At 38.1% G+C, this 57,671-nt stretch carries 58 protein-coding genes and 1 pseudogene (1 of these 59 running past the window's edge); 10 read left to right on the forward strand and 49 right to left on the reverse strand.

Going from position 1 to position 57,671, the window contains the following annotated elements:
* From LG336_RS15545 to LG336_RS15565, 5 genes are all read right to left on the reverse strand, one after another.
* Nucleotides 1-306 carry the beginning of a glutathione S-transferase family protein gene (locus tag LG336_RS15545; RefSeq protein ID WP_404328395.1) on the reverse strand. Its footprint begins 711 nt before the window's first position, so the window shows 306 of its 1,017 coding nt (coding positions 1-306); the start codon lies at nucleotides 304-306; its stop codon lies beyond the left edge, outside the window.
* 304 nt (nucleotides 307-610) lie between these two features.
* Nucleotides 611-1,858 carry a DNA (cytosine-5-)-methyltransferase gene (gene dcm, locus LG336_RS15550; protein WP_404328397.1) on the reverse strand — a complete coding sequence of 416 codons (1,248 nt, stop codon included), beginning with the start codon at nucleotides 1,856-1,858 and terminating at the stop codon, nucleotides 611-613.
* A gap of 407 nt (nucleotides 1,859-2,265) precedes the next feature.
* Nucleotides 2,266-3,987 (reverse strand): UvrD-helicase domain-containing protein, encoded by a 1,722-nt coding sequence (locus tag LG336_RS15555; protein WP_404328399.1) that lies wholly within the window; start codon nucleotides 3,985-3,987, stop codon nucleotides 2,266-2,268.
* On the reverse strand, nucleotides 3,932-6,604 hold the full coding sequence (locus tag LG336_RS15560; protein ID WP_404328400.1) for a hypothetical protein: 2,673 nt from the start codon (nucleotides 6,602-6,604) through the stop codon (nucleotides 3,932-3,934). Before LG336_RS15560 ends, LG336_RS15555 begins: the two co-directional genes overlap by 56 nt.
* Nucleotides 6,605-6,614: 10 nt before the next feature.
* Nucleotides 6,615-9,116: a UvrD-helicase domain-containing protein gene (locus tag LG336_RS15565; RefSeq protein ID WP_404328401.1), complete on the reverse strand. Its 2,502-nt coding sequence runs from the start codon at nucleotides 9,114-9,116 to the stop codon at nucleotides 6,615-6,617.
* A gap of 261 nt (nucleotides 9,117-9,377) precedes the next feature.
* On the opposite strand from LG336_RS15565, the gene LG336_RS15570 reads away from it, so the two are divergent.
* From LG336_RS15570 to LG336_RS15580, 3 genes are all read left to right on the forward strand, one after another.
* The gene (locus LG336_RS15570; RefSeq protein ID WP_404328402.1) at nucleotides 9,378-10,079 is read left to right on the forward strand and encodes a hypothetical protein; all 702 of its coding nucleotides are present in this window, start codon (nucleotides 9,378-9,380) and stop codon (nucleotides 10,077-10,079) included.
* Between the two features lie 119 nt (nucleotides 10,080-10,198).
* Nucleotides 10,199-10,408, forward strand: coding sequence for a hypothetical protein (locus tag LG336_RS15575; RefSeq protein ID WP_404328403.1), 210 nt, complete (start codon nucleotides 10,199-10,201; stop codon nucleotides 10,406-10,408).
* Nucleotides 10,409-10,792: 384 nt separating this feature from the next.
* The gene (locus LG336_RS15580) at nucleotides 10,793-12,436 is read left to right on the forward strand and encodes a Sau3AI family type II restriction endonuclease (RefSeq protein WP_404328404.1); all 1,644 of its coding nucleotides are present in this window, start codon (nucleotides 10,793-10,795) and stop codon (nucleotides 12,434-12,436) included.
* A 342-nt stretch (nucleotides 12,437-12,778) separates the two neighbouring features.
* On the opposite strand, the gene LG336_RS15585 is transcribed toward LG336_RS15580, so the two are convergent.
* The 10 genes from LG336_RS15585 to LG336_RS15630 form a co-directional block, all read right to left on the reverse strand.
* Nucleotides 12,779-13,438, reverse strand: coding sequence for a DUF429 domain-containing protein (locus tag LG336_RS15585; protein WP_404328405.1), 660 nt, complete (start codon nucleotides 13,436-13,438; stop codon nucleotides 12,779-12,781).
* A 327-nt stretch (nucleotides 13,439-13,765) separates the two neighbouring features.
* Nucleotides 13,766-14,482: a hypothetical protein gene (locus tag LG336_RS15590; protein ID WP_404328406.1), complete on the reverse strand. Its 717-nt coding sequence runs from the start codon at nucleotides 14,480-14,482 to the stop codon at nucleotides 13,766-13,768.
* 155 nt (nucleotides 14,483-14,637) lie between these two features.
* A complete protein-coding gene (locus LG336_RS15595) occupies nucleotides 14,638-15,342 on the reverse strand; it encodes a DnaB-like helicase C-terminal domain-containing protein (protein ID WP_404328407.1) in 705 nt (234 codons plus the stop codon).
* Nucleotides 15,309-15,932, reverse strand: a complete 624-nt coding sequence (locus LG336_RS15600; RefSeq protein WP_404333183.1) for a DnaB-like helicase N-terminal domain-containing protein — start codon at nucleotides 15,930-15,932, stop codon at nucleotides 15,309-15,311. The genes LG336_RS15595 and LG336_RS15600 overlap by 34 nt, the downstream gene beginning before the upstream one ends.
* Nucleotides 15,933-15,987: 55 nt before the next feature.
* Nucleotides 15,988-16,317 (reverse strand): replicative helicase loader/inhibitor, encoded by a 330-nt coding sequence (locus LG336_RS15605; protein ID WP_404328409.1) that lies wholly within the window; start codon nucleotides 16,315-16,317, stop codon nucleotides 15,988-15,990.
* Nucleotides 16,318-16,332: 15 nt separating this feature from the next.
* Nucleotides 16,333-16,917 (reverse strand): hypothetical protein, encoded by a 585-nt coding sequence (locus LG336_RS15610; RefSeq protein WP_404328410.1) that lies wholly within the window; start codon nucleotides 16,915-16,917, stop codon nucleotides 16,333-16,335.
* A 230-nt stretch (nucleotides 16,918-17,147) separates the two neighbouring features.
* Nucleotides 17,148-18,416, reverse strand: coding sequence for an IS4 family transposase (locus LG336_RS15615; RefSeq protein WP_404328411.1), 1,269 nt, complete (start codon nucleotides 18,414-18,416; stop codon nucleotides 17,148-17,150).
* 385 nt (nucleotides 18,417-18,801) lie between these two features.
* Entirely contained in the window at nucleotides 18,802-18,864 is a 63-nt protein-coding gene (locus tag LG336_RS15620) for a hypothetical protein (RefSeq protein ID WP_404333184.1), read from the reverse strand.
* An 85-nt stretch (nucleotides 18,865-18,949) separates the two neighbouring features.
* Nucleotides 18,950-19,180 (reverse strand): arylamine N-acetyltransferase, encoded by a 231-nt coding sequence (locus tag LG336_RS15625; protein ID WP_404333185.1) that lies wholly within the window; start codon nucleotides 19,178-19,180, stop codon nucleotides 18,950-18,952.
* A gap of 330 nt (nucleotides 19,181-19,510) precedes the next feature.
* Complete coding sequence (locus tag LG336_RS15630) at nucleotides 19,511-20,398, reverse strand: collagen-like protein (protein WP_404328412.1); 888 nt, start codon at nucleotides 20,396-20,398, stop codon at nucleotides 19,511-19,513.
* 419 nt (nucleotides 20,399-20,817) lie between these two features.
* Between LG336_RS15630 and LG336_RS15635 the strand changes: the two genes are divergently transcribed.
* Entirely contained in the window at nucleotides 20,818-20,943 is a 126-nt protein-coding gene (locus tag LG336_RS15635) for a hypothetical protein (RefSeq protein ID WP_404328413.1), read from the forward strand.
* Nucleotides 20,944-21,027: 84 nt separating this feature from the next.
* On the opposite strand, the gene tnpC is transcribed toward LG336_RS15635, so the two are convergent.
* The 19 genes from tnpC to LG336_RS15730 form a co-directional block, all read right to left on the reverse strand.
* A complete protein-coding gene (gene tnpC / locus LG336_RS15640) occupies nucleotides 21,028-22,629 on the reverse strand; it encodes an IS66 family transposase (RefSeq protein WP_404328414.1) in 1,602 nt (533 codons plus the stop codon).
* 89 nt (nucleotides 22,630-22,718) lie between these two features.
* Nucleotides 22,719-23,072 (reverse strand): IS66 family insertion sequence element accessory protein TnpB, encoded by a 354-nt coding sequence (gene tnpB / locus LG336_RS15645; RefSeq protein WP_404328415.1) that lies wholly within the window; start codon nucleotides 23,070-23,072, stop codon nucleotides 22,719-22,721.
* The gene (locus LG336_RS15650) at nucleotides 23,069-23,263 is read right to left on the reverse strand and encodes a hypothetical protein (protein ID WP_404328416.1); all 195 of its coding nucleotides are present in this window, start codon (nucleotides 23,261-23,263) and stop codon (nucleotides 23,069-23,071) included. Before LG336_RS15650 ends, tnpB begins: the two co-directional genes overlap by 4 nt.
* 130 nt (nucleotides 23,264-23,393) lie before the next feature.
* Nucleotides 23,394-23,786, reverse strand: a complete 393-nt coding sequence (locus LG336_RS15655; RefSeq protein ID WP_404328417.1) for a phosphatase PAP2 family protein — start codon at nucleotides 23,784-23,786, stop codon at nucleotides 23,394-23,396.
* A 656-nt stretch (nucleotides 23,787-24,442) separates the two neighbouring features.
* Complete coding sequence (locus LG336_RS15660; protein WP_404328418.1) at nucleotides 24,443-25,102, reverse strand: DUF429 domain-containing protein; 660 nt, start codon at nucleotides 25,100-25,102, stop codon at nucleotides 24,443-24,445.
* Between the two features lie 333 nt (nucleotides 25,103-25,435).
* Nucleotides 25,436-25,888 carry a hypothetical protein gene (locus tag LG336_RS15665; protein WP_404328419.1) on the reverse strand — a complete coding sequence of 151 codons (453 nt, stop codon included), beginning with the start codon at nucleotides 25,886-25,888 and terminating at the stop codon, nucleotides 25,436-25,438.
* A 743-nt stretch (nucleotides 25,889-26,631) separates the two neighbouring features.
* On the reverse strand, nucleotides 26,632-27,699 hold the full coding sequence (locus tag LG336_RS15670; protein ID WP_404328420.1) for a ketopantoate reductase family protein: 1,068 nt from the start codon (nucleotides 27,697-27,699) through the stop codon (nucleotides 26,632-26,634).
* 420 nt (nucleotides 27,700-28,119) lie between these two features.
* Nucleotides 28,120-28,380, reverse strand: coding sequence for an alpha/beta hydrolase fold domain-containing protein (locus tag LG336_RS15675; protein WP_404328421.1), 261 nt, complete (start codon nucleotides 28,378-28,380; stop codon nucleotides 28,120-28,122).
* Nucleotides 28,381-28,458: 78 nt separating this feature from the next.
* Nucleotides 28,459-29,910 carry a M20 family metallopeptidase gene (locus LG336_RS15680; RefSeq protein ID WP_404328422.1) on the reverse strand — a complete coding sequence of 484 codons (1,452 nt, stop codon included), beginning with the start codon at nucleotides 29,908-29,910 and terminating at the stop codon, nucleotides 28,459-28,461.
* 60 nt (nucleotides 29,911-29,970) lie between these two features.
* Nucleotides 29,971-30,840 (reverse strand): L-serine ammonia-lyase, iron-sulfur-dependent, subunit alpha, encoded by an 870-nt coding sequence (gene sdaAA, locus LG336_RS15685; RefSeq protein WP_404333186.1) that lies wholly within the window; start codon nucleotides 30,838-30,840, stop codon nucleotides 29,971-29,973.
* Nucleotides 30,841-30,864: 24 nt separating this feature from the next.
* Nucleotides 30,865-31,527: an L-serine ammonia-lyase, iron-sulfur-dependent subunit beta gene (sdaAB, locus tag LG336_RS15690; protein ID WP_404328423.1), complete on the reverse strand. Its 663-nt coding sequence runs from the start codon at nucleotides 31,525-31,527 to the stop codon at nucleotides 30,865-30,867.
* A 44-nt stretch (nucleotides 31,528-31,571) separates the two neighbouring features.
* Complete coding sequence (locus LG336_RS15695; RefSeq protein WP_404328424.1) at nucleotides 31,572-32,024, reverse strand: hypothetical protein; 453 nt, start codon at nucleotides 32,022-32,024, stop codon at nucleotides 31,572-31,574.
* Nucleotides 32,025-32,029: 5 nt separating this feature from the next.
* Nucleotides 32,030-32,848 carry a DUF3100 domain-containing protein gene (locus tag LG336_RS15700; protein WP_404328425.1) on the reverse strand — a complete coding sequence of 273 codons (819 nt, stop codon included), beginning with the start codon at nucleotides 32,846-32,848 and terminating at the stop codon, nucleotides 32,030-32,032.
* Nucleotides 32,849-33,083: 235 nt separating this feature from the next.
* Nucleotides 33,084-34,340, reverse strand: a complete 1,257-nt coding sequence (gene ltrA, locus LG336_RS15705) for a group II intron reverse transcriptase/maturase (RefSeq protein ID WP_404333086.1) — start codon at nucleotides 34,338-34,340, stop codon at nucleotides 33,084-33,086.
* Nucleotides 34,341-34,981: 641 nt separating this feature from the next.
* Nucleotides 34,982-36,277 carry a hypothetical protein gene (locus LG336_RS15710; protein WP_404328426.1) on the reverse strand — a complete coding sequence of 432 codons (1,296 nt, stop codon included), beginning with the start codon at nucleotides 36,275-36,277 and terminating at the stop codon, nucleotides 34,982-34,984.
* 353 nt (nucleotides 36,278-36,630) lie between these two features.
* Complete coding sequence (locus tag LG336_RS15715; RefSeq protein ID WP_404333187.1) at nucleotides 36,631-36,861, reverse strand: FAD-dependent oxidoreductase; 231 nt, start codon at nucleotides 36,859-36,861, stop codon at nucleotides 36,631-36,633.
* An 8-nt stretch (nucleotides 36,862-36,869) separates the two neighbouring features.
* Nucleotides 36,870-37,205 carry an SDR family NAD(P)-dependent oxidoreductase gene (locus tag LG336_RS15720; RefSeq protein ID WP_404328428.1) on the reverse strand — a complete coding sequence of 112 codons (336 nt, stop codon included), beginning with the start codon at nucleotides 37,203-37,205 and terminating at the stop codon, nucleotides 36,870-36,872.
* Nucleotides 37,206-37,410: 205 nt separating this feature from the next.
* On the reverse strand, nucleotides 37,411-38,235 hold the full coding sequence (locus LG336_RS15725; RefSeq protein ID WP_404328429.1) for a hypothetical protein: 825 nt from the start codon (nucleotides 38,233-38,235) through the stop codon (nucleotides 37,411-37,413).
* A gap of 587 nt (nucleotides 38,236-38,822) precedes the next feature.
* Nucleotides 38,823-39,431, reverse strand: a complete 609-nt coding sequence (locus tag LG336_RS15730; protein WP_404328430.1) for an FMN-binding negative transcriptional regulator — start codon at nucleotides 39,429-39,431, stop codon at nucleotides 38,823-38,825.
* A gap of 145 nt (nucleotides 39,432-39,576) precedes the next feature.
* On the opposite strand from LG336_RS15730, the gene LG336_RS15735 reads away from it, so the two are divergent.
* A complete protein-coding gene (locus LG336_RS15735; RefSeq protein ID WP_404328431.1) occupies nucleotides 39,577-40,956 on the forward strand; it encodes a PLP-dependent aminotransferase family protein in 1,380 nt (459 codons plus the stop codon).
* Nucleotides 40,957-41,176: 220 nt separating this feature from the next.
* On the opposite strand, the gene LG336_RS15740 is transcribed toward LG336_RS15735, so the two are convergent.
* Together LG336_RS15740 and LG336_RS15745 are read right to left on the reverse strand one after the other, a co-directional pair.
* Entirely contained in the window at nucleotides 41,177-41,683 is a 507-nt protein-coding gene (locus tag LG336_RS15740; RefSeq protein ID WP_404328432.1) for a CBO0543 family protein, read from the reverse strand.
* Nucleotides 41,684-42,092: 409 nt separating this feature from the next.
* Nucleotides 42,093-42,467, reverse strand: coding sequence for a hypothetical protein (locus tag LG336_RS15745; RefSeq protein WP_404328433.1), 375 nt, complete (start codon nucleotides 42,465-42,467; stop codon nucleotides 42,093-42,095).
* A gap of 161 nt (nucleotides 42,468-42,628) precedes the next feature.
* Between LG336_RS15745 and LG336_RS15750 the strand changes: the two genes are divergently transcribed.
* Entirely contained in the window at nucleotides 42,629-43,180 is a 552-nt protein-coding gene (locus tag LG336_RS15750; protein WP_404328434.1) for a CBO0543 family protein, read from the forward strand.
* A gap of 451 nt (nucleotides 43,181-43,631) precedes the next feature.
* Here the strand turns inward: LG336_RS15750 and LG336_RS15755 are convergent, their stop codons facing one another.
* The 7 genes from LG336_RS15755 to LG336_RS15785 form a co-directional block, all read right to left on the reverse strand.
* Nucleotides 43,632-44,351, reverse strand: coding sequence for a DUF4405 domain-containing protein (locus LG336_RS15755; protein ID WP_404328435.1), 720 nt, complete (start codon nucleotides 44,349-44,351; stop codon nucleotides 43,632-43,634).
* A 73-nt stretch (nucleotides 44,352-44,424) separates the two neighbouring features.
* The gene (locus LG336_RS15760) at nucleotides 44,425-45,207 is read right to left on the reverse strand and encodes a cytochrome P460 family protein (RefSeq protein ID WP_404328436.1); all 783 of its coding nucleotides are present in this window, start codon (nucleotides 45,205-45,207) and stop codon (nucleotides 44,425-44,427) included.
* Nucleotides 45,208-45,452: 245 nt separating this feature from the next.
* On the reverse strand, nucleotides 45,453-45,980 hold the full coding sequence (locus tag LG336_RS15765; RefSeq protein ID WP_404328437.1) for a cyclophilin-like fold protein: 528 nt from the start codon (nucleotides 45,978-45,980) through the stop codon (nucleotides 45,453-45,455).
* A gap of 136 nt (nucleotides 45,981-46,116) precedes the next feature.
* Nucleotides 46,117-46,695, reverse strand: a complete 579-nt coding sequence (locus LG336_RS15770; protein ID WP_404328438.1) for a sugar O-acetyltransferase — start codon at nucleotides 46,693-46,695, stop codon at nucleotides 46,117-46,119.
* Between the two features lie 147 nt (nucleotides 46,696-46,842).
* A complete protein-coding gene (locus tag LG336_RS15775; RefSeq protein WP_404328439.1) occupies nucleotides 46,843-47,241 on the reverse strand; it encodes an aldo/keto reductase in 399 nt (132 codons plus the stop codon).
* Nucleotides 47,241-47,690: an aldo/keto reductase gene (locus LG336_RS15780; RefSeq protein ID WP_404328440.1), complete on the reverse strand. Its 450-nt coding sequence runs from the start codon at nucleotides 47,688-47,690 to the stop codon at nucleotides 47,241-47,243. Before LG336_RS15780 ends, LG336_RS15775 begins: the two co-directional genes overlap by 1 nt.
* Before the next feature lie 362 nt (nucleotides 47,691-48,052).
* Nucleotides 48,053-48,802, reverse strand: coding sequence for an SDR family oxidoreductase (locus tag LG336_RS15785; protein WP_404328441.1), 750 nt, complete (start codon nucleotides 48,800-48,802; stop codon nucleotides 48,053-48,055).
* Between the two features lie 144 nt (nucleotides 48,803-48,946).
* Here LG336_RS15785 and LG336_RS15790 point away from each other — a divergent pair.
* Nucleotides 48,947-49,414, forward strand: a pseudogene (locus tag LG336_RS15790) (LysR family transcriptional regulator substrate-binding protein); the annotation flags it as partial.
* Nucleotides 49,415-49,868: 454 nt separating this feature from the next.
* On the opposite strand, the gene LG336_RS15795 reads toward LG336_RS15790, so the two are convergent.
* The 5 genes from LG336_RS15795 to LG336_RS15815 form a co-directional block, all read right to left on the reverse strand.
* A complete protein-coding gene (locus LG336_RS15795; protein WP_404328442.1) occupies nucleotides 49,869-50,879 on the reverse strand; it encodes an LLM class flavin-dependent oxidoreductase in 1,011 nt (336 codons plus the stop codon).
* A 316-nt stretch (nucleotides 50,880-51,195) separates the two neighbouring features.
* Nucleotides 51,196-51,417 carry a hypothetical protein gene (locus LG336_RS15800; RefSeq protein WP_404328443.1) on the reverse strand — a complete coding sequence of 74 codons (222 nt, stop codon included), beginning with the start codon at nucleotides 51,415-51,417 and terminating at the stop codon, nucleotides 51,196-51,198.
* A gap of 66 nt (nucleotides 51,418-51,483) precedes the next feature.
* Nucleotides 51,484-52,611 carry an NtaA/DmoA family FMN-dependent monooxygenase gene (locus LG336_RS15805; protein ID WP_404328444.1) on the reverse strand — a complete coding sequence of 376 codons (1,128 nt, stop codon included), beginning with the start codon at nucleotides 52,609-52,611 and terminating at the stop codon, nucleotides 51,484-51,486.
* A gap of 597 nt (nucleotides 52,612-53,208) precedes the next feature.
* On the reverse strand, nucleotides 53,209-53,478 hold the full coding sequence (locus LG336_RS15810; RefSeq protein WP_404328445.1) for a MarR family winged helix-turn-helix transcriptional regulator: 270 nt from the start codon (nucleotides 53,476-53,478) through the stop codon (nucleotides 53,209-53,211).
* 5 nt (nucleotides 53,479-53,483) lie between these two features.
* Complete coding sequence (locus tag LG336_RS15815; RefSeq protein WP_404328446.1) at nucleotides 53,484-53,633, reverse strand: hypothetical protein; 150 nt, start codon at nucleotides 53,631-53,633, stop codon at nucleotides 53,484-53,486.
* Nucleotides 53,634-53,776: 143 nt separating this feature from the next.
* Between LG336_RS15815 and LG336_RS15820 the strand changes: the two genes are divergently transcribed.
* From LG336_RS15820 to LG336_RS15830, 3 genes are all read left to right on the forward strand, one after another.
* Nucleotides 53,777-54,091, forward strand: coding sequence for a helix-turn-helix transcriptional regulator (locus tag LG336_RS15820; RefSeq protein ID WP_174733185.1), 315 nt, complete (start codon nucleotides 53,777-53,779; stop codon nucleotides 54,089-54,091).
* Nucleotides 54,092-54,175: 84 nt separating this feature from the next.
* A complete protein-coding gene (locus tag LG336_RS15825) occupies nucleotides 54,176-54,604 on the forward strand; it encodes a DMT family transporter (RefSeq protein ID WP_404328447.1) in 429 nt (142 codons plus the stop codon).
* An 11-nt stretch (nucleotides 54,605-54,615) separates the two neighbouring features.
* On the forward strand, nucleotides 54,616-55,080 hold the full coding sequence (locus LG336_RS15830; RefSeq protein WP_404328448.1) for a DMT family transporter: 465 nt from the start codon (nucleotides 54,616-54,618) through the stop codon (nucleotides 55,078-55,080).
* Nucleotides 55,081-55,774: 694 nt separating this feature from the next.
* Here the strand turns inward: LG336_RS15830 and LG336_RS15835 are convergent.
* A complete protein-coding gene (locus tag LG336_RS15835) occupies nucleotides 55,775-57,502 on the reverse strand; it encodes an ATP-binding protein (protein WP_404328449.1) in 1,728 nt (575 codons plus the stop codon).
* Nucleotides 57,503-57,671 lie beyond the last annotated feature (169 nt).

A 57,671-nucleotide genomic window follows, 5' to 3' on the forward strand; every position in this document is an offset into this window, starting at 1 on the left:
GACCCCACCCTCATCCAACGAGAATTCCCAATCCACATGCGGAAGGTTTGGGCGCATGGGGCTTGCTGTGCCCAAACTGATGACATCTTCCAAACCAAGAACCTTTCGAACAATTATGGACCGATGGGCCCAAGGACAAACTGCTGACCAGAGAAGACGATACCGGCCCGCTTCCACCGGAAGTTCCCCCTCACTCGTTCCAAACGGGGTGGTGAACCGGTTTACTTGCCGATTAAAAGATCCATCTGCTTTTATTTCCTTCACTGACTTTGTATCAACGAAGTTCTCTTTATTTGATTGATTCATAGCCCAAAGCTCCTTTCCTACCAACAGGATTGCGACCTGAAGAAATCTTTTTTATCTTTTATTATATAAAATTATTCGGAATATTTATATCAATTCTGTTTCTTTATCTTTTTTCATGTTGCTCCTCTTGTTTGTTGATTCATGACAACTTGGTCGATGAAAAATTGGATATCACCATACCTACTAATAGAAGAAGTTCTTGCATTTTCAGTTTGTGTGGAGGTGGTAAAATGGATTAAAATCAAAAGAAAAATCCTTAACCAAAATGGCTAAGGATTTTCTAACTACATTATATTCAAGCATTTTAAAAAAGACTCAATTGCTGTGGTTGATCGCTTACAGCTTTCTTATCTTCCTCTTCAACCTCAAGAATTCGTTGACCCATGCGCTCAATCAACCCAACGACTAGGGCATTTCCCATGCAGAAATATCTCATCCGTTCAGACATTCCCGCTGTCCAATTATCTGGAAAGCCGTTGAGACGTTCACATTCAACTGGCGTTAAGACACGGATTTGTTTTGTTTCCGGATCTTCAATAACGTGGCTACTTCGATTGGTCGTGGCTTCACTTGTAAGCATGGTTCGGCCAGGCTTGTCCAACGGTTCTGGAAACGACATTCCACCTTCGGAGAAAGTATATTTATGTCCGCTCGCAGATGTCCGTTCAATTTTTTTAGGACCTTTTAAATATTTGAACTTCTCAATAGCATCTTTGGAGAGATAGTATTTGGCATCCACATTGGATTCAATAATTTCCGCTAAGGTTGTAGGCTTTTCCTCATTTGAGATAAGTTCTTCCGTATATACTACACCATTTCGCATGATTCCTGCGTTATTATATTTAGCTGAAAAATGGTCAGAAACAAAAACAAGGTCTGATGATAATTCAAATTCACTCGACTTATGTTTCGAAATTTCATCTGTGACAGGGAATGCTCCAGCAAAAAATCCGTCCTGCCTTAACATCCTTGAATGCCCAATCATTTTACGAGTGTGAATATACGGACTATCATTTCGAACTGCAAAGATAAACACTCTGCGCCGTCTTTGAGCAAAACCATATTCTGCAGCGTTAATAACCCGCCATTCTACCGAATATCCAGCTTCATTGAAACTAGCTAACATAACAGAAAAGTCTCTTCCTCGTTGTTTAGCAGGGGATTTCAATAAACGGTCGACATTCTCCAGCAACAAGTATTTTGGTCTAATTTCCCTTGCCAGTCTCATAATCTCCCAAAAAAGAACGCCCTTCTTCCCCTGAATTCCTTTTTCGCCTGATAGACTTCGAGCAACAGAATAATCCTGACATGGAAATCCGCCCACAATCACTTCTGGATTTAGATCGATTAAATTAGATACGTTAACTGTCGCGATATCTTCATTCGAGTGAATCCCTTTTCCCTCGAAGTTCCTTGCATAACAATCAAAAGCATCTTGGGCCTTCTTTGAAGGTTCCCATTGGTTCCCCCATACGACTTCAAAGCCTTTTGTCGCCTCTAGGCCAAGTCTAAAACCGCCAACTCCGGCGAATAATTCTATTACTTTCAACATGAACGTACATCCTTTCGGGATGGTTTATACCAGAAATAGGATACTAAATATCGTAAAAGTTCATCTAGTCACGGACCTTCCAATAACTAATGAAGATTTCTAAAAACATTTTAAGAAAAACTTCTTCTCCATACCTTTAAGAGTTACATTAGATTATCTTATCATAAAAACTAGCTAAATTCAGTTCGAAAATAAGTTTTAAATATTATAAAAAAAGAACCCTAGAATGGCATGTTGGCACAAATTATAAAAGCACTATTCACTTAAGACATCTATCCTTACCTATTATTATACCCAAACAGAAACATTTGTTCTATCTCTTTTTAGAATTTTTTTGATGCTAGATTGCCACAAACTAAAAAAGAAAAGGAACTTACCCATAAAATAGATAAGTTCCTCTCCATTATTTATACCATCGTTTTCCGAAACCCCTTCGCTTCATAATCATGCGGATTGAAGTCCTTCACAAAGGAAGAAATCGTCTCCTCTGGCTCTCTTTGTGTCGCAAAATAAAGAAACACGGCTTGCTTTGTTCTAGTTAAGGAAACATAGAGAATTCGTTTTTCTTTTTCTTCAATTTCTTTTTTATCTTCATCAAAGTCCTTTGAAGTGACGGTCTTTTTCTTTTTTAAGTTTTCAATTTCATCTCGATGCGGGTAAAAGTCTTTATGAAAATCGATGATGAACACATAATCAAATTCAAGACCCTTCGTTGTTTTCGCTTCTAGGAAAAAAACCTCAGGTCCTCTCTTCCTCTCTTCCATCGGTCCATCCACTTTTTTAATGTAGGTATTAATAGAAAAGAATCGTCCAAGATAGGTTCTCATATGTTGTTCTTGTTGTGTATTATGCTGCCGATGAATAACTGCAAAGGTTGCCTTTGGTTCTTTTTCGTGCAATTCCATAATTTTGCCCCCAACCGTAGTGAGCATTCTTGTATGGTCCGGAAAAGCTTGAATGATAGGTTTATCTCCTTGTCTCGGGAAATATTTTTCATCATCGTACTTGGAGTCCTCTTGAGAACGAGAAAACTGAAGGGAGTTCGCCAGTTTCATGATTTGATAAGTCGATCTCCAGTTCCGTTTCAACACAACATTATTTCCACTTTGAACATTAATTCCTAGGGCCCGATAGGAAAAAGGGCTGCTTTTATAAATACGTTGCCGCTCATCACCACTTAACGTTAGGGTACCTTTATTGATGTTGACCAGTACTCGCAGTTGCATAGGCTGCAAATCTTGAACTTCATCAATAAAAATATGATCATATTTATCCTTGTTTAAGATTCGATGTAGATTCTCCATCACGAGCAAAGCATAATCTTCACGGTCAATCCGATTATAAAAGTCCCTCTTCTGATCTTCTCGGTAATATTCAAACAGCCTAAAAATCGTACGTCGCTGCTTGACCGACACGTTGGGTAGCTTCCCACGCCCGACTCGTTCACAGTTCAAATAATCTTCGAGCGTAATAAAGCCATTCCCCTTCATCCAGGAAAATTCATCATAAAGAAAGGCTGTATTTCTTGTCCTTTTTATCGTATGGATGCTTGGGAGATTCTTAAATTCCTCTGTCTCGAGTAAATCCATTAACCGTAGCATTGTACCGCGAACATTGTCTTCATTGCGATTAAGGTTATAGTGACTCGTCTGGAAACGCCGTACTTTACGAATTGGTTTTAATAAATGAAAAGCAAGCTCATGGAAGGTATAAAAATGGATTGTATGATGGTGACTCTTGAGCTGCTCATAATATTCAGACTGCTTAAAACGGTTTTCCGCATCCTTCACGAGCTCTTGATTAAACGAAACAAACAAGAACTTCTTTCCGAAATCCTCAGACATCTTTTGCATCATTCTCGTTAGGAGCGTGATGCTTTTCCCACTCCCTGCCGATCCCTTTACAAGCAAGTGGGTGGAACTCATTTTCGCTACCTTCTCTTGCTCCTCACTTAATTCAATATTGCGAAGGAATTGAGCTGTCTGGTCTGAAATATCTGCCTCAATACTAGGAGGATGTTCGAGTGCCTCAGACAGAATCGAAAAAGCATAATCAAACTTCTGTTTATTCGAGCTAGACTCCTGCTGCATCATGATCATCAAATCCCTTTTTTGAAATATCAACTGCATAATAAGCCTCTTCACAATAGGCCTCATGCGGACAAAGCTTACAGAATTCTGAAGGAGTGGCTTCAGCCAACACGCCTTTTTGGTTCGCCATTTGTTGAATTAATTCAACTTTCTGCCTTCTGATTCCAGATGGCGGTGAAAAGGCAGACTGCCATCGTTCGTTCTGAAATGCCCCTCGATGGGTCAGAAATTGAAAATAAAGCATGCTTTCCGGATAATCAATTTCATTGAACTTGCGCCGCTTGCCAAGACCATATTTTCGCATCCCAGCTACATAGTCCTCATTCATATTCTGATCAACAATCGTCCTTAAACTAATTTCCGTCTGATAGGGAAACATCGTCTCCAGCATCTCGATAATCTCCGTTTTCGTCTTTCCTATTGACGCATAAATTTTCACCAAGTTTCCAATTAAAAAACCTTGATGAAAATGGCTGTGGAAGCTAGAAAAGCCGTCCACTAACGTGCTATAGGAAAACCGCAATTTACAAATACTCATCTCCGCAAATTCTTCTTGCGGGAGCGCTCCTAGGCGTTTTTGAATGGTTGAAATCTCTACATCTTCGGGAGTAGTGGTTGGTTCGATGTACTCATACTGACCCTTACTTCCCTCATTATCTAATTCAAGGTCAAGAACCTGAATATAAATCGATGGATCAAGATTCCTAAATTCATTCCAATTCTTTACCCATGATAAACAAAGCTTTTGCTTCGAACATAACGCTACATAAAATAAATACCGTGAGAATGCTAAAGAATGACGTTTGCGGAAAACATACATATCAGCAGAACGGTTTTGTAAGTTGGCGATTAATTCAAAAGATAATGGCCAAGGCATTGGCGTTGCGGTTTCTGGGAAATGCTGTTCATCCATCCCACATAAATGCAACTCTTTCAGATCCTCACGTAAAATGAGCCCATCGAGATCCGCCATTTTATAGAGATGAAGCTGTTTAGCATTGCCATTAGCTTCTTCTCTTGTCTCTCCTTCTTCCTCCGGTTCACTAGGAGGAAAGTCGAGTGAACCCATTTCGTTTTGTTCTGGGTCCTCCAAACCTGTTCGTAAAAAAACAATAATCGCATCCGATAAATCGCCGACATGGTAACGTTGTTCGTCATGAATCGGCTGAGTGAGCAACTCCTCTAGCTGATCGACAAGCTTTCGTTCCATCTCGTTTGCCAGGGAACTTTTAAGATTTGAATCTTCAAGAAGCTGTTGAATACGTTGAAAATGCGTTTTTATTTGGATTCGTTCTTCCTTTATATCAACCAACCATTTGGCATTGTCGACGAGCTTCCGCAAAAAGAATTGCATTTTTTTCAATGCACGTATCGGCACCGAAAAGTAAGAAAATCGTAAAACAGGACTAACCCGTACAGCCTCCATAAAATCATTTCTCTTTAAGCTATATTTTTTAAAAGCCTGAATAGAAGATCGCTTCGCCTCCATCAACGTTTCAAATTGATTCAGCCACTCATCAGCGGTTCGACAATTTGTAAAGTAGGGAAGAACAGACTTAAGATGCGCCGTGTAATCCCGAGCATTCTCCCCCTTAGACTCCAACCATCCAGAAGCAAACGATTCCATTAAAATTTTGTCCGTTAGTATATAATTTTGTTCTTCCTCATCCCATACAGAATGGAGGTGAAAAAGATACTGCCCAATCGGATAAGCAAGAAAATGACGCTCTTTTAAGAAAGAGTTTGGACGGAACTCACGAATCCGCTCTTTTAATTCGTCCCTATTCGGAGAGACGTAATGTACATCCTCTATTAAATCATCGACAAATTCAACCATATACTCATAGGGCTTTTCCGTAATGGTTTCCCGATTTAATGGCAAAACGCTATTCCCTTGAAAACGCGAGGCAAAATGAAGACCATTGAAAGATTCCTCATCCCGCATCATTGTCCAGTCTTCCCGACTTGCCCAGCCATAGGTCTCTGAGAAGTTTTCATCGAGGAAAGAAAAAACGGCCGGATAATCACGATGATATAAATTTAGAAAAACAAGCTTGATGCCCAGTTCTTTCCACTTCGTAAATAAGTAATGCTGAACAGGTGAAATATAATAGAATCCATGAAGCACGACTGTATCGTTGACTATAGGTACTTCTGCTTTTTGAAACACAGCCCGAACCTGCTCAAGAGTCATGATCTTTCCCTTTGCTCTCGCCATATCATCGGCAAAAGAAGGCAATAATTTATCCCAGAGATCACAGAACAACTCTTCCTCTACCTTTGTCGTGTGCGGCCGTAAATCGTCCGGCGTTATGCCCATCTCGGTGAAGTTTCTCATCGTAATCAATAGATTTAGTTTATTTCGTTTGAAGGAACGGATCACCTTAGGGTGACGAGCATCGCTCCAGTTTCGTAAGATGTCAGAAAGCTGTGCATACTGAATAAATCGGTTCTCAGAAAAATTCCAATTTGGGTAAAATAGATCAACAATTTCTCCTGCTGAGGTCACATTTTCAAGACCAATGCCCTCTTTCACACCGAACTTCAAGGATTGTGTAGCACAGATTTGCGGACAGTTGACATATGGCTGGAACTCAGGTTTTTGCGCAAAGGTATAAGGATTTTCATAAGTTAAAACGCTGACATTCCCACTCACTTTCATCCCCCTATCTATATTGTGTCAGTAGTTTGGACCAGGTCCAATAAAACGCGTCATTTTTTAAATTACGAATTAAAATAAGATTGTGTTTTGCTCGTGTCATGGCCACATACAAAAGCCTAGTTTCCTCCCGAATCGACTCTTGTTCATCATGAGAAGAAAGATGAGTAAAATATTGATTATGACGGATTTCATAGCCTGGCTTTTGGATTGCCCAGCCTGCCAATTCTTTTTTATCATCAAAAATAATTTTACTAAACGAAGAAGTAAATGGCCTTTCAGTGAATGGCAAGATCACGGTATGGTACTCAAGACCTTTAGCCCGGTGTGCCGTTAAGATATGTACATGATCCAACCCGCCACTACTATGTTCAAAATCAACTTCTTCTTCGTCACGGTTGGTAGCAATTTGGATATGCAGCCATTCCGCAATTTGATTCAATGAAAGAAAATCCTCGGAAAAGCGCTGGTGGAGCATCTCAAATAATTTTCCAACAGTAAGCTCATACTTTCGTGTCTCATCCTGTGCCTCTTTGATTAGCCTTTCCTCAGGGTATTCTTCTCCATAAGCTTCCCGAAGTTCATCTAACTTTCGAGAGTAAACCCAGTTATATGGCTTACGATCTTGAATCACCGTCCGCAACACAGCCAATACAGGTTGAAAACTTAATTGGTTTTGATATTTCTCAAACGGAAACGATGTAGCTTCCTTAAGGAGTTCAACCGTTTTAGTGGAATATCGTCCTGCTTCAAGTAGTTTGGGCAACATATGCGTCTGTACCTGTCCATATGGACCATCTAATAGATTTGCGATGTACTTGCCGTCATTTGGAAACAGCAAAGCAAGAACCAAAGAATGAAACTGCCGCACGGCCTTTGAAAGAAAAAATCCGCCCCCAACCTTTAGCTTCGTAGGTAAGCCTTCTTTCACACACCAAGTATTCACCATTCTTGCCTCATCAATTGTTCGCGTTAATACAGCAAGCTGCTCTGGCTCATCCCCAGGCTTTGAGGAGGCATTGAGCTTTTGGATATCCTTAAAACGTTCTTTGATAAACGGCATAATATTGGTCTTCATATTTTCCTTTGTATCTTCGCGCTTATTCAATAGCACTAAAGGCTCTTCTTCCTGCCCATGTTTCATGCCCTCCAAACGGTCTTTCTCACCATGATATTGAAGGAACTCTTCCTCCCCCCACCATGTAAAAAAGGAATCCATTTGGTTTAATAATTCCACAGTGGTACGATAGTTTTTATTTAAATAATAATCTTCATCATTGATTGATATCCTGCGCCCACTCAGAGCATTCTTTAAAAGGTCAAAGGCCGTATGATTCGCTCCTCTAAAACGGTAAATCGATTGCTTTGTATCTCCAACGACTAAAAGAGTTGATGCGAATGCCTCCTGAATGGTCGCAATCAGGCGAATCTGTACATCATCACTATCCTGAAACTCGTCCACAAATAAATAAGATATTTTCGTGGATAATGATTTAAAAGCTTCCGCTCCATAATTTTTTCTGATTAGATCAATTTGTCGTGTTAAATCATTCATCATGACCGCATTTTGAATCTCTTTTTCACGAGTAAACCGTTCCTCGACCTTCCGTATCAGGGTTTGCAGCAAATCATTCAACCGTTCATGACCAGGAGATGCCTGACCAAAATCCACGTTCTTGATTTCTTCCGATGAAAATCCCTTTTGTTCGAACTTTTCCCAGAAATCATAGATAGTATCAATCAGCTCATAAAATCTTAATGGGCTAATCATTGCTTCAATCGTCAAATGCTTTTTAGCTAGCTCCGCTTCGAAATAATCATTTAATTCTTCCTCAATCCACGCTTTCTTTTCCGTTTTAAAACTACGAAGCTGAAGGTTCAATCCAAATCCACGTAGAGAACCAAGCTCTTTTAACAGCGCTTTCGAAAAAGAATGGATGGTCTTGATGTTCATTTCGTTTAATTGTTCGAGCAAAGTCAGGAAAACGGTCGCTCCTGTCGCCTTCGAACGCAAAAGCATTTGCTCTCTTAACTTTTTTAACATGTTTTGCGCCGCATCTCTTGTAAAGGTAATCATCACAATCTCCGATGGCTTTACTTTTGCTTTTAATAAAAGAAACAGAACACGGTCGACCATCACCGTTGTTTTCCCAGTCCCCGCTCCAGCCTTAACCATGATATTCTCTTCGAAAGGAGCATGTTCTATTTTATATTGTTCGATATTAAATCTCGGAAAAGCGGTTACAATTTTGTTTAAGCCCTCAGAGGGTTGACCATCTTCAATCACAATCTTTTCCTCTATTGGAGTATCGGCAATCATTAGGTGAAACAGCTTCGCCTTTTGAAAAGCCGTTAGTTCTTCTTCTGGTATCGATAAATGTAGTTCCCGATTCGTAAATAACAGAACTTTGATGCCCTGCTTGAGCAAACGGTACAGCAAGTCCTTTTCCCGTTCAATTTCGGAAGAATCAGCAAACATCACATACGAGTATTCAATCCGTTGATCCACGATGAATCCCCTTTCTAAAAAAACTGTCGAAATAGCACATATTTCCATTATAATATACCTTTTTCCCTAAGCCTAGGATTATCGGGATAGGAGAAAAGGATGTTCTTACGGCTAACCTTTTTTGATGGTCGTGTGAAGTAATCGTCAAAGAATATCTATATTCTGAGTTTGGAAGTTATGGTAATATTTAGATATTGCGTCTCCTCATCTTAGATTCTCTTGCTAACATGTTAAAAATAAATGGTAAATGAGGTTGATAAAGTGGGTGCAATGAAAAGTCAGTATAAAGGAGATAAAAAAACTGAAAGTGTCGTAGCCGATTTTCTAGATCAGTATTTCTATCCAAAATTGAACATTCATCGCTTTCAAAGAATCACTGATTTAGACCAACAACACCGTGGCATGGATGTTGTTTTTACTGCAAACAATCAACCATATATTGTTGATGAGAAAGCTCAGCTTCACTATAATCCCCCACTCCCAACGTTTGCTTTCGAGGTGAAATACAAGAAAAATGGAATATGGAAACCAGGTTGGTTATTTGATCAAACGAAAGAAACGCAATATTACTTATTAGTCTGGCCCAAACGAGACGATGTTGATTTAAAAGAATTAGAGGTAAATAATATAAAAACAACTGAAGTGATGCTGATTTCGCGTAAGCAGCTACTAGATTACCTGAACAATTCATTTCAAATAAACGAAAAAACAGTTGAACTAGAGGCTACGGCTATCATTCACGAAAAACAATTTGGAAAGCTACACACCATCCATCCTGATTCCACACACTATTATTTCTACACAGAAAGATTAGCCGAAACCCCAATCAATATCGTCATCCAAAAGAACACCCTCAAACAACTCGCACTCTTCCATTTTGTTGTGTATCGGAATAAGCCTTATTGTAAAAGCCAGCAGTCAGAGGCGTGGCTAAGGGATGAGTATATTCGGTTACAGCGTTGAACTTCTAGAATACTATAGAAGCTCAGTTTTTGAGGAATCCTTACTGGAAAGCCCCTCTAACCTATTTATAAAATTGACATAAGTCCAACATAGATAGAAAGCGAAATGAATGGATTAAAATGACGGAAAGCTTCACCCCTTATGATGAAACAGATCCCTTAAGCATTGAACAATATGGTCAACAACTCATCTGGAATACGTTTATGGATGTAATAGAAGAGGCGGCTTTAAGTTACGATATTAAAGCAGAAATTATCGACAAATATGGGAACCCGAGACGAAAAGGTGGATTAGGGAATCTTCTTGAAGAGATTTATTTTGGCTACTAAAGCCAATAGTGACCAACAAGCAGATTTTTTCAAAGCAGGCGTAGAACTGAAGGAACTCCTTATGAGAGGTTAAAAAGCGGCAAACTACGAGCTGGTGAGCGTTTGGTGATTACGATGATTGGTTATGATCAACCGATTGAAAATTGATTTTTCTACTTCTCATGTTTTAGATAAAATTAAGATCATTCTGCAGTATATTATCTTCGAAATAAAGAGCTAGAGAATAACCTATACTACCCGATTGATTATGTAATGCTGTTCTCCCACCCGAAGAGGATTTCTATATTTATTAACTAATTACAACCTATATGTTTATCTAATGCCAAGTCATTGATATACTATATTTTTAAAATTTTGTTCGTTATATTGGAGGAGTGGAATGATTTGAGTAGTGTCTATGATACAAAGGAGAAAGTACATAAAAGAGCATTAGAAGCGGTTGGAAAAACGCTTGGAGAGATTGATGTAAAGGGCACTAAGAATGTGAAAAATAAATCTTATCCAGGCAATGTAATTGAGCAAGTCTGGTTTGACCATCCAGCAGACAATTATGCTGAACCCGATTTTCCAGAAGCTGGAGTAGAATTAAAAGTTACCCCCATAGACAAACAAACTAAAAAGAAAAAAGTCACAAAATTTATAGCTGGGGAGAGACTAGTTTTAAATAAAATTAATTACCAAAATGAATATGGTAAAACATTTGAACAAAGTTCATTTTGGCATAAGAATAAACTAATTGAATTAATTCAATATTATAGACGGGATGTTTCGCATAAGAAAAAAATTTCTAGCGGAAAAATGATTGAAGATAAAACAAAATTTCGAGTATTATATGCAAATCTACTTTCAATGAAAGAATTAAAAGATTTTGGCTTACCTAAAGATACTGTAATTGAAATACCTGAGAAAGATTTAGAAATCATCAAGCAGGACTGGAAAAAAATATCTGAATATATAAACTATGGGAAAGCAGAACAATTATCAGAAGGGCTAACAAATTATCTAGGAGCATGTACAAAGTCAGCAACTGGTGATGATTTTACAAAACAGAAGCATACAAATGTTCCTGCAAAGCCTAGAGCCTATTCATTTAAATCAAAATTCATCAATGAACTTATAAATAATCATATAATTGGACAAGACCATACCGAAGCAATTAATAGTATTGTAAAAGATGTTAGTGAGCTAGAAAATAAAACTCTTGAGGAAATTATTGTCTCCCGCTTCACTCCCTATTACGGTATGAAACAAAGTGAATTGATTCATAAACTTGGTATCAAAGTAGATAAAAGTCAGACACAAAAAAATATCAATAACATGATAATCCGTGGAATTCTTAATTTGCCAACCACTAAAGATGAAGTTACATCTGAAGAAATCGAAAAAGCAGAAATTAGTTTAAAAACGGTTACTTTAAGAAAGGGGCAACCAAAAGAGCATTTTAAATTCATGGGAATTCCTTCATTTATAGAACTGGTAGATGAGTCTTGGGAAGAATCTAAAGTGTATGATTTTTTAGATAGACAAAAATTTCTGCTGCTAGTTTTTAATGATTTTAATAATAAAAAAAGTGGAAGTGAATCGTACAAAACAAATCCTGAAAAAATCTTTTTAATAGGCGCTAAATTTTGGAACATGCCACCCTCTGACATAGATGGACCAGTAAAAGAAGTTTGGAAAACAGAAGTTGATAAACTAAAAAACGGTGTTGAACTAACTTTTACCAAAAATGAAAATAACAAAATTATAATTGAAAATAATTTTATTAAACCATCTCTTGATGATATATTACATCTACGCCCTGATGCCCAAAAATCTCAATACAAACCAAAATACTATAAAGACGTATTAGATAAAGGTATATCTACAAAGAAATTAATGAATAATTCTAGGAAATTACCCCGCCCAGCAAAATGGATAAATCGTCCAGAGAGTGAAAAAGAAAATTTTAAAGATGATTATATGACAAAACAAGCTTGGTGGTTGAGTAAAGAATATATTTATGAACAAATTGAAGATTTGTTGTAGAATAATGCTTTATTCATGCTTACCGAAATGGAAAACTTATTTTATCTACTTATACTAAAATAATTTTTAACCCTTATTTAACCCACCTTACTTAAAGTCAGTTTATTTTCACTCATTATGATAAAGGATCACATACAAATTTTTTTTGGATTTTCATGTTAGATTAACTAATGAAGGTATATTAAATAGGAGTTAGATTACTGTCTAACTCCTTTCCCCTTTTCTATCTATAAGCGTATAGAAATTCAATTTCGCAAATGAAACCATTAATTTATCTTCGCCCTCACCGATGTCCTTAGATAAACTCCCGCTTAAGCTATCTATTTAAGGAATTTGTTATCATTAGCAACAATAATCAAAAGGATGTAAAGGCGGTTTAGCAGGGAATTTCCATTTTGGAGTGAACTCTGAGTTCTTCCAATGCCATACACCTAAAGCCGCTGCACAGGCATCAATCGAATGGCTTTGTTCAGCTGCTGTTTCTGGAATTCCTATCAGGTGTTGTTGCTCTAGCCACCTTAGAAGAACCTTCCTGGCTTCCAAGTCTTTTTTATATGCTAAAACATAGTCCAACTCCTTTTGCGATAATCTTGAGCCAATGACTGCACCGGGGTGAACTTCCACGAGAGAGATTGGATGAAGTGTAGCTAGTGTTGTGATTTCTCTGCTGAGTTTGATTCCTCTCAAAGTTAAATAGACCATTCGATTGAATGTAGGAGGCATAATCGATCCGGGTTTCATCCCAATTTCAACAATGAACTTTCTCAACTCACGATCCGATACCCTGTCCCCTCCTCCATCTTCATAAGACAAAGGAGCGTCGATGCCGATTACGACTTCATCTATTTGGGATTGTGCTGAAACTTCTTTTAAAATTTCTTCATCGCTCATAGGACTCCCACATTTGACATACCTCAATTGCCCCCCACGTTCCTCAAACACCACAACAACCGTATCCTTGTGGTTGCTTGGTCCGGATAAATCAATTCCTATAAACCTCATCGAATCCTTCTTTCTATATATAAATCTTATTTCAATAAAAATTAGTGTAATGAATACGTTGTTCACATTGTTTGTAATCGCTTCCTTTTATTGTCGTTGTCATTTCGTTTATTTTGATTATCTATATATCTCTCTTCACACATTATAGACCCTGATGTTTTCATTGCCTATTCCTTTTTTCTATTGATTTTTAGAAAGGAGCATGAAAAAAACCTATCCCCCAGCTTTATTCATCTGAAAGACAGGCTCAATATTTTCAAATTTTGTTCCAAAAACTACTACTAAACTACTAGGAGGTTTCAATCAATCTTCCAGTAATATTTTTCGTTAGCCACGTATGTTTGCTGTCCATTGCCCGCCACCTTGATCACAGGTAAAGGATCCACTTGCATTTCTACCTTGAATTCTGCCAGTGTACTGGCAGTTATTTCCGTCACTACTATTTCTGCGGCGAATCCGTACATTATTGCCATCCTGTTCCATCGTCAAGACAGCTGTAATAGGCGTAGCTCCTTGTCTGGTCCACCTACCGTCAAAGTTATTGCTGTTTCCTCTTCGGGTCCAGACAGCTCTCCAAGCACCTTCTTGAACCTCCCATCGTCTGCCTAAGTCCGGAGCTTGCGGACCTCTTTGGATGGTTGCACTCCAGGAGCCTCCTCCACGATCACATACATTTGTCCCTGTCACACGATTTCCTACAACTCTCCCTACATATTGACAATTGTTTCCGTCACTGCTGTTACGCCGTGATATACAAACAAAGTTATCCTGTACTGTCATTCTCAACACAGCCGTAATAGGAGTTGCTCCTTGCCTCGTCCATCTCCCATCAAATACATTACTGTTCCCTCTCCGGGTCCAAACCCCTCTCCAGCCACCTTCTTCAACTTCCCAACGAGTTCCTAAGTCAACCTGACGCATGGAGTAATCAAAGGGCTCATCGAAATAATGTTGTGCATAAGGATCATACATTTCTGTTGGTTGATACGGATTTACATGATAATACGGATTTACATAATAATTGGGGTCTCCAAAATAATACATACCCTTACCTCCTCAAAGAATTCAGTATCTTTGTGTTTTCAAACCATAATATGATTTAAGGAAATAAAAGGTACAAAACAAGGAAGGGCAAAATGTAAAATTTTGAATCCATTGGAATTAACGCGGAATTTAATTTTCAGACTACAGTCTTAGTCTTATAAATTAATCAAGACACTACTCTTACATCTCTTTCCCGCTCGCACCCTGAGAATATCTACCTTCTGAATTCTTTCATCTGACTTCTCCCCATACACATCCACAAAACTCCCAAACTCCTTCTCAAACATCAGCTTCACAATCCCCACTGCCCCATTTCGTTGTTTCGCGATATCGACTTCAATGAACTTGTTTTCTTCATTCTCTTTGTTGTAATATTCGTCTCTGTATAGAAGCATGATTAAATCGGCGTCTTGTTCGATGCTACCGGAGTCGCGGAGGTCAGACATTTTCGGGCGCTTGTCCATTCTTTGTTCCACTCCTCTAGAGAGTTGAGAAAGGAGAATAACCGGAACCTCATACTGCCTGGCAATCTGTTTCAACTCACTTGTCACACTTTTAATGGCAAGGTCATACCGATCATGCTTCCCAGTAATGGTAATGAGCTGGAGGTAATCAATCACCACGAGATAGTCATCATGAGGATATTCCCGTCGTGTTTTCTGAATTTGGGCCCTTATGTCGGCTACCGTTCTTCGAGGATGATCATGAAGGTGAAGATTCCATTGATTGTAGACACCAAGAGCCGTTACAGCTTTTTCTTGGTCTTCCTCGGTAAAGAACATATATGGATTTTTCCATTTTCCCCCATCAATTCTGGTGATGTTGCTTAGGATTCTTTTCGCGAGCTGTATTTTCGGCATTTTCTAGGGAAAAGACATCGACAACGCCCCCCTTTTAGACAACAATTCATCGCCAGTTGCAAGGCAAATGCTGTTTTTCCCATTGATGGTCGGGCTGCTAAAATAATCAAGTCCGTCTTTGCCCAGCCATTTGTCATTTGATTGAGCGATTGAAAGCCGGTATCAATCCCATTCAGGTCACCTTGCTTCTCAAATATTTCATCAAAAACAGTCATCATATGAGCCTGTTTCGTTTCATTTTGAGTCAATCCAATTTCTTGTATTTTGATAAAAGTCTGATAGAAACCCTCCGCGTCTTCCATTGTTCCACTGCTTAAAAATCCCGCTGCGGCACGTTTACATTCGCGGAGCTTAAATTGTTCGAGGACGATTCTTTGATATTCTTCAAGGTGAACCGTGGTCGGGCAACTAACAGCTAGAGTTGTCAAATAGGTTGCGCCGCCAATCTCTTGCATGTGTCCGATCAGTTTATTCACCATGGTAACAACATCAATTCCCTGTGATTCTTGCCGCAGCTCGGTCATCGCCTGAAAAATCAACTGATTCCTTCTTTGTAAAAAATGATGAGGTTCTAGAATTAATTCATTGATGCTTGTGGGTTCTAGAAAAACAGCTCAAAGTACCATATTTTCTGCTTCTGTTTGGTCAACGTAGTATGGATTTAAATAGCCAGTCTGGACTTGGTTTCCTTCTGGATTGTTGATGATCTCGTTCAATCCGACCTCTCCCTTCTTGTGCCCATTGTTTTGTTTTCTGAAGATATCCATTTTCCGGTTCTTGAAAGGCCGCGATTTCTGCCAGCACTGGTGGAAACCGATGTTTTCCAATATGTGCGGACAACCTTTGCATCACAAGCTGATAATCCATCCCTTTCGAAACTTTTAGCCACATGAGCACCGTTTCATCACTGATTTTAAATTGAGGATACACCGATTCGATCATCGCTAAAATCTGAATGACTTCCTTCTTTTCCATTGCCTCAGCCCCTCTCTATCCAAGAATTCCTTGTTCTTCAAGCCGGGCAATTCGGTCCTGAAGGGTTTCTTTTTGTGGCTTCTTTGCTTTTGTTTCGGCATTTGCCAGTCGCGTCATAATCGCTGACTCATAATAAATCAGGCTGGTGATACTCTGTTCAGAACCGTTCTTTTTACCGTAGTTCAACTGAATTTCCTCCATCCAACTCAATATCTTTTCTAGGGGAACCTCCAGCAAAGCTATTTTTTCAGCCGCATTCATGTCTTTCGCTGACAGTGCTGCCCCGCGATTACGGAACTGAATAAAGCGATTTGTGATAGCCGTTGTTCTCCTGGTTTGAGCGAACTCTGGCTTCGGCATGGTTTCCTTGGAATGCTTCGCCTGATCATTCTCTTTCTCACCCCTCTCCTCTTTCTTCTCTCTTTCTTGATTTTGTTCCTGATTCGTATCGCCTACGTTTTCAGTTGGTTCTGTCTTCGTTCCGCGAAAAGAAGGGCAAAAAAAATCAACGAATCCTTTTGCTTGGATTTCTTCGCAACCTAGCAGGGTAAATAACGTACCCATATTGGTTTCTTCTGCGGTGATTAGTCCCTTTTTCACGAGTTTATCCACCGACCGCTTGATGGTACTCTTGGAATACTGTTTCTCGCCTCTTCCTCCCGGTAGCCAAGATCCTCGACTAGGGACAGAGGGACAGGCACACTAGCTTTGCATAGTTGTATTTCATTTGAAAATAAGTAATATTTTTACAATTAGGTTTTTGTCTTGGGAGCTAAAAAGACAATCATTAATAAGATTGTCTTTTGTTCCCACTTTTTGGTATTCGTTTTTTACTTGATCTTCCTTTTAATGCGTTTCTTTTTTTCACCGATTAGCGCAACACTACCATAGAATATTTCTTTCTTCGGTTTATCTGGAATCTTTTGTCGGCCTTTTGATGTTTTTTTAGGTTTAAATTCTATTGCCGTTATAAATACTTCCCATGTTTTATCAAAGTAAGTTCTAATGTTTGTTAGGATAAATTTTAGGCTTTTCTGTGATTTGGTTTTTAGCTTTACAATAAGTGTTAAAATGTAGGCAATCATCGCTATAAACATCTGATTCCATATTCCTTGCGGCTTTGTACTCCAGACCTTGATATATCGAAGTGATTGCTTAATCCACTTAAAGAACAGTTCAATAATCCAGCGGTTTTTATAAATTTCCGCAATCTCTGTTGCATCTAAATCCCATCTAGTAGTAGCTAGCCTGTAAACTTTCCCCTCTTCATCAAGAAATTCCACAACTCTGATTGGGTTCATCTTACCCGATTCTCCTAATATCACCTTAACATCTCTTTGGATATTAGACCCTTCGGGTACTTCGTATTCTTCTAAGATTCTTTCAACGAGTTTTCCCCTTAATCTAACCACAAATTTTATCGCTTTCTTTATCCACTCGTTCATGCGAAAAAGGTCCATATATCCTCGGTCCATTACATATGTTGCATCAGACTCTTCTATTAACAGATCTCCACCTTCATGGTCTTGTACCTTACCATTAGAAGGAACAATCTTATCAGGGTAGTGTACGTCTGGTGATGCAACTATCAAACGTGTATGCATTTTTACGACTGTCCAGCCTTTAGTTACATAGGCCCATTCTGATAAAACAGCTGGAAGTTTTATATGTGTCGCATCTACGATGCGAAGTTTGCCAACATCCCGAGGTAAACCAACGAAGCCTTTGGTATAAGATTCAAGTTCTTTTACAACTTTAAAGAAGAGGGTTTGTAGTATTTCGGTATCTAAATCATTAATTCTTCTGCTTAATTGTGAGGAACTAATACTCTCTACCCCGATATATTCCATTAGATCTTTGTGTGCGCGCATTTTAATATCAAATTCGGGATAAGACTCCCATTTGCCCAACTGGGCAGCTACAAAAATTTTAATAAGTCCATCTATTGAAAGCTTTTTCGTATCATAGTTTAATATAGGACAGGTTAAGTATTCTGTAGGTAATAATGACAAACATTGACGTATTACAGTATTTTCGGTTATCATAATCTTACTGTTTAAGGCTCCTTTTGTAGAAAGTTTGTTTTTGGGAACAAACATCAACATTTCTACAATAGGAGCTTTTTTTGCGTTTGTCTACATACATCTTTTTTGAGATTTACTTTTTTTGGAACCTGTGCAAAGCTAGTGGGACAGGCACCTTGTCCCACATTCTATTCTCTATTATATACCGTTCAAGTTTTACGAAAAAGGAGAACAAAGCATACTCGTATCCCTCCTCTAAAACTTACATCACTGGCGTCTGTCCCCCACCAACCCCGTTGTTCTTTTCCTAATCATCCGTTATTATATTATTATTAATAATATAAATTATGAAAAAAGGACTGAACATGCAGGAACATATCCAGTCCAACAATATACGGTCCCCAAAAGGGTCGGCTATTAGAGCAGAGTAATCCACCTGAGCCGCTAACTAAAGGGTGGATTATTTTTTATGGTTAAATGACAGGATGGTTACGATTAAACTTGCAAAAGCAATCGCCATCATTAGTGATTCGAAAACTGTCATTCAGCAAAAGAACAATTGTTTGTATTTTTCGAATCAAGAGGATGTGCCAGCAACCTTCTCACACCTATAAACCAAAATACTTCCTTTTGAGTTCATTAAATGTTTTTTCATCCTTTCCTTTTTTCTTCTCCTGCCCATCTACCCATTCGGTAAAAGAATCTGTAGGTAGGGTTATGTTCCCATTACTCGTTAATTTGGTGATCAATGGTCTCTTATTAAAGGCAGATTCAGGATGTTCTTGAATGATGGTCTGTATTTCTTCCAACTCCTCAACACTTCGAAAAGGTGAAGCAATCGTTTAGATAGATCGCAACGGTCAAAGAAGTAGTTAAATAAGAAGTAAGAAAAAATGAGCGGAAATCAGTGAATTGTTTAAATAAAAAAGGGAACAAGGTTTTCTCCCTGTTCTCTTTTTCTATTGCAATGAAAAATACAATGGTAAAATGTTAATATATTCATCTTAATTACATCTACGCAAGAAGAGGGCAGTCACCCGATATTTTAATACTTTCGTAGAATGGAATGGGAGACACCTCATCTGTCTTTAAAAGACAAAACGAAAGACAGAACACGTCAAATAGAAACTATCTTAGATTTTGGTCTAACGAAGAAATTATACTTTTGTCTATTGGAGTCGAGTGATAACTAGGTGTGCTGAAACTGGTTCTGTCCCTCCAGCAAGAGGAGTAATGGTTAACGCCGTGGCATTATTAGCCGGATTTCGAACCGTGAGTATTGAATTTATGACTGAAGTTTGAACAATTGCCATTCCTACGATTTGAGAAGTACCAGTCGCCCGACCAGCCACTGTGTAGGCTAGTTCAACGGCTCCTCCTCCTGAATCAAGGGTTAAAACCAGTTGACCTGCTTCGCTGACACTTACCTGGAACAGGACCTGATAAACGCCAATTTCTGACAAGTTAAATGTATCTGCACCAGTACGAACAATCCCCCCACTTTGGGGTCCATCTTGTGGGAAGTCTACGTCCTCACCTGGTGCAACTGTTGCGGCATTATCAGGAGGCATCAAAGCAAAAAAATCTGCAAACTCTGAGACTCCTGCAGGACCTGTATCCCCTTGTGGACCCTGAGTACCCTGTGGGCCTGTATCCCCTTGTGGACCCTGAGTACCCTGTGGACCTGTATCCCCTTGTGGGCCCTGAGTACCCTGTGGACCTGTATCCCCTTGTGGGCCCTGAGTACCCTGTGGGCCTGTATCCCCTTGTGGACCCTGAGTACCCTGTGGACCTGTATCCCCTTGTGGACCCTGAGTACCCTGTGGACCTGGAGCACCTTGGGGTCCTGGAGCACCTTGGGGTCCTGGAGCACCTTGGGGTCCTGGAACACCCTGTGGGCCTGGTGGACCTGGTGGACAATCACATTGCACAGGAAAAAAAGAGCATTGCTTCGGTGGTAATAAATTTTTAAAAGATTGTGGTAAGCTCTGTGGCTTCCTTAGCCTAGAGTTTTTTTTGTTTTTTTTGTTGCGTTCTTTCCATTCATCCATATCCATATTATAGCCCCTTTCTTATTGGTTCTTACTAGAATATAAAATAGTAAATGTATTGTGCTTGTCCTATTTGTCCACTTAAAAAAATGGGTCCCCCCCCCCCAATAAAGAAACACTTAATTACACTCGAGGACTTCTTCAGAAAACTCCCCATTCCCCATTGACAAAACAGCTATCAATTACTTAATCCAAAAGGAACCACAGAAAGAAGCGGTTAGCAGAGTGGCAGGTAGCTTGGATTCAACCTTAAAATTCCTTTTATAGTGGTTCCACTGGCTGGAGGCAAAGGGATTTTATTTAAAAAGTCACTTTGGAAACAAACTGATTCTTTTGCAATACAGAAGCAAATTAATAAGCAAGAGGTTAGGGAGGATGAAAAAATAATGTAGGATATTAAGAAGAAGCATGGAGATTCCGGGTAGATGAACAAAGGGAAGCTCGTAAATCTAAATATCTTAGTGGAAAACAGGTTTTCTTCTGTCTCTGGTACAAAAAAAGATAATCAATTCTCTTCCCATCTAAATATCGAGCAAAACGATGAAATGTAAGCTCGAATTATAAAAAATAAGCGCACCTTTCGGTACGCATCACGAATAGCCGTAAATTCTAATTTTTTCAATCGAATTTACGGCTTATTTCAATTTTTGTCCACATTCGGCCTGAATCATTTTTGACCAGGGCATGTATTGATCTAAAATTTCAGGGTTTTGATGGATGCCGAGATTGGGCAGATCCGTCAAAAGCTTCATCAAGTATTCGTAGAAATCTACACCGTTACTTTTGGCGGTTTCTGCGATACTGAGACAAATGGCGTTCGTTTTTGCAAAGGCTTCACTGACTGAGAAAAGCCAGTTTTTTCTCCCCACGACGTTAGGACGAATGGCGTTTTCAGCGGGATTATTATCGATTTCAACGCGCCCATCGTTAAGGAATGCTCTGAGTCCATTTGCCCTGTTCAATGTATATTCAGCTGCTTTCGCCAGCGCATTTTTTCCGTAGAATGGTGACGTTTCAACCCATTCAAGGAATTTATCTACAATTGGCTTCGAGTATTTTTGGCGTTTTTTTCTTCGCTTACTTGGAGACAAATGTTTAAATTTCCTTTCAAGACGGTATAAATCGTCACAAAAGCTCACACCTATACGGCCATTTTTGCTGTCCGCCTTCAGCCAATAACGGCGAACGTGGGCCCAACAATTTGCGAATGTAACGCCCTCCAACTTGCCATAGGCAGAATAACCATCGCAAATAATAGTTCCTGAAAAGCCTTCAATGAATCCTTCAAGGACGGATCGGGCACGCGATAATGCGCTATGAAAGAGAGTTATTGGTGGTCCTTGGCAAGGAACGCTTCGAGAAACCCAATTATAAGCATTGGTTTGACCCGATTTACCATCGGAGCGGTGGAGTATTTGTCCATATGTTTCATCAATATGTAAAAGCGATTTATTCATCATCAAATCTTTCATTCTCTCATAAATAGGCAATAGCCAATCGTGTGATGCACGAATGACCCAATTCGAAAGATTCTTATCGTTGGTATTCAAGCCGTAGCGATCCCATTCCTTAACCTGGCGGTAAAGGGGGAGATATTGCGCAAATTTATCATAGATGACTTTGGCAAGCACGCTAGGGCTTGCGATGCTACGTTGAATGGCAGGCTGCGGTGCCTTACCACGTTTAATTTGAGCTTTTTGAAATGAATCACCTTTACAATTTTTACATTCGTAAGCATGTTCAATGTGCTGGATTTTCTTCATTTTTGCAGGAATAAACTCTGCTTCTTCGCGTACGATTGTACTGCCACTTTCAATCCTATGCCCTTGGCAACAGTCACATTGTGTATTTTCTGGATGATAGTGAATTGCTTCAACTTCGATATCATCCCGTAATGAATCATTACGTTTTTTCTTTTTAGTAGGTCGAACAACAGTATAAGAAATGGTCTGTTGGCTTTGTTCCTCTGTGTGCTCAGATTCCCTAAAAGACGGGTCATCATCAAATAATGACGCTTGCCCTTCCGGTGCGTTATATCTCGATTTTTCAGTTTTAGAACCATATAAGAGTTTTGTTAGGTGCCGAAGTTGTTGCGTTAATGCTTCGTTCTGTTTTAACGAGTGATCTAATTTTTTTGATAGCTCCTGGTTTTGTTGATTCGAATGAGCCAACTGCTCTTCGAGCAAGCGAATTACTCTATCAAATTGATTTTCATTCGTAGAAGAAGTATTCGCCACATCATTCACCACTTTTCGTTCGGATTCACTCCCTTTATTATAACGAGTTCGAACAGTGGAATAAAGATAAATTAAAGGGTTTTAACGCTTTAAAAGGCACCTTTTGGTGACGGCTGAATCGCCTTTGGCTGCTGTATAGATAACCCCTCGGGGAGCCACCTGAGCTCCTTCTGAGAAAGATTCCGTACTTCATTTTCATCCTTTGGCCATTGGAGTTTGCCGTTATCCAAACGTTTATAAAGCATGGCGAAGCCATCACCGTCGAAATATAAGCATTTATAGCGATCCTTACTCCATCTTGAAAACAAGAAAATAGAATCACCGTACGGATCCAATTCAAAGGAATCTTGAATTAATGCGGCTAGTCCGTCAATACCTTTTCTCATATCCGTTTTACCGCAAATGATGTAAATATTTTTTACGCTAGTAAAATCGTGTTTCACTGATTTTTCAACTCCCTCATGACCGTCTGGATGATGTGCTCATCTACGCCGTTGAAGAAGGTGATTTCGGCGTTGCCGGTTCTGATCGTGCAAGTAGGATTTGAGGAAATCACTACTGGATTTGGTGCGGAAGTATTTTTGTTTTCGGAATGTAATGTAACGGGGACGATTGTGAGTTTTTGCTGCGGCATATGAAAAAGCACCTCCTTAAATTGATACTTTGATCATACCAGGAGGTGCTGCTGTTTTTATATGCGTTGTTTGAATACGGGCTTACGATGAAATGATAGAGTCACTCCGTTTAGTTGAGGAGCACATGTGTCAGTAAAGAACGCAATTTTCATATTTTTCCTCCTTCACTTTACTAAAAAATATAAATGGCCAATCCCCCAAAAACGTACCTACAAAAGCACCAGCTACTACATTTGAGGGATAGTGTATGCCCAGAAATACGCGAGAAATACCGACGCAACAAGCAAGTGGATAAAGAAAAAGGCTGCGTATAGGAATATGAATACTGAAAGGAATAATAATGGAGAAAATGGCTGTCGTATGTCCAGATCGAAAGGAATATTCCGTAAGTGGATCATGTACCACTCTAGCATTTGTTATGGAAAGATATGGACGGGATCTAGAATATACTTTTTTCATTAAGACTACAAAGAGGTGACTAGATAGAAGCGTAAATGCACTTTCACCCCCCCAGACTTTCATCGGAAAATCAAAGCACAAAATGAAGAGTAGAGGAAGACTAATTGTTGCTGTAGCTCCACCAGGATGAGTTATTTTGCGGAAGAATACATTTAAGGTTTCCCATCGAAACCATTGTTAATAGATAGAAATACGTCACATTCCAAACTATTATGAGTATGGGTAGTTGATTCATCGAATTAAGGACATATTGTCTCATACCTTTGGTATCGCCTTCGAACAATTCTCTGATGATGAAACCTCAAATGAGATTTAGGAAATCATTGAAGAAGACCTTGAGTCTGGCAATGGGAACGTTTTGTACAGAACTTCAATCAGACAATAAAAAATCAAAGAAAAAAGATTGGGATTTGGAAACCGATCCTCATCGGGTGGGTTTTGGGATAATCGAAAATAACTAGTAACAACAATAAAAGACAAGGGTTCTCAACGAGGAGAAAGCCTTGTCTTTTTTCCCTCCGTAATGTCATTTTCCCTTTGCGTAGTAATTGTTGGTAAAGCTATATGGTTTGATAACGAAACTATATTTTTCTTCAAATCTAGCAGAGTAATCCACCTGAGCCGCTAACTCAAGGGTGGATTATTTTTTATGGTTAAATGACAGGATGGCTACAACCTGTGAGACCCCACGCGGGCTTGCCCCGTGGGGTCAGTCAGCATTAGCAACAATAATCAAAAGGATGTAAAGGTAGTTTAGCAGGGAAAATCCACTTTGGTGTGAACTCGGGGTTCTTCCAATGCCATGCACCCAAAGCCGCTGCACAGGCATCTATCGAATGGCATTGTTCAGCTGCTGTTTCTGGAATTCCTATCAGGTGTTGTTGCTCTAGCCACCTTAGGAGGTACTGCCTCGCTTCCAAGTCTTTTTTATATGCTAAAACATAGTCCAACTCCTTTGGCGATAATCTTGAGCCAATGACTGCACCAGGGTGAACTTCCACGATAGAGATTGGATGAAGTGAAGCTAGTGTTGTGATTTCTCTGCTGAGTTTGATCCCTCTCAAGGTTAAATAGACCATTCGATTGAATGTAGGAGGCATTATCGATCCGGGTTTCATTCCGTTTTCAACAATGAACTTTCTCAACTCACGATCCGATACCCTGTCCCCTCCTCCATCTTCATAAGACAAAGGAGCGTCAATGCCGATTACGACTTCATCTATTTGGGACTGTGCTGAAACCTCTTTTAAAATTTCTTCATCACTCATAGGACTCCCACATTTGACAAATCTCAATTGCCCCCCGTGTTCCTCAAACACCACAACAACCGTATCCTTGTGGTTGCTTGGTCCGGATAAATCAATTCCTATAACCCTCATCGAATCCTTCTTTCTATATAAAAATCTACTTGCTTATTTCAATACAAATTAGTTAATGAATACGTTGTCCACATTTTTTGCAACCGCTTCCTTTTATTGTCGTTGTCATTTCGTCTGTTTTTATTCTCTATATTTCACTCTTCACACATTATAGACCCTGGAGTTTTCATTGCCTATTCCTTTTTTCGATTGATTTTTAGATAAGCGCATGAAAAAAACCTATCCCGCAGCTTCATTCTTCTGAGAGACAGGCTCATAATTTTCCACTTTTTGTACCAAGACTACTGCTACACTACTAAAAAGATTCGCTTAATCTTCCAGAAAATTTTTTCGTTAGCCACGTATGTTTGCTGTCCATTGCCCTCCACCTTGATCACAGGTAAAGGATCCACTTGCATTTCTACCTTGAATTCTACCGGTGTACTGGCAGTTATTTCCGTCACTACTATTTCTGCGGCGAATCCGTACGTTATTGCCATCCTGTTCCATGGTCAAGACAGCTGTAATCGGCGTAGCTCCTTGTCTGGTCCACCTACCATCAAAGTTATTGCTGTTTCCTCTTCGGGTCCAGACAGCTCTCCAAGCACCTTCTTGAACCTCCCATCGTCTGCCTAAGTCCGGAGCTTGCGGACCTCTTTGAATGGTTGCACTCCAGGAGCCTCCTCCACGATCACATACATTTGTCCCTGTCACACGATTCCCTACAACTCTCCCTACATACTGACAATTGTTTCCGTCACTGCTGTTACGCCGTGATATACAAACAAAGTTATCCTGTACTGTCATTCTCAACACAGCCGTAATAGTTCAAGCAGATGGGATTGATTCGAGAATGGTGCGTGTCCCTAATCAACAAGAATTAGATTTACTATTAGAGCAATCCGGGTGATTGTCATCCCCGTTGAAAATAGCTTTGACCACAATGCGGCCTTTTATTTGATTAATCCTGATGGCCAATTAATTAGAATTTTTGACTACAGTTCTCCAGAAGAGGTTATCAACTAAAAAAATAAAATGGGGGAATGGAATGAGACACCTTTTCATAGGTATTGGAATGATTTTAACTCTAAACATACCCAAAATCGGACACACTCTAGAAGATTCTATGATCATACAAATGCTTATTCAAATTCCTTTATTAGCTTTTGCAGGATACATTCTTGGAATCGGAGTTAGAAAACATACGTCGGCTTTTTTATCCATATTCAACAGTCATGGAGAGTCTGTTGTTTCATTTTTCCTATTACATTCTTCGCGATAAGTTCCCTTGTGTGATTTTCCATGATACCTATACTTTCAAACGGAATCTACTAAACGAATTATAATTTTGTTATGTAACTAAATTGTGCATTTCGCAATCATTAGTCAATATTCGGTTGTAGATATGAGATGAATACACAATGCATGAACCTATCCACATACATTGGAAAACTCGGATAAAAAAGGACCTTCATGGAACATTTTCTTTTTTTATATGAGAAGAAATTGACCTCATTATGTCAATAATATTTAAATTTGCTTGAATTTGGCTATTTATTGAGGTTTTGTAATGGATTGAAGGATGGCAGTCGAACCTCCACCAACTCTTCAAAAAATTTCATATTTGTTTCAAAATTAGGTAGAGTTAGTGAGTCTTCCGCCCCTTTGACCAATTTAACAATTTTCTCGTTAAAAGGGGTTGAAATTCCTTTCCCTTCAGCTAACCTTGGTATCACTCCATTAATATAATCAATTTCTGTTTTACGCTTCTTTTCTAAATCTTGTAGCATACTTGCCTTTAACAACCGAGAAGCTTTTAGCATGAAGCGAAATGTTTCAATTCGTTCAGGAATTTCTGTTTCACTACGAATTTCCAAGCTGTCGATATCAAATCTACCCATTTGAGCAAACTTTACTCCATTTGCATGTCCAACCTTAATGGTTTCGTCCGCGATATGAACCGCACTAATCATCCCTATCTCATGATCAAGTACATCGCCATAGGTTGCATTCAGTGCGGCCGACAAGCCGCTAAAAGCATTGTTCACCAGTAATTTTGACCATTTTGTTCCAATGAGGTTATCGGAGATATGGGTACCGCCTGCAATGTCCAAAATCGCTTTGATTTGTTCTATTCTTTTTGTTCTTTCCCCATTAAATTCTCCAATTTGAAAAGCATATTTCTTAAACTTAGGATACTCGGTCGTTAAGCTAGATACCCCCGGTTCCATATAGGTAGCACCAAATTCGACCGCCCCAGCAATGACTCGTTCCCGGCCAACAATGGTAGCTACTTGCTGTTCCGGTATCCCATTTTGCAAGGAACAAACTACACTTTGCTCTCCTAAAAAAGGCAGCAAACCCTTAAGGATGGAATCATTATGTAACTGTTTCGTTAACAGTAAGACCAGATCGTAAATACCTGACATCTTTTCTGGTGTGATGGCTTTTACTTTTGCTTGAAACTCCGTTGTTCCCGTAATTTGTGCTCCTGAAGAATTCAAAGCGTCAACATGCGCTTTATTCGTATCAATCAACTCGACATTTTTTCCAGCAGCTGCAATATAAGCACCGACAATCGTTCCAATTGAACCTGCACCTAAAATGGCTATTCTCATTTTGAACACATCCCCTTTTCCCTTCTAAATGAAACACGCTTTTCTTTGTTTACCACTACCTATTATAAGAATATTATAATAATTCATTATACCATTGATCATCCACTCTGTAATCTCTTCAAGTACTCCCTAAATGCCATCTAAAAAACATTATTAAGTAATAATAAGGAAATTTTCCCAAATAATTAAAAACGCTTATTCATTTTATCGACATAGGAACTGCTCTTTGGTAGGACAGTCTCGGTTGCATTTGGCTATAAAAAACAGAGTAGACCTCTGCTTGGGCTACTCTGTAAACAATTCATTATTTAGTGCAGTTATACATGATTTTATAAATAAATGTGTCCGCAATACTAGTTTAAGTTAGCCTATTAGGTTCCCAAACTATCTTTACAGTTTTAACGTTATTAAAAGCGCGCTTTAAGGCATAAGCAGCCTGATTGAAAGCGTTTTGCCCCTCAACCAGCACCCCTGGCATCCAGGAAATCCATGGATCATCGTATCATAGCGGATTGCTTCAACTGGTACACCAGCTATTTTTATCCGTTCTACATAGGCCTCTCCCTCATCACGAAGCGGGTTAAAGCCTGACGTAATCACTAGCGCTGGCAAAAGTCCATCTAAGTCCTTTGCCAATAAAGGCGAAGCATACGGATTTAGTTTGTCTTGTTCATCACACACAGAAAATACTTCGAGAACTTACCATTGTATTCTTTGTTCAAAAGTATCTTACAATTTACAATACTACCAGATTCCCTTTTAATTCATCGCTTGTAAAGAGGTTTTAGATTTTGATCGTTTCGGTGGATTAACTTCTTCGGGTACGAGACATTGATAAGTTTCTCCATCCAATCTTTCGATGAGCTCTTTTTTGGCTTCCACCACTAATTCTGGATTTAAAAGGACCTCAACTGCTGTACACGCCATCGTTTTCGCTGCAAGAAGCATGGCTTTGTGGGCATAGGTCGTCTTTCCCTGGGTTACCGCTTGCCAGGTATGGAATGGTGTTGAAAATGCCCATGTAGATGTAACACATTGTGCCGTTGGAATGTTCCAGCTAACGTCAGCGACATCGGTGGACCCAGCCATAAATGAAAGGTTTTCTGAATAAGGTAAAATAAAATCTGCAATCGGTTTCGCTTCCAATCTTGCGGATAAAGGTTTCCCTACTTGTTTTTTTGCAGTGATTTTATCTTCTTGTGATGTTGATTGATAAATTTCTCTTGCAAACTCGACTTCTTCACTTGTAACCTCGGGGAAACCCAGGATATCCATATGTTTATGCATCACTTTTTCTAACGTAGCATTTGGGATTAAATTAGCACAAGCCCCTTCAATTCTATATTCCATTTTTGTTTCTGACATCAGTGCAGCGCCTTTTGCAATGTTGATGACGCGTTCAAACAATTCTTTTACTTGGGTTGGGTGCGGAGCACGAATTAAATATGTCACCTCTGCTTCGGGCTGTACGACATTAGGTGCTATTCCCCCTGTGTTTGTAACCGCATAATGTACCCTAGCTTCATCGATCATATGCTCTCGCATATAATTTACACCGATGTTCATCAGTTCAACTGCATCTAATGCGCTTCTTCCAAGATGTGGAGAGGCTGCCGCATGAGAGCTACGACCTGTAAATGAAAAGTGGCCATGGATAACAGCATTTGATGATGTATGCGTAACAGCATTCATTGTTGACGGATGCCATGAAAATGCGGTATCTACATCTGTAAACAGGCCTGACTTAGCCATAAACGTTTTCCCATATCCGCTTTCTTCAGCAGGACAGCCATAAAAACGAATGGTTCCAGGAAGCTGATGATCCTCCATATAATCCTTTATAGCAATGGCTGCTGCCAAGGAGCCACTACCTAATAAATTATGCCCGCAACCATGTCCACTTCCTCTCAGATTAATAGGTTGAAAGCTGTCAACTCCTGCCACCTGACTAAGTCCCGCCAACGCATCGTATTCACCCAGAAAAGCAATAATTGGTTTACCTTGACCAAAGCTTCCGATAAAACCAGTTTCAAGACCCGCTACTTCCTTATCAACGGTGAAGCCTTCTTGTTCAAGAGTTTGAATCAGTAACTCTGCCGATTGAAATTCCTCAAAGCGAGTCTCCGCAAACTCCCATATTTTGTCACTCACTTGAATAATCTTATCCTTTTTACTTTCTATTAAAAAAGAAATTTCCTCTGTTATATTCACAATCTCTCACTCTCCGTTCATTTGTTTTGTTCTACTACTATTTTGTACAGTATCAATAAATCATCCGAAGATCATTTTTTCTAACCCTTTTCCAGTCGGCGTTGCTGCAAGACCTCCGAGAGCCGTTTCCTTATGTGCAATGGGCATGGATTGGCCTACTAGATACATGGCTTGTATGACTTCATCACATGGGATTCGACTTTGTATGCCTGCCAAGGCCATATCAGCTGCAACCATAGCATTTGCTGCTCCCATTGCATTCCGTTTGACACATGGTACCTCTACTAGACCGGCAACAGGGTCACAAATAAGTCCCAGCATATTTTTCAAAGCAATCGCCATGGCATGAGCGGATTGTTCAGGTTCCCCTCCCATTAATTCTACAATTGCTGCTGCAGCCATCCCCGTAGAGGTTCCGACCTCCGCTTGGCATCCCCCAGCCGCCCCCGAGATAGAAGCATTATTTGCGACGACAAAACCAAAAGCTCCAGCGGCAAACAAATAGTTTATTTTTTGTTCTTCAGTTATATCCATTTTCTTTGCTAGAGCAAAGAGAGTCCCTGGAACGACTCCAGCTGAGCCTGCAGTAGGTGTAGCACAAATTGTCCCCATTGCCGCATTCACTTCATTTGTGGCAACCGCTTTGCTCACAGCATCCAAAAGGAGATCCCCAGATAAACCTTTACCATTCTGAATATAGTTTTGGAGTAAAATGGCATCTCCACCCGTTAATCCTGAATGGGACCGAACATTTTGGGTTATCCCACGTTCAACAGCTGCTTCCATTACTTGAAGGTTTCGTTTCATAACGTTGATGATATCTTCCCTTTTTTTCTCGCGAACTTCCATTTCTTGGGTTATCATTACCTCAGAAATAGCCATTTGTTTATGCTCTGCTAATTTTATTAATTCAGAAACATTTCGAAACACCATTAGTTCCCCCACTTAAATTGTTTAATCATTAATTTTCGTCACTTGTAAAATGTTCGGAACCTTTGCTACCTCATCCATTAAATCCTTCCTTATATTTTGATCAACCTCAATGGTCATCAATGCTTTTTTCCCTTTTTCTTTTCTAGAAACTTTCATTTGAGCGATGTTTATTTCATTTCTTGCTAAAATTTCTGAAACACCTGCAATGGCACCAAAACGATCATTGTGCACGATGAGGAGAGAAGGACCATTTCCCGAAAGCTCTAATTGAAATCCATCCAATTCAATAATCTCAACCTTGCCTCCCCCAATTGAAATCCCAACTAGTTCCAGTCTGTTTTCTTCGTCCCCCATCCTAATTTTCACGGTGTTGGGATGTTCTGGAACAGCCTCTTCTTCAAAGAAAGATACAATTATTCCTTTTTTTTCAGCCATAACAAGTGCCTCTACAATGCGCTGGTCAAATGTGTCATAGTCTAAAATCCCACCTATTAGAGCGACGTCTGTCCCATGGCCCTTATAGGTTTTTGCAAACGATCCATATAACAAAATTTCTACCCATTCTGGTTCTCTGCCAAATATAGATCTTGCAATCCTACCAATTCTTGCTGCCCCTGCCGTGTGAGAACTAGAGGGTCCAATCATAATAGGACCAATTATGTCAAACACACTTCGATACTTCATCATCATCACTCCGGTTAAACCATAACTTTTAATTTTTGAATCTGTTAAATTAACCCTTGAATCCTTAAGACAACCTCAGCAACTATTGCTGAGCCAATAAAAGTTCCAAATAAAACACAAAAGCCGACAACCACCATCTTCCAGCCTAACTTCGTAAAGTCAGCCCAACTGCGACCAATTCCAACACCTGCAAAAGCCAAGGTTACTGTAGTAATGGCAAGAAAATTGATCGCTTCAGTTGATCCTATTACAAACTCTGCCCATGGTAATCCAGGGATTGAAGCTATTACACCTAATATTGCAATATAGAGAATACTTGGGATTTTTACAGGCAGGAGTTTCTCAAGAATAAAACCTGATAGACATAGTAAAATAATGACGATCATTCCAGGAACGGCATCTAACGCTACCACACTATACCCCACCCAGTTCCCAAATATAATGACTATTCCGACAATAACAAACACACATAACCATTCCTGTATATTTCGTAACATCCGGTTTAACCCTCCACATCCAATTTCGACTTAACCTTTTTCTCTTTTCCATTTACTAACATGGAATAAAGCTTTTCCGTCAATGGTAGTGCTACAAAAATCGTAAAATACAATCCAATCATTGAAGAAATTAGATTACTCATTCCAGCGAGAGCAATAATATCACTTTCAAGTTTTGGATATAAGCCTATTAAAGACCCGCTCGCAGCAGACATCATACTCCCACTCCCGACCCCTGAAGCCATAGCTAACGACAATGGATGGAGAGGAGTCACTGAAGCTAAAAATCCTGATACGATACCTAAGAAAACAGCCCCAAAAACCGTCCCGAATATGTACATCGCCATAACGCCACGTGCTTCAGGCGAGTTAAAACCAAACTTCTCTGTCATTAACGCTACATTCCCCTCACGTCCAATTGAATGGGTCATGCCTACTGCTTCACGTTTTAATCCTAAAAATACTGCGATTGGAAGCGCGATAAGGATGGTTCCTAAATTCCCAATCTCCTGAAGAACTAATGCCGGACCGATATCAACAAGTAGGCTCAGTGCCGGTCCCATAGTGACTGAGAGTTTAGCAGCCAATAAACTAATCGATATAAAAACTAGTGACTCTGCATTTTTAGCCTGTTTCTCTTTGATTAACGGACTAAAAAATGAACCTAGTCCAAATAAAAAGGCAAAAAGCATAGGTAAAAGTAAAATGACTCCTATTCCAATCGAGATCTCTCTAGAACCAATCCATTCCGCTAACATAACGATAAATAAAATAATTAAATATAAACGCCAGTCTCTCCAAAGTTTCCCAATACCATCAGACACCCTTATCCCCCCATATAGTTTTTTTTAAGACAGTGTAGTACAACTATCTTTTAAGGAAACATTTAGGATAATTTCCTTAATTAATAGTTTACAGTGGATTTATGCCCTTTGCAATACTCCTCTGAAAATTTTAAATAGTATTTTCTCTTTTTTCTTTACAAATCGAGTAGGAGGGGGTGACTAACCCCCGACCTCTCACACCACCGTACGTACCGTTCGGTATACGGCGGTTCACTTAAGTATGACGTAAGTAATTGTATCTATTTACTAGACTTTTCAGCTTATGTTTTCGCCAAAATTCTAAATTAAGCGTTGTGTTTAAAATAGGACTATTAGAAATGCGCCAGTATTTCTTACGTGAATTTCCCCATTCAAAGGCTTTTTCTTTTGGAACTCCTAAAGAAATGAGCCTTTTTACTTTGGTTTTAGGTAGTTTCCATTGTTTCCACAGGCACATCCGAAGTCTTCTTCGAATTGTTTCATCTAGTTGTTTAAAGGGAGTTGGCGTATCGGCCAACGCAAAATATCCGCACCAACCTACAAGGTATTCATTTAATTTCTCAATGCGTAATTCTATTGAGATGGATTTCGACCTTGATGTCAGTTCTTTTATTTTATTTTTAGCTCTCTTTATACTCTCTTTTGCGATACGGATTTTAGGATTCCGGTGTGATGTGAAGCTAAATCCAAGAAACTTTCGTTTCCACGGTCGTTCTACTGCACTTTTCCCCTCATTCACTTTTAGCTTGAGTTTCTTCTCAATGAAGGCAGTTATAGAGCTTTTAACACGTAAACCTGCTTTCTTGGTTTTAACGTAGATATTACAGTCATCTGCGTAACGGACAAATTTATGTCCCCTTCTCTCTAGTTCCTTGTCGAGTTCATCTAGCATAATATTGGACAATAGTGGACTAAGTGGTCCACCTTGAGGAACTCCTTCTTCACTGATAATCTCCACTCCGTTTATCATAATTCCCGATTCTAAGTATTTTCTAATTAACTTTAGAAGCGTCTTATCTTTAACTCTTTTCGCCAAGAGTCCCATAAGCATATCGTGATTTACTTTGTCGAAGAACTTTTCTAAATCCATATCTATTACCCATCTATAGCCCTCTTCTATATATGTCCTTGCTTTCCTAACAGCGTCATGTGCTCTTCTTCTAGGTCTGAACCCGTAGCTATTTTCGGAAAAGGATGGGTCATAGATTGGGGTTAATATTTGGGCTATCGCTTGTTGAATCAAACGATCTGTCACGGTAGGAATTCCTAATAAACGTATGCCGCCATTCGGTTTCGGGATTTCGACACGTCTGACTGGCATAGGCTCATAAGTTCCAGTCTCTATTGAATTTCGGATTTCTTGCCAGTTTTGTAGAAGATGCGCTCGTAGGGATTTTACAGGCATTTCATCTACACCGTGGCTACCCTTATTCTTTTCGACTCGTTTTAATGCCGAAAGTAGATTTTCCCGCGACAGTAGTCGTTCCATCATTCCGATACAATCCTTTCTCGTGAATATACGTTCTGATTGTGCCACTGCTTATTCCACCCTCTTAAAGTCCCCAGTGGAATTCACCACGTCCTCCTTCAAGTAAGTCCATTAATGGATTGTCTGTATCATCATAACCAGTGAACGCCTAGTGTATATTCTTCCTAAATGTTCAGTCCTTCCTTAACTATCTATAGCTAGTCAAGTACTATGACCTCTGCTGACTTCTGACTGCTCAGCTACTCTTCTCAGAGTAGTTTACCGAGTGTGCTCGGCTTTCCAGCCAGACCTCCCCAGGTAAGAGTACAGTCTTTCCCTCCATCTATCTGCTCCATTTACTCTGTATCACCTTCGGCAGAAAGGACTTTGTTTTGTTTAGCAAACTCATCCAATGATACCTAGCCTTATATGAAGTTCGTGTTCCTCAGACCGGAGGTTTGCCGCTCGCTTCCTTCAGATTCCGCGTCACCACGGACACCCTTGCGTTAAGCTACTGCTACTTCTGCCTTCACAGTTCGGGACTTGCACCCTATAGACTGGACCCATGCTGGGCGCACTAAAAAACCGTAACCCAATTGATAATTGAATTACGGTTTTAAAAAATGATAAATGACTCGTTTTACCTTGAAGAAGGATTGCTTATCTTAATTCAATTGGTAAATTTTTGATGGTCTACCTCGAGACTGTGACTGTTCCCCTATACATTTAATTAGCTCGGCTTCATGAAGATCCATTACAATTCTACGTGCATTTCGTTCCGTCATATTCATTTGTAAAGCTATATCTTTAGCTGTAAAGGATGTCCATCCCATTCTTTGGATTTGTGCAATAAGTTTATTATAAGTTTTCACACTCACATTTACTGTTTTCAACTTGGTTATCAAGGATTCATCAACTGTTCGAACAGAGTATTTTAGTTCTTCATTCTTTTCTTCCAATTCAATTGCTTCCCCATCGTCTTGGATCATTATTAACTTCTTAGATTTGCTTTCTTTTGATTGGCGTATGGCTTTATACGCATTCTCTTCCGCAGAATAAACCGTTTTCCCAAAACCAATTCCTGCCGCTACTTTATTAGATGCTTCCAATGCCAAATGATAGACTGTTTCTCTTAATGCTGGCAGTTCACGTTCAATTTCACCACGAGTATTAAAGATCATATACCTGCCATGTCCTTTTTCAATTACTGTTCCCTTTACTTTTTCGCAAAGATTAATAATAATTTCTCTTAGTTTAAGTTCAAGATATTGTAGTCGATAGGGCGTATTATTATTAGCAGTTAACGCATCAAAATCTTCCACTTCAATAATAACCACACTAATTTGAGTTTCCTTGAAGTAGGACGCTTTTACCTTCTCTGTAATGATTTTAAGCGTTTCACGAATTTGCATATGGGTTGGTGTCATCCATGCTGCCGGAACTCCAGCATCCCTAAGTTGATCACAAACGGATGGCAAGCAAGTAAGGACCCCCTCCGTTTTTCCCTTTTGCCACAAATCAATATGATAGTGAAATAGCTCCTCTGGCTTAAAATCTGGCTGAAAAACCTTAACGAAACATTCATCTAGATCGACATTGGCCTGTTGCAATCCTGCATTTAAATCACTTTTATCCCTAATTATGTCTACACTCATTCTCTTAACAATAGTCCCTTTTTGATAATTTAATTCCAGGAATGCTTTATAGAAAGCGGAATCGGTAACTGATATATAGATAGTTTCCTTTTTAATTTTTCCATTGGCATGTGCTACTTCATATGGGACAACACCGGAAAAAAGCCAGGCGTCTATGTGAAACTCATGATTTTCTACAATTTCTTCGATTTCATAAATTTCTGTATAAGGAAAAGGGAGGAATTTCACCTGTTCTTCGTAATACTCTGTATGACTTACTATCCGATTCACAGATGCGTTCGGACCAATGACCCCTATTTTAAACATGGTTATACCACCTTCTTATGTGCACATCATTTTATACTTTAGTATACTACCCTCACATGAATTTTGCAGATTTGTAAGTAATCCATTTCCTCTATATTACCGATACTAAGATTATCTCATAATTTTGATTGAGTGTGATTCGAAGGAACAATGATAGTTAAATTAATAGACTCCATTTTACTTTGATAATCATCTTTACGACCCATCTTAAGAATTCCCTCCATTAAAAAACCTGTATAGTATAAAATTCTACACAGGTTTTCAAAATTCCTATTGGATTGGTCAACTGCCCCCAAAGCGCCTTTTTTTAGGCCACTTTGGGTCTTTTTACTCTAAAGGCTAGTTCTAACCCTTTAAATGGCTGAGTCAGCTACCTTCTTAAACCTTTCCAGTGAGAACGGATTCAAATCAAATTTCGTTTTCCCTTCAGTGATGAGTTGGCAAAGAATTTCCCCAACTACACTGCTAAACTTGAATCCATGGCCGGAAAATCCGCAGGCTAGGTAGATATTTTGATGTTCTGGATGTTGGTCGATGATGAAATCGCCGTCCGGAGAGTTGGTGTAGGTACATGTTTTCCCAATTCTATGTTCTAAATTAGCTGAGAAATATTGTGCCGCAAACTTTCACCGGATGACGTTAAGCGCCCGGATGGGATCCCCTGTTTCACATTGTTTAACTGAACTTCAAAAGATAACTGGTTTCTTTGGGCCTGAGACGATATAAGGGATTCGGCCATATCGGTTTCCACAAACCCTGGACAAACCGCATTCACGCGTATTTGGTGTTGAATCGCCTCAACGGCCATACATTGTGTCCAACCAATTAACGCAAACTTACTAGCTGTGTAGGCACTGTTTCCATAAACGCCTCTTAACCCTGAAAGTGAAGCTACGTTTACGATGTTTCCTTGTTTCTTATCAATCATGTGCCGATACACTAACTTGGTTAAGCTGAAGATAGATTTTATGGTTTTCCGCAAACACACATGATTATTGGATATCCTATTTCTTGAACAATATCTTTGTACTGCGCACCAAAAGGTCCTGTTATTAATGATAGATTCTGTTCAATTGCCCTTTAATTTAAGTATATTATTTCACAAGCTTTTAATAAGGAGTCTTAACTAGTAATTAATTCCCTTTTTGTAATATATATAATGCCAAATGAGAAATAAATCTCACAGGAAAAACATATACCCAGTAGTTACCTTTCACTTTTAAATAATTTAATTTTATTAAAAACGAGTCCATAATTAAAATAAGTAGGAAGGGGATGATCTTTAATCTTTTGTTCTTTTGCTCTGAGAAATACATTGTTAATAATGTTTCAAAAGTTAGATAAACTTTGATAAAAGAGTAGTGATGATACCAAGGTTGTGTTGTAAATCTAAAAGGCTTGAATCTGAACTTTTTTCTTATGGAAAGTAAAAATAACAAATTCATATAAAATACATGAAAGGTATTGTATTGAGACATTTTTAAAATTAAATTGTTCCCATTCTTCACACCCTTAAACCAAGCATCACTTATAAAAAAATAAGTAAAAATTGAGAACATAGTATAAATAGAATGCCACCATCTATTATTAAAAATATTTAATTTTATAAATAACCTTTCAATAAAAGTAAAATACAATGTAAATAAGAATTTAATTTTCCAGCCTAATTGAAAAGAAGAAATTAATATTGCAACCGTCGGAACAAATAAGGCTTGGGACAAAACAGATCCAAACGAGTTATCCTGTTCTCTATTTTTAAGTAGATTCGTTTTATATTTATATGCTTTTAAAATATATAGGGGATATTCAAAATAAAAGGCTAATCCCACTATAGACAAAAATGTAAAGAAAATCGTTTTTCTGTCTTTCTTTTTATAAACAACATAAAGTAGAAGAAGGATATGGACAAAACTGAGTAACATATAATATTTAGAATTATGATTTTTCTTCATATTCATAAATTCTCTTTCTCCTGTGCGTTAATTTCTACTTTATTATCTTTCTAAAATGTATAATAATACACATTAATTTATAACTGAATATCCTGCTAACCTACATAGGTTAGATTAAATACATCCTTTCACAAAGGCTTCTAAAAATGAAGGCTTTTATTGCGTAGTAAGAGTACTACGTAATACATGAGTTAACCTAGCCGTCTTGCAAAAGAGTGATCTTGTTAAAAATCAATTAAATTTTTCTGCTATATTAATTCCAAAGATATGGTTTTATATCTCAGTGAAAGTTTTCGATAGTTCAGAGCTAATGTCTATAATTATAAAGTTACAGCAAACGGAAGCCCTACATCACCAATTAGTGGGATTAGCTTTTGCATATTACGATAAAAAGGTGCCAGGCACCGTCCAAATTTCCGGAAGGTACCTGGCACTTTCTACTTTTCTTTACAAAAGGTTTCTCGAGCTTTTTTGATTTCTTAATTAAAGTCATTATTCCTAAAAAAAACTAAGTAAGCTGCACCTAAATATTTAACTATTTCAAAAGCCAGTGCAAAAGTCATTAGAATAGCAGAAAGCCCAAGCTCTCTAACCTATTTAAGGTTATTTTTCATGAGAGATGCTATTTGTATATTGTTTTGTTCAGAAGAGTTTTCAAGCTGTTTTATCACTAACTGTTGTCGTTGGACTGGATGATTTTGACTTAATTTAGCTTTCGCTTCAATTTTTGTTATTTTTATTTTAAATGCTACAATCCCTTTATTCATTCCTTCGATAAAATTGGGGTCTACATCACTTAAATTGTACGGACTATCCGAGCTTTCATATTTTTTTACCATGTCATTTAAAGAATCGAATATGACTTTCTGATCCTCGAGAATCTCCATCTTTCCATATAAATGGATAGACACATAATTCCAAGTTGGGACTGCCATCGTTGTTTCATACCAAGATGGAGATATATAACAGTGAGGGCCTTGGAAAACCACAAGAACTTGTTGGCTTTCTATATCCTTCCATTGTCCGTTCGGGCGGGCAAAATGACCATATAAAGCACTTTCATCTATATTTAATGTGAGTGGAAGATGGGTAGCGTATGGTTCTCCATTGTGCTGAGAAAATAGAGTAGCAAAGCTGTACTTTTCGATAAAATCATAGATTATTACTTCATCCTTGAGTTGAAAATGTTTTGGTATATACACAATTTAGATCCTCCTTCATAAAGCCTTTGTAATGTGGCCATCTGAAATTTTAAAATTTAGAATTTATATGAGTTATTCTATGCTGCAAACTGACATTACAAAAGGTACAATTATTAATAAATGAATATGTCAGAGGTGATGACAAATGAAAAATGCCATTTTTGCATTTAAGGATGACTCGCCCAAATACAAACAAATCTATGAGCAGTTTAAATTATATATAGAGAGTGGCGACGTACCGGCTGGTGACCCACTGCCTTCCATTCGCCAACTTGCAGACTCCCTTCAAGTAAGTCGCAATACGACTTTAATGGCTTATGAGCAGCTTGTAGCTGAAGGTTATATCCGTGGAGAAGGTCGAAAAGGGTATTTTGTAAATGAATTGGACCCACTTTTATTTCAAAATGCCTCAGTTCTTCCTCATAAAAAGCAACCAAAATCTGTGACACTAACCAAAATTGACTTCCGAGCAGGAGCCGTAGATCAAACCAATTTTCCTCTGAAAATTTGGAGAAGAATAGCAAACCGAGTATTAACACTACAGGAGAGTTATCAATATGGGGAACCCTTTGGTGAACTGTGCTTGCGTGAACAAATCGCTACCTATTTATTCCAATCCCGTGGAGTAAAAACAGATCCACATGCCATTATCATAGGCAGTAGTACCCAACAAATGTTGATTTATCTAGGACAAGTTCTGAAGGATAATTTCACTAGCATTATTGTAGAGGACCCAGGCTATGATGGAGCAAGAGAAGCTTTTCAATTTCATTGTTTCAAGCTTGAAACTATACCAGTTTATGAATCAGGTACTGATTTTTCAAAATTAGAACAAATGACTTCAAGGTTAATCTATGTAACACCCTCCCATCAAAGTCCAATCGGAGTAAATATGTCGATCCAACAAAGGCAAATGCTCATTCATTGGGCTAACAAGAAGGATGGTTTTATTATCGAGGATGATTATGATAGTGAATTTCGCTATACGCAACAACCATTTCCAGCACTTGCTTCGATTGATTCAACAAGAGTCATTTACATAGGGAATTTCTCAAAGTCCTTTCTTCCAGGAATCCGTTTAAGTTATATGGTATTGCCACAGAAACTTTTAAACCGTTATAAAAAACAATTTCTTCATTTCGAGAGTACCACTTCCCTTCTTAGCCAGCTTACAATGGCTAGATTTATGGAAGAGGGAGAATGGATTCGCCATATTAACCGAATGCGTCTTGTTTATAAGCGAAAAATGCAATGCTTAGTTTCAGAATTAAAAAAACAATTCAAACAAAATATATCTATTATTGGCGAGCAATCTGGTTTGTATTTATTAGTTAAGATCCATCTAAAACGTTCAGAGGAATGGCTAATTGAACGCGCTTCCTATTTTGGTGTTAAGGTGTATCCTACCTCCATTTATTCCATAAAAAATCATTCTGATGATCCAATTATTAAACTTGGGTTCAGTAATCTTACATGTGAGGAAATCCAGTTAGGTGTAAATCTTTTAAAAGAGGCTTGGTTATAGGGGTTATTATATCCCTCAATCTGCAAAGGAACGGTGGGGCAAAGCCTAGAGGATGAATATCTAATAAAAGGGCTGTTAATTTCAGCCAGCCCTTTTTCTATATATTTATACAACATGATTTTATTATTTCTTTTGGTTTATTAAACTAAACTACCAGTTAGTCGAACAAGAAAAGCCTTACTCCTTCTTGAAGTAAAGCTATCTGATAGTTCAACAAGCATCATTTCATGAACTTAAAAGGAACATCAAAAGAAGATATTAAGAAGATGATGATAAATAAAGAAATGATATAAGCTCTGAATGGTTTATATTGATGCAGTGCAATTACTGAAAACATGACAATATCAAATAAAAAAGAATACCAAATTTCCCATCCATTCTGATAGGAGATTCTTCCGAATACATACAATATCCATTCAACAGAAATGTAAATTCCAGACCAAAGCAATATGTAATTAAGTCGTTGAAACCATCTTTCAGGAAAATGGGAAAGAAATAAAAAGATACTAATAGGCATTGTAATTACAGCATAAACAATCACGACCATTTCCTGTCCATAAAGAAAATCAGGATGGAACTTCCATAAAGTATTTCCTTTTACTATATATTCGTAAAGCAAACCGCCCGTAGCAATAAAAAACATACTGGCATGGTATTCTCTCCAGTTTTTCCAGTTTCCCCACTTAAAGGAAGCCATAATAGTTAGAACCGCAATAGCGACGTGCATTAAACACAACCCTTTCGAGTGTCTTAATAACAGTTTTCACTTTTAACTTTAAAATAATGTAAAGACATCAAACTGTTTAATTTTGATAAGCCAGTTGGCGGTGAACACTGCATCTTTATTGCCCTATTTTGCTTCTTTAATCCACAAGGAAAAGCGAATACCTTTGCTCTAGCATTCGCTATCCGTTAGTTGAGTAACTTTAACTTCATTTATCAAGTACACCGTTATATCCTTTCACTTTTTCACCCAAATACTGTACCGCATACAATATATAGGCTTTGTAATGTATATAGATAAAGAATTGAAAATAGTTTAACCTTTTAAGACGAACAATTTTAATTTTTTTTAAGAAAGGAATGAAGAGAAAAGCAAAAAATCCATTTGCTATCGCATTAATCAATACAAATTTTTAAAAGTTTCCATATGAAAATTTAAGGAGCCACAAAGACATAGGGAAATAAGGACCAATATCAAAAGGAAGTTCATCCCTTATAAAAGAATTTGGCTTATCGTAAAATTCCCACCAATTCCTCTTACGTCCATACAAATGATTTATAATTTCAAAAATAGCTATAAAAAAACCCGCAAAAGAATAACGTTTGATACTACGCTTACCTAAAAATAACAACGATAACCAGGGTATCAGTATTAAAAATAAATTTAATACTTTGTGCCTCTTTGAAGCCATTTTTTGAATCTCACCTCTCCCCGAATTTGTTCCATTATTTTTTAATGTATCCAAATATTTTTTAAAAAAACTACTTATTAAAGCAGTCTCAGACAAATTCAACACCCTTGACATATGAATTTCTTTTGGACTAAAATCCTTCGTTAGTCTAATAAGAAAAGAGCCGGACAATTATATTCGCTGTCAAGTAGTTACTGAATAATAAATCTTCATATTGCATATTCTATCAGCAATATATATACTGTGGGGTTCAAAACATGGATCAAGATGTAGTGAAAATTATTGATGAAAACGTCAATCAAATCGAAGGGCTTATTCAACAAAAAGTTGAAATATGGCAGGAACATGTGGTTTTTTCACCACTATGGTGGATGGGAGTCGGTTTATCCATAATTCCATGGATTATCTGGTACGTTTATCATAAGAAAGATAGCACAGACCGTCTTCTCTATTCTGGATATGCAGTAATGATAATGGCACTTATTCTCGATGTACTTGGCGATCAATTGGCTTTATGGCATTATAGATACAATGTTTTACCAATACTACCAACTTATTTACCTTGGGACTTAACTTTAATGCCTGTAGCGATTATGTTTTTATTGCAAATTAAACCTAATGTTAATCCATTAATAAAAGCGGTTCTTTTTGCCCTAATTACTTCATATTTAGCAGAACCTTTTTTTGTATGGTTGGAAGTTTATCAGCCTGTGCACTGGCATTATACATATTCGGTTCCGTTTCAAATAATTATTTACTTGATTGCCCATTATGTAAGTAAGAGGAATGATTTTTCAGAGATACACTAAAACCATATTTATTCTAAGCTAGGGAGAAAATTCCTAGCTTTTTTATTTGGCAATTTGGTTCAAATCCTTCATAAGGATCAGTAAAATTAGGATCAGTAAAATTTTCAGCTTTCTTATTCAACTGCCTCGTTAGATTAAGTACATTCTTTCACAAAGTCTTTATAAGTGAATACTCTTGGTGCCAGTAATGGTCAAATAAGAAAGACGACACCCTAAAAGTGATCGTCTCTAGATGTAAAATTTATTAACAGTATATTTGTACTGTGCAGCAAAATAACTTTGTTAGTTGTTCTTCTTTTACAGCCCTGTTTGTTTAGTAAATATGGTAATCTTGTATTCCTAAGTCATTTATTCTTTATACAACTTTTTCTCCACGATGAATTCTGATGGCTATTTTAAAGTCAAAATGTAAAACACTGCTAAAGGGAGTCTGGTACCTAACCCTTCACTTTTATGCTTGTATCAGGTTTTCTGATTTGTTCTTTCTACCCCCTCGCTTCTCCTGATTTTGAACAAATTCCAGAGCATAATGTGTCCCGCAAATATAGATTCCCATGATAGATAGGTGGTCAATTAAAAACCATAGTGTGGAATTATCATAGGACCAACCAAATGGGTTATAAAAAAACAATTTAGAACCCATATCTCCTTCAAAAGAAGATCGGACCCCGTAAGCAACAATTAATACTGCCAATACACGCAACATTATTGTGCGAATACGGCTAGGACCTGTGATTCCCGTCATCCTCCGTACTGAACCTATAACCATCGCCCAAGATAAACCTATATGTATTGACATTATGATAAAACCCCAATAGGCAGTCTGAACGTGTATTTGCCGTAGTGTCATATCGTTATCTATGGGTATATAGGGGAATAAGTCACTGGAAATCAACACAGCACTTATTATCATCAAGGCCATAGTTACAAGAAATAATAGATTTATTCCTATTTGGATAACGCGCCGTACATTATACTTTCCTTTAAAAATCGCTTTATACCAACGTCGATTCAAAAAGTTATGGATAATAAATAATGAAAGTACGACAACTCCAACGAATTCATGGACCATATTTCCAGTAATATAGTATGCCATCGCTACTAACATAAGAATTGTCATAACCAGGTCATTTACCAGTTTGAATATCGTCTTTCGATTCAACCCACTCACCTCTTTTACACCTTTTAGTTGAATTGAATTTTCATTGTAAACATGTATCTATACATGAATGGCAACAAATTCATTAGCTTTTATATCTCTGTAAGTACATCGTCAAAAGAATGTCCAGAATGATTTTGGATTTTTCTTCAACACCTATTAATCTACTTTCTTTTTTTTTGTTTACATTTATAGAATCATTCGTATGAGCAGATTTCTCGCTTATATGCCAGTCCTCTGTATCGATACCAGCGATTTGACTATAGCTATTCCTTTGTGCAATCTCCTCTAAATTAAACTCTTTCATTTGATCCATCGAGTTCATATATTGATCCCTTTCCTGATTTGCATGGCAGGTATAACATCGTCCAATAGCTGGGCCACCAATACCATCTTCCATCACTTCTCTGTCAGGAGTATATGCCTGAAATTCCCATTCCCCAGTACGCTCTTCTGGCGAGTACTGGGAACCCCAGCCTGTTCGCTTTTCCATCACTAAATAGTGTTCGAGCTCTCCATCTCGAAATCCTTCGAGAGTAATAACGGTGCCGCTCGGAAGCTCCTCTCCATTCTGTACTGCTTCAATTGCTTCCCTACTATTTACATAGATGTTTTCATGAATATCTCCTCGATCATATGTTGCAAACACAATTCCTTCCTCAAGGTTTTCAGGGAATTCAACAAGGTGAGCTCCAGAACCAATCTCTGCGTATTCTTGGCTCTGTCCGGTCGTTTCCTCTTGCATCTGTTGAGAAGTATCCTCCTGATTCTGTTGAGATGTTTCAATAGTAACATTATCATTGTTGTTGCATGCAGCAAGGGCAAGGGATAGCAGTAATCCAAGTGGCATAATGAATCGTTTATTCATCCTGAATTTCCCTCCCATTTTTTATTTATTATCATTTTTTTTCTTATATCTGGCCATCTATCTGGCTGTGTTACTCCTGATTTTTTCTAATTATTTGAATGATGTAAGTAAATTTACCTCTTACAGTTAACTCTAAGTCAAGAAAAATTGTTTTTTTTATTTAAAAAAAGAAAATAATCCCTAAAAGCATGCTTTTAGGGTAGTTTTAGTTTATCCCAATAATATATAGAGTCTTTTATTCTTATTTACTCCCTATCTTCATCCAAATCAAAAGAGACATTTATATCACCGTCTCCGACAGATTGAGCAAAGCGTACTGCCTCCTCAATATATCCGATACGAGTGTAGCTATAAGTACTTGAGAAGGTTTCATAAAACAACACCAGACCATTATCTCCATACAACATGATATCTCCTGCATTAATCTCCCCGGGTTTCTCGGAATTTGTTGGGAGTGTATCTGGGAAACTATAAAATTTTTCATTACTATTAACATCTCTCATGTTTATGTCTAAAGGTAGTTTTTCAATAAATGCCTGAGTGGTTTGGTTTTCATAAAGCTTTGCAGAAAATACCTGTTCTCCTATTGTTATGTTTAAATCTATCATCGTTATTGGGTCTGACATATCACTATCCCTCGTTTCTTGAGTTGGGTCACTGGTTGGCATTTCCTCTTGATTCGTTTCATTACTTTCATTTGTTTCACTATTGGCACAGGCAGTCAAACCAAAGCTAAAAATAAACAAACAAAGGATAGAAAAGAATTTTTTCATTCTATGTAATCCTTTCTACATGCTTTTTAATAGTATTCATTTATATATTTTCTGTGAAAATGAATCTATCTTATCAAATAAAATTTAATCTGTTTTACTTAAATGAGCGGCACCGCCAACATTAGGAATCATAGAATTATTCCTGACTGGTTTCAATTTTCTTTAATATCTTCGCAGGCACACCTCCTACGATAACATTGGGAGGGACATCCTTTGTCACAACTGCACCAGCCGCGATAATAGCTCCATCACCAATGGTTACACCGGGAACGACTGTGGCGTTTGCACCAATCCAGACATCATGACCAATCGAAATGGGCGCAGGATGCAATGTGCTGCGTTTTCTAGGATCAATGTCGTGATTAAGAGTAGCCAAGACGACATTGTGCCCAATGAGAACACCATCGCCAATTGTAATTCCACCCTGATCCTGAAAGCGACAGCCTGAGTTGATAAAGACATTCTTGCCCATATTAATGTTTTTCCCACAATCCGTATAAAAAGGAGGGAACAAGGCAAATGTGTTATCTACTGGTTTACCAATCAACCGGGAAAACAGTTCCTGAATTTCTTGGGGAGTATGATAATGTCCGTTTAACTGAGCGGTTAACTTCAATGCTTCTTGCGAGACTTTGTGCATCACCTGATGCATCTCTGAATCTCCCTCCACCGCTTCTCCTCGGTTCAAGTGCGCTAAAAAGTCATGGATATCCATTAAAATCCTCCTTGTCGATAAGATTTATTAAGTATAATTAATTCATTTATCTTCTTCACTCTGATAAGAGCCATCTTAGACAATTTTATCCTTTAGTGAGTATTGTCATATTAGGTAATGCTTTATAAAGTAGCTGTAGAAACATTTTTACCATAAGGCAAGGGGCTGTTTCATGCTAGGTTTTGGATAGATTGAGTCTAATTGCTGCAAATCTTGCTGTGTTAATTGGATCTCAGCTGCTTTCACATTATCGATCACATGAGTGATATTACTAGATTGTGGTATAGCAATTGTTTGACCATTTCGAATACACCATGCTAATAAAATTTGAAAACTATTTGATTGATGTTTTTCAGCAATTTCCTTTATAGCTTTTTGTTTCGTTAGATTAGTACCAAAGCTATCACCCCGAGCGACTGGGGCATAGGCAATTAATGGAATTTCAAGTTTATTCATCATAGGTACTAAATCGAATTCAATCCCTCGATCCCCCAAATTATAACGTACTTGATTTGCTGCACAGTTTACCCCCTTAGGTAATTTCATTATTTTTCCAAGTCAGACACATCTAAATTAGAAATACCCCATGACTTAATTTTCCCCTGACTTTTTACTTTCTCCAAGGCTTCAATCGTTTCTTCAATAGGAATGCTCCCTTTCCAATGGAGTAAGTATTGATCTAAATAATCGGTATTTAATCTTTTTAAACTATTTTCTAAACTAATCGGTAATTGCTTTTTTGACGCATTTGAAGGAAGAACCTTTGAAATAAGAAATAATTCTTCTCGGTTATAAGGCTTAATAGCATGTGCAACCAATCTCTCTGCATTTCCATCACCATACATTTCAGCAGTATCAATAACTTGAACGCCATGATCTAGGCCAACTCTTATTGCTTCTGCTTCTTGTTCAAATTTATCTGCTTTGTCTCCCATCTTATAAGTGCCTAAGCCTATGGGAAAAACTTTCCTTCCTGCAATTTTTACTTTATTCAAATTCTTTCACCCCTTATTTGAAAAATTTTATAGCTTATGCTCAAGATTTTGATAGATTGGTACGATACAGCCCTATTCGGAACCACAATACAAACCCCGAAAATAATAATGGCAACGTTGGACCAGATCCAGCAACAACAAGGGCAAAAAAGACTCACAAGCAATCCTGCTTTTGATATACTGACATGAAAGTGACATCCAACGAGAGCATAAAATCCTATTTTTAAATGTACAAGGATTTTAATGAACGCCATTAGTAAAAAATTGCCCCCCAGCAAAGCCATGGAGCAATTTTATTACTTACCATATTTATGGAAGATACCTTGTAGGACGAGCAATCTTTCCTTTAAAAGTTGCATCCATTAGACAACTTGTTTCGTTGGACGAATCAAGATTTCACTTACCGCAACAGTTTCAGGTGTACTAATCGCGTAGGCTATTGCATCTGCGATATCGCTTGCTTTCAGAGAAAGTCCTTCTTCCCCCTTACTCATAAGATCCTTTACCCATTCTCGTTCTTCAGGCGTATTAATTGTTGTATAAAGTTCAGTGGTTACAGCCCCTGGTGAAATTATAGTGGAACGAATATTATTTTCTCTTTCTTCCTGGCGCAATCCCTCCATAATTGCTCTAACTGCAAACTTAGTCCCACAGTATACAGCAGATCCTGGATAAACAACATGTCCGGCTACGGAATCAGTTGCAATAATATGACCTGACTGTTGTTGCTTCATAACAGGTAATACAGCAGCAATTCCATTTAAAACACCCATAATATTGATGTCTAACATTTGTCGCCATTCATCAAAACGTTTTTCTGAAAGTGCTGCAGTTGGCATGACTCCTGCGTTGTTGTAAAGTACATCTACACGGCCATATTTTTCCACCGCCAAATCAATAACTGCTTGAACTTCTTCTTTATTTGTTACATCTGCAATCGCATAGGTAATTTCAGTATTTGGTAATGATTCAACAAGAGCTTTCAAACGGTCTTCACGGCGAGCAGCAATCACTAGTTTTGCCCCTTCTTGCGCAAGTTTCTTGCTAGTAGCTTCACCAATCCCACTTGATGCGCCCATTATAATAACAACTTTATCTTGAATCGTAGACATACTAGATAACATCCTTTCTTACTGTTTTTTCACTATGTTATCTATTTTAATGTGTTTTTAGTATATATCATAATACTTATATCTTATATCGAGATATGCTTGATGGGCATATCAAAAACATATAAAATAAAAGATTATAAAGGAGGAGTTTTAATTCAACCAGCCGATTTATCAAAATACAATTACATCGATATCCCAGGCAAAGATGTTTGGGGCGTTGTTATGAGGAAAGACAGTCCTCTTGCTTTCAAAGATTCAATTGAAGCAGAGGATTTATTAAATGTTCCGGTGATCTGTTCACGACAGGCTATAAAACAGACATTTTCAAAAAATGAATTTGCTGATTGGTTTGGTGAAAATTTTGATAAATTAAACATCGTGGCTACATACAATCTTGCATATAATGCTTCCATTATGGTAAAAGAGGGCATTGGTTATGCAGTAGTCCTTGATAAAATAGTGGATACATCTAGTGATAGCAACCTTTGTTTTAAACCGCTAAAGCCACATCTTGAATCCGGCTTAAATATTGTTTGGAAAAAGCATCAGACTTTTTCCGCTGCTGCTGAAATGTTTTTAAAAGAAATTCAGGCAAAATTTCAAATTCTTTGAATTGACGGCATCCTTGGCATCTTTTGGATTAGTAATTTCCATTTTGAAATTACCTTTTGATGCCTGTATAATTCCTTCCGAGCATCTGGTGGCATGAACTCCATTATTCCAGCTGGTCTACCATCTAGGAAGGTCAACAGTATCCCAAATTCTCCTTTTCTAAATCCTGAAATAAGAACGTCCTCGTTAGATTAAGTACATTGTTTCACAAAGCCACCTAAAACTGAATACATTTGTTGCGCAGTAATTGTCAAATACGAAAAACGATCACCTTGAAGTGACCGTTAAAAAGTTATTATTCAGTTACCAGTATCGTTGTACTGTGTAGCAGGTGATTCTGTAAATTATGCGCATTTACTAATAAACAGAGAAGATGTCTTCAACAATAGTTCCAGTGTTGAGCAGTCCGGGTCGCAAATGTGTTTAGATTTCGTAACCTACAACTATTCCCCACCTATAACCCGATTATTTCAGCCAGTAGTTGGTGGGAGTAGAGTCGGGCCTTGTGGTCATAGACCATTGTGCTCACCATTATCTCATCTGCCTTTGTCTCATCTAAGAAGGATTCCAGTTTTCTCTTTACGTTGATAGGACTTCCGATGATCGTGGAACCTAATTGTTTTTCTAAAACTGCCTTTTCATATGGGCTCATGAGCTCATCCAAATTCTTTACTGGTGGTTGCAACTGTGTTGGCGTATTCCTCATCATGTTTAGGAAGCTTTGTTTGATGGAAGTGGCGAGCAATTCTGCTTCCTCATCTGTTTCTGCCACGATAACGTTTACTGCTACCATTGCGTAAGGCTCCTTATAATCCTCAGACGGTTGGAAGTTCTCGTAATACAATTTCAGGGCTGGTAGTGTGTTTTCAGGTGAAAAATGACTGGCGAAAACAAACGGCATCCCGAGTTGTGCCGATAATCTTGCACTAAACCCACTAGAACCTAACAACCAAATAGGGATATTTGCTCCTTCACCAGGGATGGCTCGTACCGGTCCAGAACCTTGAAAATAGGCTTGCAGTTGCTCTAATTGTTCTGGGAAATCATCACCATTGGTGTAGTTTGCCCCACGAAGGGCATGGGCTGTTCGTTGGTCCGTTCCCGGTGCACGCCCTAATCCTAAATCAATTCTGCCTGGAAACATCGTTTCGAGGGTACCGAATTGCTCCGCGATTACCAATGGCGAATGGTTTGGAAGCATGATTCCACCGGATCCTACACGAATAGTAGAAGTATGCGCCGCTACATGGCCGATGACGACAGATGTTGCAGAGCTTGCTATGCCAGGCATATTATGGTGCTCCGCTAACCAGTACCGTTTATAGCCTAGTTTTTCCGTTAACTGTGCTAACTCTATCGAATGTTGGAAGGATTGGCTAGGCGTCCCCCCTTGCACAATGGATGCAAGGTCAAGGACGGAAAAGCATATATCTTTGATCGATTTTGTCGGTCTATTTATTGTCATGGAATAACACTTCTTTCTTCTTAATTTACTAGTTGGATGGAGCTTGGATGTGTTTGACTAGTATAGTTATGCGACCCCATACAAAAGGTTATTACATAATAATTTGTTTTTTTATCATAACAGGAAGAATCAATGATTTAAATTGAGATGACTTAGAAGGCATGCATTCGTACACTATTTTTTGGAAAAGATCATTCGTTTTATCACAGATAGTTTATATAGAAAAATTCAATACTTAGGTTGCTAAGTAAATAAATACATTTAGTATGCTAAATAGTTACTTAATTCAAACGAATGAAAAACGATCAAATGCCAATTATCCTATATTGCGATTCATAAAGTACCAACGATCACCTCTGTTATGAAGATTCCCTTTTTTCTTCAGGGTGCGTAATTGTTTAAAAATAAAAGGTTGCGAACTCGTTTCTTCCGTTCCTGATAAATTGTTTGTTTTTGAATCCAAACATGAAACAATCTTCTTTGCGCTTATTCCAGGGTGTTCTTTTATACAAGTAAGGATAATATCCTCCATTTTCATTGACCACACCTCTCCTCTGTTTTATCAAAGTGTAATCTATTCACTTCAGTTCCAAGCTCTTCCTAATCAGATAGAATATCTATTTTCTGGATATGGTAATCCTAAATTCCCACGTAACGTGTTTGATTCATATTCTTTGCGGAAAATTCCTTTTTCTTGTAGGATAGGGACGACTAAATCAATAAAGTCATCAAATCCTGAAGGAAGCTCCTGTCTTATAAGTAATAGATCCATCGCCCCTGCCTCGTACCAGTGTTGAATTTGATCTGCTACTTTTTCTGCCGAACCAAAAAATTTCGGTTTTGGTATTCGATAGATAGGCATTAGTGACTGCAGCTCTTGAAATTTTTCCTCTGCTTCTTTTTCTGTCCGTCCTACAATAGGATTTTGGGTAGGCATGATTAAAAAGTCATTAGGTGAACGACCTTCTAATTTCACCCTTCTCTTTAGTTCCTGACTGAATGCTTTCGCATACTCAAAATCGCCCCCATTAACCAATGAACCCTCGGCATGCTTCGAAGCCATATTCATGAAATCCGGAGAAGTGCCGGCTTGAAAAATAACCGGTCTTCCTTGTCTGGAACGGCTAATATTTAACGGACCATCCACTGAAAAATAGTTTCCTCTATAATTTAGAGCATGCATTTTTTGCGGATCCAAGAACACTCCGCTTTTTTTATCTCGTATAAATGCATCATCCTCATAGGAGTCCCAAAGACCTTCCACAATCTCTAAAAATTCTTCTTTCATTGGATACAAGTCTGCTTTAGAGAGATGAGTACGACTATAATTCGCTAGTCTTCCTGGATTAGAAGTGATGGCATTCCATCCTGCTCGGCCATTGCTGATTTTATCAAGAGAAGCCATTTGACGGGCAACCGTGAATGGATCCGCATAGGAAGTTGCAATTGTGGCAGTAAGCCCAATGGAATGAGTCACCATGCTTAAGGCAGACAGAATACTTACACCTTCAAACATACTAAGATAATGAAGAATCATCCCCGTTCCAATATGGCTGACGTCAGCTAAAAAGATCATGTCAAACTTTCCTTCTTCTAATCTTTTAGCCTTTTGTACATAGTAATCAATGCTCTCACTGGCATTAGCGGGCATATCTGGGTGACGCCAACCCATGTAATTCCAGCCTACCCCATCTATAATTCCACCAATTTTAAGTTGTTTTTTCTCGTTCATTAATAACACCTTCTTTTTATTGAATTCTTGCTAGCTATTTAGTCTTAAGGTCAAATGCTTCTGCCAGTAGTTGGTGTCCTTTTAGTCTGCTTTCTTGGCTAGGGTATCCGCGCTGAAGATCATTTAATTTTCTTTTTCAGCTAATTTAGCCCCTCCACATAACTGTCCATATTCGTGTAGGCTGCCGGGTCAGTGCCAGGCATTCTCCAAGGGGCTGAATTCGGCTCCGTATCCAGAAACCATTTGCAGTGCTAGTTGCATCTCTTTTCCTTTTTTTATGTATCTCTTCTCCTTTATTTCTCCAAGTAACTAAAAGAACCCAAGTTAAATCACTCTAAGCAAATAGGGCAAAACAAGTAATATTTAGCTTGCTAACTAATTTGCTGAAGATTAATCATCTGACCGTTCTTCTTTTGATTTCCAAATTAAATTATCTCGTATACTAGTAGTATCCTCTGGGTCTAAATAAATATTAGTTGAAAAAGACGGGTGCTATACGTCTTTAGAAATCAATCTCCTAAACGATATTAGAACTATTTAATATATTTTGGTAGTAATTGACTATTTAGCATGCTAAATAGCCAACACAGAGAAAACTTAGAGCAAGTTTCTCTCCATGCGCTTCATAAGATCCCTCAATAATAACCGTTCTTCCGGTAAGATTGAGTGGAGTAATTTTTCTCGCTGTTGTTTCCATATGAACTCAACCGGTTTCTCTAATTCTTTGCCTTTGTCCGTTAGATAAATTCGCATAACCCTTGCATCTTGTTTATCACGTTGACGGTAAATAAATCCGTTTTGCTCCAACGATTTAACCATATTTGTTACCGTAGGCGGTTCACATTTTAAATATTCACATAGTTGCATTTGTGTTACCCCATCACCTGACCACAGACGAGAAAGTAAATTTCTTGGCCTACATAAAGGTTAAGCTCTCTTAGACTCTCACTGTAATCTCGACGCATTTTAAAGGAAATTTTATCTAACGACTGACGAATATCGCAATCAACCTTATCATTCATAGATATTCCTCCACCACTAACATCTATTTAGCAAGCTAAATATATCACTGTTAAAATTTAGTTGTCAATTTATTAAACGGACCTTCTCACATTTTATCGGGCTGAATTGACTTATCGAAAAAAATCGATATATAATATGAACTATGGAACCAATCGATGTTTTTAAGGCGTTATCAAACAAAACTAGACTTAACATTTTACTGTGGCTGAAGGATCCAGAGAAGCATTTTCCTAAACAAGGCGCTCACCTGCCAAAGGAGGTAAGTTATAAAGGGGGAGTATGTGTAGGAGACATTCAAGAAAAAGCCGAAGCTTCTCAATCTACCGTATCTCACTACTTAAATATGATGCAGAAAGCCGGTCTTCTTGAATCTGTTCGTTACGGTCAATGGACGTACTATCGAAGAAACGAAGAAGCCATTCGTCAGTTTGCTGAATATCTTAAAACAGAAATCTGAGTTGGTTGATTTCTGTTTTTTATAACACATTATATCGATTATTCTAGATATCTAAAAATAAAGAACTCAGGAGGAATTCATTTCATGCGTTACATCTCATATATATTAGCGCTATTAGCAGGGGCAGCGCTTAGTTTTGAAGGAGCTATTTACGGTGAATTAGGAAAAACGATAGGAAAGCTAGAAACAAGTTTTTATAACTTCTTTGTGGGTTCAATCATCCTCGGATTATTATGGCTTTTCTTTGGGAAAGGTAAACTTTCTTATGCCGTTGAAGCATCTAAATGGACACTTCTTGGTGGTGTCTTGGGGGTTGTTTATTTAACATCTATCGTGATTAGTGTTCCATTTGTCGGTGTCGGAATCACTATGGTTGCAGTAATCATTGGCCAATTAGCAATGAGTATGGTGGTTGAACACTACGGTTGGCTTGGAAGCAAGAAATCTAGAATCAATAAAGAAAAAATATTAGCTATTATCTCAATGGTTGTAGCACTTGTTTTAGTTTACTAGGAGGTCTAAGAATGGGTATATTAATGATTCTATTCACCTTTTTAGGTGGTATCACATTAAGCGCACAGTCAGCTATAAATGGTACATTTAGTCGTAAAGCAGGAACAATCGAAACGACACTTTTAACTTTTCTAACTGGAACAATGTTTCTAGCTATTTTTATTCTTTTTTTTGGTAATGGAAATGTGTTTGCTATTTTAGAAGTACCTAAATGGCAGTTAACCGCCGTATTTTTAGGAGTATTGTTTTTACTATTTATTATCGCTGCTGTTCCTAAAATTGGGGTTATTGCAACCAATATTACCGTTATCATAGGTCAGCTTGTAATCGGTATTGTTATTGACAATTTCGGCTGGTTCAATAGTTTAGTCATTCCTTTAGATATGAAACGTTATTTTGCATTACTATTTATGATTATTGCTCTTTATTTTATCTACAGAGGAAATAAACGTGCCAGCGAAGAAACCTCTGCGTAATATAACTAAATAATTTGAAACGTTGCAATCGTTTTAAAGATGATTACAGCGTTTTTTTATTAGCTAGAATAACCCTATTGAACTTAAATGTTCGTTAATTTAAGTGGATTATCACACAGAGTCGGCTAAAAAATGAATACCTTTGCTACGCAGTAATGGTCTACTACGTAATACATGAGTTAATCTAGCCGGCTTGCAAGGGAGTTCTTGTTGAAAATCAATTAAATTTCCTACTATTTTTGATTCCACAGATATGGTTTTATACCTTTATCACAGAAGGATTACAGTGGTAAACAGTCTGTCATTCTTTGGTCCACATTTTGTCTTTTGGTGACAAATGCTATGTCAGAGGTGGTACATTTTAATGGATGTAATCAAATTGACGAATGTGGCTCTTTCCCTTCTTGTTTTATCAATTGACAAGTGAAAGTTTTTGAAAGGGCAGAGCTAATGTCGATGAAGCAAGTATAAAGTTTCAACAAACGGAAGTCCTACTTCACCTATTAGTGGATCAGCTTTTGCATGTTATTCCTCCCCCATTATGATTTTTTACTGTTTAATAGGGAAAAGCCCGTTCCTTAAATAAAAAAGGACCGACCATGCGCGAACATGTCTAGTCCAAAGTAATGCTTATGAAGGTGTGTATTCGTAAATGTATAACTGTCTACCTCGTATCATTCAATCTCTGACTCTTTTAAACCTCCAATTCCCTTAAAGCAGGTAATGTAATTGTAAATGTCGTCCCAACTCCGTTTTCACTTTCCACTTTAATCGTCCCTTCGTGATTTTCAATAATCCGAAAGCAAACCATTAAACCAAGTCCTGTCCCTTTGTCTTTGGTGGTGTAAAATGGTTCACCAATTCTTTTGATTAACTCTTTCGGAATCCCTTTTCCCTCATCAATCACTTGAACTTCGATATGATTGTCGATTTCTTTCATTTTTAGAACGATTTTGCCTCCACTTTCCATAGCATCAATGGCGTTTTTGAGCAAATTAATAAAAACCTGCTTGATTTTTGTCTCCTCACAGCTTATATACATTTCATTTCTTTCAACTTCTAGAAGCATTACAATACTTTTAGAATTTGCTTGAGAGGTTAGCAAGAAGGTTACTTCCTCGACCAGTTGAACGAAATTAAGATTTCGTCGTTTTTCTGAATGGGGTTTCGCTAGGGTTAATAATTCACTTGTGATTTGCTCGATTCGAGAAAGCTCATCTTCGATTACATTATGGTACATTTCGTGTTCATCTTCACGATTGATCAATTGGAAAAAGCCTTTAATCGCCGTTAATGGATTTCGAATTTCGTGGGCAATACTTGCAGCAAGTTCTCCAGCGATATTCATTTTCTCTGAACGGACAATTAATCTTTCATTTTCTTTTTCCTGACTAATATCTAGAAAAGAGTGTAAAATCGAAGGTTCCCCTTCAAACATTAACTCAATCGATTTCACAATGAAATATTTTTCATCCCCATTTTTTAGTATAAAATGATGATTTTGCACCTTATTGGTCTCTGAACGAACGGAGGCATTTTCATGATATTTTTGGAGGAATTGATGCAAGTGATTTTCTTTCTCAATATTCTGACTGTTAATTGAGAATTGTCTTCTTGCTGTATCGTTTATAAACAAGATTCGAGAATCTCTTCTTATGATCATAGGATTCGGTAACTGTTCAATAACGGCTTGAAGCTTTTTTTCACTTTCAGCAATCACCTTGTTTTTCAGACTAATCATCTTATTATTATAGGCTAGACTAATATTTTTATCTCGAAGTTCCTGATTCTGCTTAGCTATCAGTCTAAGCTGTTCTTTTTCTCTTATTGATGGAGTTCGAAGATAAGTTCGATCATACAGTGGTGAAATAATAAATTCACTATCTGTCATAAAGTGGGTATGTGTTCTCATTAACTCATTTTGATGAAAGGCAGAAATCGCCAAGCCATTATACGCACAAACTGAAATCAAGTGACTCTTTGCAATAAAATCATCGCTATTCTTTTCAAAGATGCGAAGTCTCTCTAGCGTTGATTCATGATGGGGGATCAGGACTTGTCCCCACGTTCTAATCCTCAATCCTTTTTCATAAAAAGGGTTTAGCAAGTGAATTAAATCCCCCGTTTTATCAAGGTTAAATTCATCACCAATCACATAGGTTTCTGTACTTTCAGCAAAAATCAGCTGGGATAACCGACTGGAATGATAACCGATTTCTCTCAGTTCATTCATCACTTTTTCAAATGATTCCATCGTATCAACAAAAAGAATCACTTCATTCTTTCGTAATCCATCAAGTATGAAGTGAACAGCATTTTCAATATACTTGTCCATTTGATTAAAGATGTATAAGATATGAGATCCAGCTTCCATTTGTGGTAATTTGTAGGTTAAATCCTTTTCAATCAATTTATTTTCCATATAGTTTTTGCCTTTCTGAGTAGAATGAGTCAACTAGTTCCTATTGATTTAATACCCTAAAAGACATAATGTAAACATAGGCAGGGACAGGTACCTTGTCCCACCACAGGGACAGAGGGACAGGCACCTTGTCCCACCATATAATTCCAATTGGGACGAGGGACCTGTC

The sequence above is a fragment of the Mesobacillus maritimus genome, assembly GCF_044803185.1.
GTDB classification, from domain to species: Bacteria; Bacillota; Bacilli; order Bacillales; family Cytobacillaceae; genus Mesobacillus_B; species Mesobacillus_B maritimus_B.

Coding starts and splice junctions, on each gene's coding strand:
- LG336_RS15820 (WP_174733185.1), top strand. CDS start 53,777: ATGGAACCAATCGATGTTTTTAAGGCGTTATCAAACAAAACTAGACTT.
- dcm (WP_404328397.1), bottom strand. CDS start 1,858: ATGTTGAAAGTAATAGAATTATTCGCCGGAGTTGGCGGTTTTAGACTT.
- LG336_RS15810 (WP_404328445.1), bottom strand. CDS start 53,478: ATGCAACTATGTGAATATTTAAAATGTGAACCGCCTACGGTAACAAAT.
- LG336_RS15740 (WP_404328432.1), bottom strand. CDS start 41,683: ATGCACGTCGCTATTGCGGTTCTAACTATTATGGCTTCCTTTAAGTGG.
- LG336_RS15835 (WP_404328449.1), bottom strand. CDS start 57,502: ATGGAAAATAAATTGATTGAAAAGGATTTAACCTACAAATTACCACAA.
- LG336_RS15795 (WP_404328442.1), bottom strand. CDS start 50,879: ATGACAATAAATAGACCGACAAAATCGATCAAAGATATATGCTTTTCC.
- LG336_RS15800 (WP_404328443.1), bottom strand. CDS start 51,417: ATGAAAATGGAGGATATTATCCTTACTTGTATAAAAGAACACCCTGGA.
- LG336_RS15710 (WP_404328426.1), bottom strand. CDS start 36,277: ATGTTTAAAATAGGGGTCATTGGTCCGAACGCATCTGTGAATCGGATA.
- LG336_RS15825 (WP_404328447.1), top strand. CDS start 54,176: ATGCGTTACATCTCATATATATTAGCGCTATTAGCAGGGGCAGCGCTT.
- LG336_RS15735 (WP_404328431.1), top strand. CDS start 39,577: ATGAAAAATGCCATTTTTGCATTTAAGGATGACTCGCCCAAATACAAA.
- LG336_RS15815 (WP_404328446.1), bottom strand. CDS start 53,633: ATGAATGATAAGGTTGATTGCGATATTCGTCAGTCGTTAGATAAAATT.
- LG336_RS15695 (WP_404328424.1), bottom strand. CDS start 32,024: ATGTTACGAAATATACAGGAATGGTTATGTGTGTTTGTTATTGTCGGA.
- LG336_RS15660 (WP_404328418.1), bottom strand. CDS start 25,102: ATGAGGGTTATAGGAATTGATTTATCCGGACCAAGCAACCACAAGGAT.
- LG336_RS15670 (WP_404328420.1), bottom strand. CDS start 27,699: ATGAGAATAGCCATTTTAGGTGCAGGTTCAATTGGAACGATTGTCGGT.
- LG336_RS15665 (WP_404328419.1), bottom strand. CDS start 25,888: ATGACAGTACAGGATAACTTTGTTTGTATATCACGGCGTAACAGCAGT.
- LG336_RS15595 (WP_404328407.1), bottom strand. CDS start 15,342: ATGCCGAAAATACAGCTCGCGAAAAGAATCCTAAGCAACATCACCAGA.
- LG336_RS15775 (WP_404328439.1), bottom strand. CDS start 47,241: ATGAAATTACCTAAGGGGGTAAACTGTGCAGCAAATCAAGTACGTTAT.
- LG336_RS15590 (WP_404328406.1), bottom strand. CDS start 14,482: ATGTATTATTTTGGAGACCCCAATTATTATGTAAATCCGTATTATCAT.
- LG336_RS15650 (WP_404328416.1), bottom strand. CDS start 23,263: ATGCCGCAGCAAAAACTCACAATCGTCCCCGTTACATTACATTCCGAA.
- ltrA (WP_404333086.1), bottom strand. CDS start 34,340: ATGATGGAACGACTACTGTCGCGGGAAAATCTACTTTCGGCATTAAAA.
- LG336_RS15615 (WP_404328411.1), bottom strand. CDS start 18,416: ATGTTTGTTCCCAAAAACAAACTTTCTACAAAAGGAGCCTTAAACAGT.
- LG336_RS15655 (WP_404328417.1), bottom strand. CDS start 23,786: ATGAAAGTCTGGGGGGGTGAAAGTGCATTTACGCTTCTATCTAGTCAC.
- LG336_RS15770 (WP_404328438.1), bottom strand. CDS start 46,695: ATGGATATCCATGACTTTTTAGCGCACTTGAACCGAGGAGAAGCGGTG.
- LG336_RS15635 (WP_404328413.1), top strand. CDS start 20,818: ATGAACAAAGGGAAGCTCGTAAATCTAAATATCTTAGTGGAAAACAGG.
- sdaAB (WP_404328423.1), bottom strand. CDS start 31,527: ATGAAGTATCGAAGTGTGTTTGACATAATTGGTCCTATTATGATTGGA.
- LG336_RS15585 (WP_404328405.1), bottom strand. CDS start 13,438: ATGAGGTTTATAGGAATTGATTTATCCGGACCAAGCAACCACAAGGAT.
- LG336_RS15725 (WP_404328429.1), bottom strand. CDS start 38,235: ATGAATATGAAGAAAAATCATAATTCTAAATATTATATGTTACTCAGT.
- LG336_RS15760 (WP_404328436.1), bottom strand. CDS start 45,207: ATGAATAAACGATTCATTATGCCACTTGGATTACTGCTATCCCTTGCC.
- LG336_RS15750 (WP_404328434.1), top strand. CDS start 42,629: ATGGATCAAGATGTAGTGAAAATTATTGATGAAAACGTCAATCAAATC.
- LG336_RS15605 (WP_404328409.1), bottom strand. CDS start 16,317: ATGGAAAAGAAGGAAGTCATTCAGATTTTAGCGATGATCGAATCGGTG.
- LG336_RS15720 (WP_404328428.1), bottom strand. CDS start 37,205: ATGATTGATAAGAAACAAGGAAACATCGTAAACGTAGCTTCACTTTCA.
- LG336_RS15830 (WP_404328448.1), top strand. CDS start 54,616: ATGGGTATATTAATGATTCTATTCACCTTTTTAGGTGGTATCACATTA.
- LG336_RS15630 (WP_404328412.1), bottom strand. CDS start 20,398: ATGGATATGGATGAATGGAAAGAACGCAACAAAAAAAACAAAAAAAAC.
- LG336_RS15575 (WP_404328403.1), top strand. CDS start 10,199: ATGACGGAAAGCTTCACCCCTTATGATGAAACAGATCCCTTAAGCATT.
- LG336_RS15555 (WP_404328399.1), bottom strand. CDS start 3,987: ATGCAGTTGATATTTCAAAAAAGGGATTTGATGATCATGATGCAGCAG.
- LG336_RS15785 (WP_404328441.1), bottom strand. CDS start 48,802: ATGTCTACGATTCAAGATAAAGTTGTTATTATAATGGGCGCATCAAGT.
- LG336_RS15765 (WP_404328437.1), bottom strand. CDS start 45,980: ATGAAAAAATTCTTTTCTATCCTTTGTTTGTTTATTTTTAGCTTTGGT.
- LG336_RS15805 (WP_404328444.1), bottom strand. CDS start 52,611: ATGAACGAGAAAAAACAACTTAAAATTGGTGGAATTATAGATGGGGTA.